Here is a 47,044-nt window from a genome sequence, read left to right on the forward strand (position 1 = left end):
TTTTCTGGTGGCGTGTTTTTATACAGGATTTTGGCGATGGCTTTTACGTGTGCATCTAATTCTTTTTTCTCTTCTGGGGTCATTGGCCTTTCTACTAGGGATGGAACACAAGTCATTGTCTCTTGAAGGGGTGCTGATGTACAGTCCCCCCTTTTATTCGCGAGAAACAATCGCGAATATTTTCCCCTTCTCCCCATCTCTTTGCAAAATTGGGATGCTCCCAGAGAATCAATTTTTTATTTATATGTTTCTTTAAATACTTAAAGTAGCCGTCAATAGATTCCGGTTTTCTCCCTGATTATACTTTCCCCGTAGTAACAAAAGAGGGATTAGTTGCATTTAATGTGGTTTCATTTGCAATTATTGTGGTTTGGAGACCACCTCTAGTTGCAGATTAATGTGGTTTCAGAATTACCTTGATTGCAGTTTTGGACATTTATGATTGGAGCTCGCCACCATGTAAGAAAAACTCTTGAGTCATGGCTTTTTACACTGAATAGCTACCGCATCTACAAATCTTCCTTGTTCTTCAACACTTTTAAACATTGGATCTTCAGAATCGTTGAAATAACCTCTCCTGATTTCAGTAAAGCCAATTTTTTCAAGTTCTAACTTCATTGAATTGTAGTCCCACATCCAAAGATGCTTCTCATTACCTAAAAAAGCTTGAATTATACCTTTTACTCCTCTTGGTCTTGCAATTAACCCCATACCTATCTCTTCAATAAACGAAATTGAAGCGTAAGTCCTAAAATTCACAAGTATGTAACAAAAAATTAAGCAAAAGAAGTATGGCGATCGCTCTTCTCAACAAGCAATTATTTTTAATAATGTACACCATAGAGACTTAATATTGGCTAGTATTTAATTGCAAGAAAATGCTTGATAATGCGATCGCTTAGATTAAAAGACGTATCTATGTTTACCATAGGTAAAATTTTGCTTTCAAAGCTTGACATCTGCTACAAATTTTGTTGATAATTAGCGTTTGTGAAAACTTTAGCTTTTTAATATAAACTCTTGGCTAACGTTATAGTTATAGGTGCCCAGTGGGGCGATGAAGGAAAAGGAAAAATCACCGACCTACTCAGCCGCTCCGCAGATGTAGTAGTACGTTATCAAGGGGGTGTCAATGCTGGACACACAATTGTAGTCAAGGGTCAAACCTTTAAATTGCATTTGATTCCCTCTGGTATTTTGTACCCGAATACAGAGTGCATTATTGGTTCAGGAACAGTCATCGATCCACAGGTTTTAATAGCAGAACTCGATCAAATAGAAGAACTTGGCATTTCAACTAGCAATTTATTAATTGCTGAAACAGCACACGTGACAATGCCTTATCATCGTTTGATAGATCAGGCATCAGAGGAACGCCGAGGAAATCATAAAATAGGTACGACTGGTCGAGGTATTGGCCCAACCTATGCGGATAAATCCGAGCGGACAGGAATCAGGATGTTAGACCTGATGGACTCCCAAGGGCTAAGTGATCAACTAGAGTGGACGATCAATTATAAAAACCTCATTTTAGAAAAGCTTTACAACTTACCACCGCTAGAACCCCAGAAGGTGATAGATGAATATCTGGGGTATGCGGAAAGATTACGACCTTATGTAGTCGATGCTTCCCTAAAAATTTACGATGCGATTCAGCGACGACGCAATATCTTATTTGAAGGCGCACAAGGTACACTCCTTGATCTTGATCATGGGACTTATCCCTATGTCACCTCTTCTAACCCAGTAGCTGGGGGGGCTTGTGTTGGTACAGGGTTAGGCCCGACAATGATAGACCGGGTTATTGGGGTAGCAAAAGCCTACACTACTCGTGTTGGTGAAGGGCCTTTCCCCACAGAATTAGATGGGGAATTAGGAGAATTGTTGTGTTCCCGTGGTGCAGAATTTGGCACAACCACCGGACGCAAACGCCGATGTGGCTGGTTTGATGCAGTCATCGGTCGTTACGCTGTACGTATCAATGGCTTAGACTGTCTGGCAATTACTAAACTAGATGTCCTTGATGAACTAGAGGAAATCAAAGTTTGTGTTGCCTATGAGATAGATGGGGAACGCTGTGAACATTTTCCTACAAGCGCCCGTAAGTTTACCCAATGTCGTCCCATTTACAAAACCTTACCCGGATGGCAGCAGTCTACCAGTAACTGCCGTTCTTTAGATGACTTGCCAAGACAAGCGTTAGATTATCTCAAATTTTTGGCAGAATTAATGGAAGTGCCAATCGCGATTGTTTCTTTAGGAGCCAGCCGCGATCAAACTATCATTGTCKAAGACCCGATACATGGCCCCAAACGGGCTTTGCTACACGCCGATGGTTCTCCAGCTTCATTGCTGAGTGCTTAGGAATGGGGAACGGGGATTCTCCAGAGGAGACGCTACGCGCACGGGGATCGGGGATCAGGGACAAGGAGGACAAGGGAGACAAGGGAGAGAATAAACACTGATCCCCAATCCCCGATCCCCGATCCCCTTTCCCCGATCCCCCAATTTGTCAATTTACAACTAACAATTTCTATGGAACTTACGATTGATTGTAAAAAGCGACCGGAAGGTAGCAAGCCCAAAGCTTTGCGTCGTTCTGGATTAATACCTGCTAATTTGTATGGTCACAAAGGTAGCGAGTCTATTTCTTTAGTTGTTGATGCTAAAACTGTTGAGAATTTACTCAAGAAGGCTCGTGTCAACAAAACTGAGTTTGAACTCAATGTTACAGATTTGGATTGGCGCGGTAAAACGGTGATCCGTGAACTTCAAACTCATCCGGCGAAGGGAACACCTTACCACTTGAGTTTTTTTGCTGCCAGCAAAGGTTGATAGAGTTTATCATAATTGCTGAAAAGACCAGGGTTTTCACCCTGGTTTTTTGTTGATTGAACCACATAGAACACAAAGGAACAAACAGAACAGATGACAGTTTCTATTCCACCTTTAATTGAGCAGATGTTACAACCTGGTTTTTATCCCCATGCGGTACAGGAACCAGTGAAGTTAATTCAGACGCATGTTTCTTATGTGTTGTTAACAGGGGATTATGTTTATAAATTAAAGAAGCCTGTAAATTTTGGCTTTTTGGATTATTCGACCTTGGAAAAACGCCAGCATTTTTGTGAGGAGGAGTTAAGGTTAAATCAGCGAGGTGCGGGGGAATTATATCTAGAAGTATTGCCTATTAGTTTGGTAGGTGAGCAATATCAATTGGGGGGAACCGAAGCGGTAGAGTATGCGTTGAAAATGCGTCAGTTTCCCCAGGAAGCTTTGCTGAGTGAAATGTTTGAGCAGGGGAAGTTGGAGGAGAAGCACATCGCAGAATTGGGACGGGTAGTAGCAGAGCTTCACAGGAAAACTGTTACCAATCATTACATTCGTTCTTTTGGGGAAGTATCACAAGTCCGGGCTGCATTTGACGAAAATTACCAGCAAACAGAAAAATATATTGGTGGACCACAAACTCAGGTACAGTTTGAGGAAACGAAGCAGTATACTGATCGATTTTTTGCAGAACGTGCGGATTTATTTAAGAGTCGTATTCATCACAATTACATTAAGGAATGTCACGGTGATCTACATTTAAGAAATATTGCGCTCTGGCACGATCAGATTTTGCTCTTTGACTGTATTGAGTTTAACGAGCCGTTTCGCTTTGTTGATGTGATGTACGATGTAGCGTTTGCGGTGATGGACTTGGAAGCACGGCAGTGCAAAGATTTAGCTAATGTGTTTTTGAATACTTATATTGAGCAAACCGGAGATTGGGAAGGTTTACAGCTATTACCTTTGTATTTAAGTCGTCAGGCGTATGTGAGAGCGAAAGTAACTTCGTTTTTGTTAGATGATCCTGGTGTACCACCAGAGGCTAAAAAAGAAGCGGCGAAAACTGCGGCGGCTTATTACCAACAGGCGTGGGAATATACTCAACCGCGTCAAGGACACTTAATTTTAATGTCGGGGGTATCTGGTTCTGGGAAAAGTACAACAGCTCGGTATTTAGCTCAACAGATAGGAGCAATTCACCTGCGCTCAGATGCAGTGCGGAAGCATTTAGCGGGGATTCCTTTACTGCAACGCGGTGGAGATGATTTGTATACCCCCGAAATGACTCAAAAAACCTATGCACGCTTGCTGGAATTGGGAATCATGCTGGCAACTCAAGGATTTAAAGTGATTTTGGATGCTAAGTACGATCGCCAGCAATTACGACAAGAAGCAATTACTCAAGCCCAAGATAAGCAAATACCTTTACAAATTCTGGGTTGCACTGCACCTCTAGAAGTTTTACAACAACGTCTGCAACACCGCACTGGTGATATTGCTGATGCAACTGCTGAATTGTTGGAATCACAACTTGCTGCTGCTGAGACTTGGACAGAAAAAGAAAAACCACTAGTAAAAATTTTGGACACAACTCAACCAATACAGGCACAATTAAAGGAAATATTTAACTAATGTCTTAACAGAAAATTTGAGATTTGAGATTATTCATGAGTCAATACAGTTCAGATAAGACCAAAAATGTAGAGACGTTGCACTGCAACGTCTCTACACATCATCAAATCTCACTAAAAATCCTTAACACCAACCGTATTGATTCGTGAGTAGGAAAGTAATTTTTGTAATTCACTACGAAATCCGAAATCCAAAATCCATAGACGCGTAAGCGGCTTCTCGTAGAGTAATCCAAAATCCAAACTCCTGTTAGAGGTTGACCTCATGGCACCACAAAAGAACAATTTCAACCAATTTCTATCGATTTCGCCCAACTTCCTCAATCAAATCCTGTTTGGGGTATTTTTAACACTCATTTTTTTGGTAGTCGGTTATGCACTACCTGTAAGTCTTTTCTTGGGCGTGTTGGGTGGTTTGGCTGTAGGGTGGCTGACTACAGCTAATAAAAGTAGCCCTCAGAGTGATGCAATTGCTTCTTCTGAGGGTATTGACGCAGGTTTGAAATACTGGTTATTTTTCTTGCTTGGCTTTGTGTTTTTAGGATACAAACCATCCGTAAGCATCTTGCTGGGTTCCTTGGCTGGGATTGGCGGAGGCTGGCTAATTGCTTGGTGGAAAAGCAAGGAAGAAACTAGAACTCAAATCCCCGATGAATTAACAGATGAAACACAACTAGAATTACCCGCAACCCCAACTGTCAAACGGCGCATCCGAAAGCCCACACGTCATTACCGTCGTTCATCTGGTAATTCCAACTGGCCACGCTTTTGGCGGAGGTAAAAAAGTTTTGGGGATCAGGGATCGGGTATTAGGTATTATTCTCCTCCTTGTCCCTCTTAGCAATTTTTAATTTTTAATTTTTAATTGATAAGTCCCCCTTATGTTCTTATATCTATCAAAGTTGCTACCACTATTCCTTTATCCTTTGGGGCTAGCTAGTATTTGTCTAGTGGTGGCCCTATTTATGGTATGGAAACGCCCTCGCACAGCAGCGATCGCAATGATGTTGGCACTACTAATATTGTTATTGAGCAGTAACGCCTGGATTGCTAATCTGATGGTGCGATCGCTTGAATGGCAGTATTTACCACCCGCACAATTACCCAATACTGAAGCAATAGTTGTTTTAGGTGGTGCTACCAAACCAGCTTTACCACCACGACCGGGTGTAGATTTAAATGAAGCTGGCGATCGCGTAATTTATGCTGCTCAACTTTATCGCCAAAACAAAGCCCCCGTGATTATTCTGAGTGGTGGACGTATCAATTGGGACGACAACCAAGGTTTAGCTGAATCTGAAGATATGGCTCAAGTCCTTACATCGATTGGTATCTCACCAGAAGTTCTTATTCAAGAATCGGAATCTCTCAATACCTATCAAAATGCAGTCAATGTCAAAAAAATACTTGACAGTCGTGGAATTCGCCAGATTTTGCTAGTAACTTCAGCTATGCATATGCCACGATCATTTTTAATCTTTAAGCGTCAGGGTATTGATGCTATCCCTGCACCAACTGACTTTCTTGTGACTCAAAGTGAAATGGAAGCACTAGGCCACACTCCTAAAGCTGCTATTTTAAGTTTGCTACCCGATAGCTCTAATTTACATAAGTTTACTGCGGCAGCAAAAGAATATGTGGGTATGTTTGTCTATCGTTTAAGAGGTTGGCTTTGATTTGAAAAATCAACACTCACCACTCACTAAGTCATAATGGATCAGGAGTTGCACAATTACTTTTGACCGATAATTCCTTAATGGTACAAGCCCCCAGATTTATCTGTGGAATCGAGCCAAAATCCAAAATCCTGTTAGAGGTTGACTCCTTATTTTTATGTCTAAATACTTACCGTATATTATTCCTGCGCCTCAACCTCAAGTTGAGGAAAGTTTTGCTGTCTACCAAACTACTCACCAGTTTTATCACGAAGTTAAAACAAGATTAGATCATCAAGAATACTGTGAGTGGTACTACGCAGTAGCAGAACAGCATCGTCAAGACCTAAAAAAAATGCGCGGCGAATTGAATATAATGCAGTTTTTTGTTCGCCGCAAATGAGGGATATTAGATAATTTCTAACTCCTGTTCACGGAAGTGAGCTTTAAATTTTTTACTAAACTGCACTAAGACGGGCAAGTTAGCACTAACTGGTCTATCGTGCCATTGAGTAACAATAGCTATCACTTCTCCCTCTGTACCTTTCATGTCAAATGCATTACCGCGATGTTCGGGATGATGGTACACTACCACGGATTCTTTAACACGAACGCGATCGCCTTTATTCATAACAAAGTTTACACCTAGCTTCTGCTTTTCCACAAGTGTCTCCACTGCCATCCCTCACTGAACTTGTTGCTCATAAAATAGACTGCTTGCAAAAGTCGATTTTGGCTTCTAGCAGTATAGAGGCGCAATTTAACGCCTTTATTCCTCCTAGACAAACAAAGCCTGCCCATGCAGGCTTGAATATAATTCGTTCTCTTAGTCTAAAACCCTGTTTTCCAATCGACGAGAAGAATAAGAGAACAAAGCGACATCAAAAATCGCCTATACTTTGACAACAGTCCCAACCATTTTATCTTCACTCCACTGTGATACAGCAGTCAACCTCTAACAGGATTTTAGATTTTGGATTGATCCCACTTATGAAATCTGCTTACTCTGTACCCTGCTCGGAATAATTGGTCAAGTTAGTACTTGTGGTTGATAGTTGGTTCGTAGTTGTTGATTCATAAAAATCTAAAATTTGAAATATAAGACTTCATTTTAAATATCTAGTGCCTCAAGAATCCTATCCAATCGAAGCTGATTCTCTGTCCACTTTCTCTTCTCTCAGAGAAAGTGCGATTTTAAGCATTCGCAATACTCTGCGTCCTGGACAGCAACAAATGGCTGATTGGAACTCTGGCCCATTGGCTGTCTCTGCTGTTCCTGGTGCGGGTAAATCCACAGGAATGGCAGCGGCTGCGGCGGTTGCGATCGCCCGTCAGTATCAGCGTTCAAATTCTTCAGGTTCGTCTCAACGTCAGCAGTTGGTTGTTGTGACCTTCACTCGTTCTGCTGTTGCTAATATCAAAGTTAAAATCCGCAAATACTTACGTGAAGAATTATCCTTACCTCAAACTGGTTTTGTTGTATACACGCTCCATGGACTAGCTTTAAATATTGCTAGTCGCCATTCCGATTTATCAGGATTGCAATTAAATAACGTCACATTAATTACACCAAACCAAAGCCACCGCTTCATCCGTACAGCCGTAGAACAATGGATTGCTAGCCACCCAGGGCATTATTTTCGCTTACTAGAAGGTATACAATTTGACGGTGAAGAAACTGAAAGATTGCGTCGTCAGTCAGTATTGCGAACAGAAGTACTACCAGACTTAGCAACAACCGTAATTCATGAAGCAAAAAGTTCGGGAATGTTGCCAGAAGATTTACGACGTTTGGGTCAACAAACCACAGACAACTATGAAATTTTAACTGTAGCTGCGGGATTATACGAGCAGTACCAAAAATTAATGCGATCGCGTGACTTCATTGACTACGACGACATGATTTTAGCTGCACTGCGAGTACTAGAAAATCCCAGCGCCCGCAAAATCGAACAAAACCAAGTATTCGCCGTTTTTGAAGACGAAGCCCAAGACTCTAGTCCTCTCCAAACCAAACTATTACAAATTCTTGCCACCAACCCCGACGATCCTAACCAACAAAACTTAATTCGTGTCGGCGACCCCAACCAAGCAATTAACTCCACCTTCACCCCCGCAGACCCAATTTATTTTCGTGAGTTTTGCGAAGATTGCAACAACAAAAATCGTTTAGCAACAATGGATCAAGCAGGACGCAGCACCAAAATGATTATTGATGCTGCCAATTTCGTGTTGCAATGGGTAAATAGTGCCTATCAAGCCAAAAATCAAAATTCCCCTACATCCCCCTTTCGTACCCAAATCATTCGCCTTGTTGATTTTGGTGATCCTCAAAAAGATGCGAATCCTCAACCAGTAGGACAGGGACTAGAACTGTATACACCGCGAGATATTCATCACACAGTCGAATTACTTTCCCAACGAGTAATTCAGTTATTTTCCTCAGAACCAAATACCATTAGTGCAGCCATATTAGTCAGAGAAAACCGTCAAGGTAGATGGTTAGCAGAAGCACTGACACCTGTATGTAAAGAGCATCAAATTACACTTTATGACGTCGGAGAACGCGATCGCCATTCCCATGTACCCCAAGAAATTTTGGCATTACTACAATTTTGCGATCGCCCCCACTCCCCCGACCACTTGAAAGCAGCCTTAGAAGTCTTTGTACAAAGACAGTTAATTCCCACTCAAGACCTTAACGCCCCTGCTTCTGTACCTGAAGAATTCTTGTATCCAGGCCCCTTGTCTGCACTCCAGCCAGAACCAGCACAAAAAGCCGCACACTTATGTCGAAGTTTACTACGGGCGCGGATGGAACTACCCCTGTATCAACTCATTTCCTTCCTAGCTTTGGCATTAAACTACGACCAAGCAGAACTTGCAACTGCCGACAAACTCGCAGAAAGAGTGAACATACAAATAGCTGGTCATGCTTCCATGACAAATATGCTGAGTGTCCTGAGTGAAATCGTCAATTCCGAAAGATTTGAACCCGTAGAAACAGAAGACTTAGAAGCCCGTTACACCCGTCGCGGTCAACTGACAATTATCACCATGCATAAAGCCAAAGGTCTAGACTGGGATTACGTATTTATACCATTTTTGCATGAAAACTTAATACCTGGGCGCTTTTGGGTTCCTCCCCAAAGCCAATTTCTCGGAGACCTTACCTTATCAGAAGTCGCCCGCGCCCAAATTCGGGCTGCACTTCACGATCAAGCAAACTTACCAGATGTCACCCAAGCTTGGGAACAAGCAAAATACCTCAAAACAGCCGAAGAATATCGTTTACTCTACGTCGCCATGACACGAGCAAAACGCCTGTTGTGGATGTCTGCTGCTCAAAAAGCCCCCTTTACCTGGAGTAAACCAGAGAATTTGCAAACCTCAGCACCATGTCCAGTCTTCCCCGCATTAAAGCGACAATTTCCTGAATGTGTCCTTTAATATTGTCAAACCTGCTCACTTCTCCTCTTTTTCTTGGCGTTCTTCGCGTCTTGGCGGTTAGTTTCAAACTCCATAGTTTATAATGATGGATTGTGTCGAATTATAGCCATCCCATGCCCAAACTCAAAACTCGTAAAGCTGCGGCAAAAAGATTCCGCGCCACCGGCAGTGGTAAAATCGTACGTCGCAAGGCATTCAAAAACCACTTGCTCGAACACAAAAGCTCCAACAAAAAGCGTAAGCTTTCCAAAACAGTTCTTGTTGACGAGCGTGATGCCGAAAATGTACGCTTGATGCTCCCCTATTTGTAATTTGTTCAGGAAAATTTAAGCCATGACAAGGGTAAAACGCGGTAACGTTGCTCGCAAACGCCGCAAAAAAATTCTCAAACTCGCCAAAGGTTTTCGTGGATCTCACTCCACTCTATTTAGAACCGCCAATCAACAAGTAATGAAGGCGCTGCGGAGTTCTTATCGCGATCGCAAAAAGCGCAAGCGTGACTTCCGTCGCCTCTGGATTACCCGGATCAACGCTGCTGTTCGTCAACACGGTATGAGCTACAGCCAGTTTATCGGTAATCTCAAAAAAGCTAACATCCTACTCAATCGTAAAATGTTGGCACAAATGGCAGTCCTAGATCCAACTGGTTTTGCTAAAGTAGCAGAATTGGCAAGCCAAGCAAAGAGTTAAAAATGGGTAATCCCAAACAGGTAATGATGGGGGGATGGGAAAATCGGGCGGTGGGGAGACAAACCCTACACCCAAAACCTGTCACCCGCAATTACTTTTTTAGGAGTATTGGCAAAAAAATAATTCTTTTGTTGTTGCTATTTGCCTTTGTGATTGCAGATACACAATCCTCAGCATCTGCCGCAGAACTCCCAGAAATTCAGCGGCGGGGCTATTTAACGATTGCTGTCAAGAATAATTTGCGTCCCTTGGGATTTACAGATCAAAAAGAAAAAGGTAATCTTCAAGGTTTTGAGATTGACTTAGCGCAACAATTAGCAGCAGACTTACTTGGGAAAGCCAATGCTGTTAAACTCAAACCTGTAGCGAATCGCGATCGCCTCTCACAAGTTATAGATCATAAAGTTGATCTCACTATTGCCAGGGTGACAGCAACCGAATCACGCGCCCGCGTAGTGAGTTTAAGTATACCTTACTACTTTGATGGCACAAGATTAATTACCAAAAATACCTCTATACAGAAGCTAGGCGACTTAGATAAACAGAAAATAGCCGTTCTCAAAAATTCTAGTACCATAGCTGATATTAAGTATTATTTGCCACAAGCAGATTTGGTAGGGGTGAATTCCTATGCAGAAGGGCGATCGCTTTTAGAAAATAATACAGTAGTGGCTTTTGCTGCCGATACTAGCGTTCTGAGTGGCTGGGTGCAACAATATCCTCAATATCGGCTAGTACCAGTCAAACTATCAACCGAGCCTTTATCTGTAGTCATGCCCAAAGGATTGCAGTATGATGATCTGCGGCGTCAAGTAAATGGAGCGATCGCACGTTATTTGGAAAAAGGTTGGCTCCAGCAACGCGCTCAACACTGGGGTTTACCGTAAAATGGTCATTTGTCATTGGTCAATGGTCAATGGTCAATAGTCAATAGTTTTTTTACAATTGACTCTGGACACTTGACACTTGACGATCAACTGTAGCGAAGAAGTTGATAATAGATAAAGAAGATATTTTTAATAAAGGCAATGGATAACAATTTACCAGTTATTTATCTTGCAATTTTGGTGGGTATTCTCTTATTCACCTTTATCAATGTTGTTCCCCAGATTTTCAAAAATCGCAAGCTAGAAAGAAACTTTTCCCGCTTACGAAATAAGCTAGCAAAAGAAAAGGGAACGGCTCAAGAGTATTACGAATTAGCTAGTATTTATTCAGAAAAAAAAGTTTATACTCAAGCGGTGAGTCTGTTTCAAAAAGCTTTGAAAGCCGCAGAAGAAGAGGAAGAAGAAAATGTTGCTGTGATTTATAATGGCTTGGGTTTCGTTTATTTTGCTCAAGAACAATATGATTTAGCAATTCGTCAATACAAAGAAGCAGTGAAAACCAAACCTGATTATGTCACAGCATTAAATAATCTAGCTCATGCATACGAGCGCAAAAATTTAACTGCTCAAGCACTACAAAGTTACGAAGAAGCACTCAAATACGATCCGAAAAATTCCACTGCTAAACGTCGCGCTGAATCTTTACGGCGTTTGGTAGCTGCGTAATTTATAACCCCTCCCGCAAGCAAAGGAATGCTTGGGGATGGGGTTTTTCCTATTTCTTATTCTTATCTTCTAGGTTCTCAGTTTTTTGCAGTATGGGGATGCACTGGTTAATTATCCAAATTAAGACTTCGATGGGTGCGTCTCCTTGTTGAATACGGTTTTCAGCTTGGATACCGACAAATAAGATTTTCAGGACTAGTAATAAAGTGATAATTTTCTGATTTAGGCTGGAAGTTTGTTTCTTTGTAGTCATTTATTTGACCTCATGTTTTTATTTACGAGGTCAATTGTTTTTTTGGGTATTTCCCCAGACACATTCCCCACGTAATGTCTATAATGCTTGTATCATCAAGCGTTGCAGCGTGGGGAAGTTTGTTTGTTTGGGCAATTTAATTTTCTTAAGATTCTCTTTATATTTGACCGATGGTAAGAAATATTCGTTGGGATGAGTCAGTTTTAAAGAATATTCTAAGTTTGGTAGATGCTTTACTTTTATTAGCGGAACAACAACCAGAAAACTTACAACCAAAACCCCAGATCTATGTTTATTGGGAAGATGATAAACTGCGAGTTACAGGATATGAAACCAAACAGACAAGTAAAAAAAGAGCCAAAACAGTTGAAGTTGGTACAACACAGAAACACCTACTGAACTTACTTAAAAAAGTAGACAAAAGCTTAATACTCCCTCGGCGCAAACAGAAATCTGGTAGCAGTGACTCAGAAAGAAAATTGCGGGAAGTACAGTATTTTTTTGACAGTCTCAAAGAATTGGAATTGTTAAAAGTACATAAACAAAGTAGAGGCTATTGGATATTTACAATAGCCCTAAAACATCAAACAGCCACAAGGGAAGAAAATTTGGAGGTGGTAAAGCAGAAGTGGAAGAAACATCCAAAAACGAATTCTCCACAAATTTCCCAAACCCCACTTCAAATAATAGATGACACCATCGATTGGCGGGAAGTCTGTCGCCAACCATTGGAAAAGCACAAGCAACTAACTTCCAAACAATTGATGTGTGCAGATGCAATGGTATTTGATATCGATAAACTTCACGTACCTTTGGCATTAATTGAACGCAAAGAGCCTGATAAACGCAGTGGCGATGATAACACTGCATCTTCGCGGTTATATCAACCAGAATACGAAGAACGGGAAAAGTTTGAGTACAAAGAATTTCTTAGCAAAGTTCTACAATCACAGCAAAGCCACAAAATTGCCATTATTGGCGAACCAGGCGCAGGTAAAACGACGCTGTTGCAACGCATCGCCTTTTGGATTTTGGATCAAAACGATAATTTACCAATTTTTATAAGCTTGGGTAATTTGGGGAATTCTGCACCAAAATTCCAAGATATTCTCAATAATTGGTTAGAGGATATTTTAGGTAGCGAAGCAAAGAAGAGACAAGCTGAATTTGAAAAGCTGTTGAGTGATGGTAAGGTGTGGCTGCTGCTGGATGGCGTAGATGAAATGGCAGCTGACAGAAATCCTCTGAAATTTATTGATACATGGATACCAAATTGGTGTCAACGTTGTCGCGTTGTCTTAACTTGTCGATTGAATGTCTGGGAAGCAAACCCTTATGCACTCAATGCTTTTCAAACCTACCGCACGTTGCAGTTTAGCCAAGAGAAAGTTGAGGACTTTATCAAGGCTTGCTTTAAAAACCCCAACGATGCACAACAATTGCAGCAAGCGTTAAATCAACCAGGGAAAGAAAGAATTAAAGATTTAGTTAAAAACCCTTTGCGCTTGACGCTGTTATGTTCCACTTGGCATTTACGCGATGGTAAGTTACCCAATACAAAAGCAGAACTTTATCAAATGTATGTGGATAAATTTTATGATTGGAAAAAAGATGAATTTCCTACAACATCCCAACAAAGAAAGCAACTTAACGCCAAGCTGGGAAAGTTAGCACTAAAGGCAATTGATCAGAAAGAGAAGCGATTTTGTTTGCAAAAGAAATTTATTGAAGATGTATTTGATGATGATTCACTGTTTGATTTGGCAGTTAATAAGCTTGCTTGGTTAAATCAAGTTGGGGTAGATGCGAAGAATCCAAATGAGCCTGTTTATGCTTTTTACCATCCCACGTTTCAGGAATATTTTGTAGCACATTGGTTTATGCAGCACCAAGATTTTCGGAGGCTTTCCCGTAATGTTTATCAGCCACATTGGCGTGAAGTGTTTTTGCTGACTGTAGGTATGTTGTCGGATTCTGTCTGGGAAAAGCTATTGAAGCTAATTCAACAACAGATTAATGCCTCAATCAAGAATAATAATAAACTCCAGGAATTTCTAACCTGTGTACAGCATAAAGCCCATTCAATGAGTAATGGAAGATACAAACCTGCTGCTGTGCGTGCATTTTACTTTTACTTGGCTCGTCTGGAATTTAGTTGTATCCAAGAACTTATCCACCCCAATAGAAACATCCTTGCCTATGAGATTGATCCTAACTTCAGACGGGATATGTCTAGTGGTTATGAACAATGTAGTGATTTCAAGTTCATCTTCAGCCTCCCAAATGATATTGCTCTTGACATTGCTCTTGCGCTTGTCTTTGACGGTGATATTGCCCTTGTATACGCTCTTCAAGTTATTAAACTTATCTTTGAATTAGAACTTACTCCTCAGTTTCAACTTGAACTACAGTTCCTAGAGAGTTTGCTACCTTCTCAATTTAAAGATTGGGACAAAGAAAATTGGCATACGTGGTTGAAGTATTTGCACAACACGATGATTGAACATCGCAAAATTGGGCATGACTGGCAGTTTACTAAAGCTCAGGAGGCTTTGTTACAGCAGTATTATGACGCAAACAAGCTGTTACTAGACTGCTTGAATGAAAGCAAGATCAGTTCAGAAGTTAGGCAAGAAATTGAAGGTACACTGCTTTTTACAACAGCTTAATTATCAAAATTTGTCGCGATCGCCAGCAACTCGCCATCATTACCTTGCAAGTTCCCAAATACTAAGGAATTTACCAAAACGTTAATTTTTATTGAACTTTAGCAACACTAATGTTGTTTTAGTAGAGCATCCAATCCCAATCAGCAACAACGTTTCAAGCTTTATTAGGGGATGTAAACTTACAAGAAGCCAACTACTGTCAGGCTAGAACATTTGAGAGAATCAAAAACGATTTAATAATTTAGACGCAAAAGTCCACCCCTTATTCGGACACGCCTGGTTTAATGTAAACGGAGAACACTATTATGAAATTGGCTTACTGGATGTATGCAGGCCCAGCCCATATCGGCACTCTGCGGGTTGCCAGTTCTTTTAAAAACGTTCATGCTATCATGCACGCACCACTGGGCGATGACTACTTTAACGTCATGCGCTCGATGCTGGAACGGGAACGGGACTTTACCCCAGTAACTGCTAGTGTTGTGGATCGCAACGTTTTGGCGCGTGGTTCCCAAGAAAAGGTGGTAGACAACATCACCCGCAAGGATAAAGAAGAAACTCCAGACTTAATCGTTCTTACCCCCACCTGCACTTCTAGTATTCTGCAAGAAGATTTGCAAAACTTCGTCGAACGGGCGCAGTTGGAAGCCAAAGGCGATGTGATGCTGGCGGATGTGAACCACTATCGCGTCAACGAATTGCAAGCAGCCGATCGCACTCTGCATCAAATTGTTCAGTTCTACATCGAAAAAGCTCGTAAAAAAGGCGAACTTCCAGAAGGTAAAACCGAAAAGCCCTCTGTTAATATCATCGGTATTTCTACTCTCGGCTTCCACAACCAGCACGACTGCACCGAGTTGAAACGGTTGATGGCAGACTTAGGAATTGAGGTAAATGCTGCTATTCCTGAAGGTGCTTCGGTTCACGAGTTGAAAAACTTACCTCGCGCTTGGTTCAACCTCTGTCCTTACCGCGAACTCGGCTTAATGGCAGCTCGTTACCTCGAAGCAGAATTCGGGATGCCCTACGTAGACATCACGCCTATGGGTGTAGTTGAAACTGCTCGTTGCATCCGTAAAATTAAGCAGATTGTTAATGCCCAAGGCGCTGATGTTGAATACGAAGACTTCATCAACGAGCAAACCTTGCATGTATCCCAAGCTGCTTGGTTCTCCCGTTCCATCGACTGTCAAAACTTAACAGGTAAAAAAGCGGTCGTCTTTGGTGATAATACCCACGCTGCCGCTATGACCAAGATTTTAGCGCGGGAAATGGGCATTCACGTTGTTTGGGCTGGAACTTATTGCAAATATGATGCTGATTGGTTCCGGGAACAAGTCAGCGAATACTGTGATGAAGTCATTATTACTGATGATCACGGTCAAATTGGGGATGCGATCGCTCGTGTCGAACCCTCTGCTATTTTCGGTACACAAATGGAACGCCATGTTGGTAAGCGTCTGAATATCCCCTGCGGTGTGATTGCTGCACCTATCCATATCCAGAACTTTCCTATTGGTTACAAACCATTTATGGGTTACGAAGGTACTAACCAAATTGCCGACTTGGTCTACAACTCCTTTACACTGGGAATGGAAGATCATTTGTTAGAAATCTTTGGTGGACACGATACAAAAGAAGTAATTACTAAGGGTATATCTGCGGAATCTGACCTCAACTGGACTAAAGATGGTGTCGCAGAATTGAATAAAATTCCCGGTTTTGTTCGTGGTAAAGTGAAGCGCAACACCGAGAAATTTGCTCGTGAGCGAGGTATTAAGGATATCACTGTTGAAGTGCTGTATGCTGCGAAGGAAGCTGTAGGAGCATAGTTATATAGTTAGGTTTCAGCTTCAAGCTAGGTATGATCACAAAGTGTTTCCTAATTGGAAACACTTTTATTATTCGTATTATTTAACTAATTTGAAAATAGAAATTTATGAGCAGTAACCAATCACCTAACAGTTCTAATCAAAATAGACTATACACAAGATTAATTACTATTCTAAGAATACTTCAGTTTGTCGGCTATTTCATTGTAATTGTTTCTTTTGTTATACAATTTTCATTTTTTCGATCTTTGAGTTTTCAATCATATAATGGTGCAATTTTATTAGGAGCCTTACTTTATTTAGTAATTAGTTGTATAATGGTATATATTTTTACAGAAGTATTAATAGCAATTATTGATCTCTTAAGTCGTATAGAAAAAAATACAAGACCCTAAATAATAAGTGGACTTGATATGAGAGCGATCGCACCTACCAAGCGATCAAATTCGAGCTAGTTTAGTTAAGCTGTTATGCATTTAAATTGTATATTTTGCGATCAGGTTGTCAAAAGTCAAGAGTCCAGAGTCAAAGACTAGTTTGGACTTTGGACTGTTGACCCTGGACAGTCCTAACGCAAGAATATTTAATCTAAGCGCACATCAGCTTAGGATCATGTTTGAGCAAATCGCCATGAGTGCGATCGCAAACCCTGAATCGGGTGCTTTTGGAAACGCTTGTATAACGTTGGAAATTTCTTAATTTAGCATTTTTACTGATTATCTTCACAACTTCCTCAACTTTTATTCCTAAATTTAAAGAGTAGGGTAGTTTGAAAAAGACATCATAATCAATGACAATTAAGACAATCTTATTTCTGGCAGCCAATCCGCTAGATACGACACATCTGCGTTTAGATCAAGAGTTCCGAGAAATCCAGGTAGAGCTAGAGCGGACTAAACAACGAGAGCAATTTAAACTAGAACAGCGTTGGGCTGTGCGGTCAAAGGATATCCAAAGAGCAATGCTGGATTTGAACCCGCAAATTATTCACTTTGCAGGACATGGAGCGGGAGAAAAGGGGTTAGCCTTTGAGGATGAAAGCGGATATGCCAAGTTAATAGATGGAGACACTTTAGCAAGCTTGTTTGAGCTGTTTGCTCGTAGTCTGGAGTGCATTGTGCTTAACGGCTGCTACACACAGATACAAGCAGAAGCGATCGCCCAACACATTCCCTATGTTGTTGGTATGGATAAGGCAATTGGGGATAAAGCAGCAATTGAATTTGCTGCTGGCTTTTACAGTGCATTAGGTGCAGGAAAGTCCTATGAATTTGCTTACAAGATGGGACGTGTTGCTATTAAGCTTGAAGGAATTCCAGAAGATTTAACACCTCAATTACTGATAGGAAAAGGCGTGCCACTGCCACCAGAAGAAGATATTCAATTAACTGGAAATCAAAGGGCAGAATTTAGAGTTGCTCTTGTCAATGCTTATGATGAAGGCAGCATGAGAATGATGCTGAATGAGAAGCTAAACATTAATTACGATCAAGAAATTCCACAAGGGCATAATTATCAAGAAACAATTTTTAACTTAATTAGGTATTTTGAGCAACTAGGACAAGTTATTGATTTGTTAGAATCTGCCTCTCAAAATCGACCTCGTAATTCACAACTCAAAAACTTTTATCAATCTATTATTTTAACTAAATAATTTACAGTGGGAGGTAGATATGGAAAATCAAAGTTACGAAAAATGGCTAGAGTCCAGAATAAATTCCAGAAAAGAAGATTTTAAACTTGCTCTTAATAGTGCTTATACTGAAAGCAGTATGAGAATGCTGCTTAAGGAAAAATTAAATACCGATTATGATACAAATATTGACAAAGGAAAGAATTTTCTAGAAACTATTTTTAACATAATTAATTACTTTGATAGAAAAGGATGTTTAATTGAATTACTAGAAAAAGCTTGTGATAATCCAACAATAAATCATGAACTCCGTAATTTCTATAATTCAATTCTAGAAGATATAGATGGTCTCACTATTAAAGATAAATTACCAAAGGAATTTGAAGAGATATGTGACTCTTTAATGAGAGGAAAATTAATTTTTTTTCTGGGTTCAGGCATTAATTATCCTCCTGATGGAAACACGGAAAATCTACCACCTAGTGATATTGACATCGCTAAACTATTAGCTACAAGTAAAGATTTCAAGAAAGTACTAGGGCTACCTTGCCAAGTCTGTCCTACCAAATTAGAACACAGACCTAGTTCTTTAGCTTCCCAAAATATTTGTCCTATTTGGAAGGAAATAAGAGAAAGTCCTAATAAAAAATATAAACAATTAAGACATGAACAAGATTTAGCATTTGCTAGGTTAGAGATGCGTTGTTTATCTCAATGTATTTTGAATGAGGCAGATTCAAATTTAAAAAACATTCTTAGAAAAATTTTCAGAAATAACTATAATAGGCATCCTTACGAACCCAACACGGTACACAAAACCTTAGCGAAACTTGCTCAAAAAATACCCAAAAATAATTTGTTTATCCTAACAACAAATTATGATTATGGATTAGAAAAAGCTTTTGATGATGGAAAGTTTAATTTTGAGGTTATGTATTACTTTATTGATGTTAATAAATCATTTTTTACTGGTGATTTTTGGCACAAATCCTATTTTAGTAATGATAGGAAAAATGATGATAGTCCAGGGGAAATAGTATGCCAAGACTATCAACTGCCTCAAACTCCAATTATCTTTAAGTTGTATGGCGGTGTTTTATACAAAGCAAAGGAAGTTTACGATAGTTTTGCCATAGCAGAGTCTCATTTTATTAATTACTTGCAAAGTCCTAAAGAAAAATTTCCTGAGAAGCTGACGAACTATTTAAAAGACGGTAATATTCTTTTCCTTGGCTGCAATCCTAATGATGCTGATATACTTGCTCTCTTGCATAGATTTTTCCCTGAAAGGTTTTTCACAAACAAACCAAGACCTGAAGGATGGTTTATTAACCCATTAAAACCTGGAGAAATGCATGATGAAGGAAAATGGAGAGAACTGGGAATAACTCTCATTGATGAATGTTCCTTAGATTATTTATTGAGTGAATTACAGAAGTATGTGGAAAAGAAGTTAGTCTCTCAATAAGCCTTCATCATATTCTCAAAATAAAATTCTTACAGAGGTTAAATAATGATTTACAAACCCTATCCAGGCTTAGAACCCTATCAGCAAAAAGATGCAATATTCTTTTTTGGGCGAGAAGTATGGCGGCAGAAAATTATTGATTGCTTAAAAGCAAATAAACTGACAGTACTTTATGGTGAAAGTGGTGTTGGAAAAAGCTCTCTTCTCCAAGCGGGTGTTGCTACTCACTCGTACCTATTAGCGGAAGAGAATCATAAAAATAAAGAGATTGGAGTGCCAAAATATGTTGTTGTAATCTTCAAAAATTGGCAAGAAAAAGATTTATCTTATTTGTCAAGAAAATTGTTAAATAAAGTTCAAGAATCCGTTGCCGAAGTTATGGAATCTGATTTAGAATCTTTAGAACAGGAAAAAAAAGAAATTAAAGATAAACTTCAGCAGGAAGCCGAAAAAAAACAATACGCTTTTCCATCTGATTTTTATCTAGAATTAAAAGTATTAACAAAAATAATTGGCGAAAAAAATTGGGATGGTCAATTATTTATTATTTTGGATCAATTTGAAGAATATTTTCAAAATTATCCTCAAGAAGAAGACCCATTTGTAAAAGAATTTTCTCACGTAGTTAACTCTGAAAGTTTGGCTGTTAATTTTTTAATTGCCATTCGATCAGATGAATTTTATAAGATCGAACGACGATTTAAAAAATATATTTCCAATTCCATTCGCAATATAGAATTACCACCTCTTGATATAAATTCAGCACAAGACGCTATTCAAAAGCCTATTGAGAGATATAACTTCATTCAGTGTCTTAGAAACTCCCGTCTAACTGTACTTACTGGAGATAAAGATGTAGGCAAAAGCTTAATGATACAAGGAGGGATAATTCCTTATTGGGTTACAAGTAAAATTAGCCAGGATTCAAGCTCACTGGAATCAGAACTATCTTCGTTTCCGCTGATTGTTTTTGACACTTGGGATGTACGCAGTGAGTTGGTAAAGCAAATTCGAGATCAAATGGGTGATTCGCAAAATAAACATCGATTAATTATATTTGATCATTTTGAGGACTATATTAATACTCATCCTTTATGGAAAGATGAATTGAATCAGGTACTAACGAATATTCCTATTAATTTATTGATTTCCACTCGCAATAAATATATTGAATATTTAAAATATTTCATTGCTCAATTTCAAGATTTTAAGGAAGAAAATCATGAATATAAAGTTCCATATTTCAGTTTATCTGAAAATTCTCTTATTTTTCATAACAAGGAGCAATTATCGAATATAGAAATAGCGGAAATTAAAGAAGAGTTATTTGCTAACAAAATTACCAAGGTATTGGTTAATTTGGCTAAGGAAGAAAAACTGATTGTAGCTCCCTTTTTACAACTGGTAATGACTGAGTTGTGGAAGAAGGCAAAATGCGAAGACGGAAAGCGAATTCTCACATTAGAGACAGTAAAAAAACTAGGAAAAAAGAGAATAGTTCCCCAGACTCAATCGGAAGAAGTGGAAAAAACACTATCAGAGGATGAAATTATCAAGAAGGGAATTGAGGAAATTATCCAACAGTATGTAGATACCACAATAAAAAAATTAGGAAAGAATATAGAACAAAACATAAAATCTAAAAGCCTGAATACAGTTTCTCGTATCCTTTATTATCTAAGTACCCCCTCTGGTACTAAAAGCGCCCTGTCTGTCAGGGAAATCATCGCTTTTGCTGAGGAAGACGCTAAAGTTCTCAAGCACCTATATCTACCAAAAATGGAGAAAACCGAGGTTGTGAAGGTTCTTGATGAATTAGATCGCAAACGGATCTTGCGACCAGTCGGACCCTCACCAAAACAAGACAAGATTGATAAACCTTACGAGATTTATTTTGATGGTTTAATGCCAGCTCTTCAATCTTGGCGAACAAAATATATAAGTCAACTTCGCAGGATTAGTCTAAAACAGAATTTACCAACTCAGTCCTTGGCTTTGTGTAGACAAGGAAAAAGAGAGTTAGCTGCACTATTAGCATGTCAAGCTTATGGATCTCATACAAATATGGGCTATCCAAAAGATTTATCTGAGGTTGATGAAGCTTTACGGGAGATTTTGCAATATCCATATTTTAGTTGCCTGCTTACTGTTCCTAATAAGTCCTCTAATAAAAGAGATTTCTGGCAGGTAAAATTTAATGCGGATGGAACAATGTTAGCTGCCAGCAACCATGATGGAAGTCTTTGGGTATGGGATGTGGAGAAGGAAGGTACAACTCCTAAACTGATAGGTTGGCAAGAAAAGGCTCACGATGATCGTCACATGTCTCCTGGCTCAAATCTAGACATGACAGTTGTCTTCAGTCAAGACAATCAAATGTTGCTTTCAAGTGGTCGAGATGGGAGAATTAAACTTTGGGATCTTTCTCACTTAGAGATTAATAATTTGAATTTACAACGAATAAATTGCATCTCTGAAATTAGAGACCCAGACCAAAAAAAGCTAAGTCAAGATGGTTTTACCTCAGTGTCACTTATTGATCGGCAAGATGGGAAAAAAATCCTAGCAGCAGGTAATTGGACAGGTAAGATTTGGCTATGGGATATCAGTCAACCTCAACAACCTGAGCGATTCCGAGAACCATTACAGCGCCAACTAGATTGGCTAGCTAGCCTACAAAAATGGTTAGATAGTCTCATTGATGGACTGTCAAAGCTCTTCTCCAGAAACAATCATCGGAAAAATAGACCTTCAGATCCTTGGATTTGGTCAGTTGATGCTAGTCCAGATGGTAAGCTACTAGCTGCTGGAGGAGGGGATGGAATTGTCTATCTCTGGAATATTGAAGATCCTCAAAAACCTAAGTTATTAAGGAGTTTAAAGAAACATAAGCAAGAAATTTTTTGTGTGGCGTTTGCTCCAGATGGAAAATGGTTAGCTTCAGGAAGCAAAGATTGTACGGTTTGTCTGTGGAAACTAGATCAGATTAATGTTTATATTCAAAGTCCACTAGAAAAAATTTTGAAAAGACATAAAGGATGTGTCAGAGCAATTTCCTTTAGTTCGGAGAACCCGAATTCAGTGAGTGATGGTGAAGTTTACAAGAAACATTCAACGAAGCTGGCCTCAGCCAGTGAAGATCAGACAATTAGGGTGTGGAATCTTGAAAATCTTGAAGAAGAGCCAGAAGTATTGCATGGTCATTCCTACAGCGTTTCTTCAGTCGCATTCGATCCAAATAACCCGCAGCGTTTGATTTCATGTAGTTGGGATCGGACAATGCGATTTTGGACTTTGGGAACTGAAGCAAAAATTTTTCAAGTGGCTGAGAAAGATGTGATTTGGGATAAAATCATTATCAAATTTTTGAATTTAAGGGCTGAATCCAAAATTTTAAAATCACGTCAAAAAGAGGTGATAGGAGTTACCTGGATTGACGAGACACACTTTGCTTTGGTCTGCTCTAATGGAATTTTAGAAGTCCGAGAATGTGACAATTATATTAATATAAATAAACCGCTTACTTCTTGTTTCATCTCTCCAGATATCTCGACAGTAGCCTTTTTTGGGGAAGGTAAACAACAAAAGATAGCTGTCGGAAATTCAGATGGCTCAATCTGGATATGGGATTTAAATTTTCAAGATATAAAAAATAAGCCAAATAATAACAAAAAAAATCTTATAGAAAGCAACAAAGAACGTAAGATTAATTCACTTGCTTTCAGTTCTGATGGTAAGTTTATTGCAGCCGTGATCGAGAACAATCTTCAAGTTTGGGAGCGAGAGGAATCCACACAGGAATATAAAATTATACATAACATTCCACTGAACAATAAACTCACCATTACTTCTGTACTTTTCCAACCTTATGCCTCTAATGATGAACAGATTGTAGCCATTGCTTATAAAGCAGGGAAAATAAATTTATTGAATCTAAAAACTGGAAATTTTCTCACTAAATCTCCGCTTGTTCATGAGAAAACCTATGAAGATGCGCCCATCATTTTGGCTTTTAGTTCTGATGGAAAATGGCTAGTTTCAGGTAGTGATCAACGGTATTTTGTGTTGTGGGATACAAATCAGCTTGATAATGGGCAAAGTCAAGTAATTCCTCCTAATTCAGAAAGCGAGTCAAAGTTGAATTGCTGGGTAACTGCCCTAGCATTTAAAGATAACCGATGGATCGCTTCAGGACGTTATGACGGTAGCATCGAGCTATGGGATCGGGAAAATTTAGACAATGATCCCTTTGTTCTTCAAGGACATAAAGAAAAAATAACCGCGATCGCCTTTAGTCCTTACAAAAAACAACTCGCTTCAGCTAGCTTTGACAATACTGTTCGCCTCTGGACTATAGAAACTGAAGAATTGGCTAAGAAACTGAAGCAAAAACTATATCGTGATTTAACCAGACAAGAAAAGGATAAGTTCCTAGGTTGAGTTAAATCTTTTTCCCCTGCAATACTATTAGCGATCGCGCCGTCACTATCACAGATTCATTACCTTGGTAAACACGGCTCTCCTCAATAAAGCGAGGTTCAGTCGTATCAATGATCACCTTCCACTCTCTATCCTCTAGCCCAAGCGGTAAGGCAAATTCCATGATTTTATCCTCCCCATTGAAAAACATGAGAAAGCTGTCATTGCAGACATCTGGTCTGGAAATTCCTTCACTGTTCAAGAAAATACTAATGGCACAAATGCCACCTTGCCACTCTTCCTCGCTGATCTCACTCCCATCTGGATTGAACCAATCAACACTACCCGTGCGCGAACTCCGCTCTAACCAATTGTGCTGCTGAAACACCAAATATTGACGGCGAAACTGGAGTAACTGGCGCGTAAATTGCAACAATTCTTTTTGTTTTTCAGTCAAGTCCCAATTATACCAAGAAAAATTGGCATTATCTTGATTGTAAGCATTGTTGTTTCCCTGTTGGGTTCGCCCGATTTCATCTCCTCCCAACAGCATCGGCACACCATGAGATAGCATCAAAGTCGTCAGGAAATTGCGTTGTTGCCTCTCCCGTAGCTGTAAGATTTCTGGATCGTCCGTTTCTCCTTCAACTCCACAATTCCAGGAGCGATTGTTATTGCTGCCATCCTTATTGTTTTCTTGGTTAACTTCATTGTGTTTCTCGTTGTAGCTGACTAGGTCGTTGAGCGTAAAGCCATCGTGGCAAGTGATATAGTTGATACTGGCACGGGGGCGTTTCCCTTGGTTTTTGTATAAGTCAGGGCTACCCAAAAAACGATTGATCAATTCTTGTCTATTTTTCTGTTCGCCACGCCAGAAGTCGCGCATCGTATTGCGATACTTGTCATTCCACTCTGACCATAAAATCGGAAAGTTGCCCAATTGATAGCCACCGTCCCCCGAATCCCAAGCTTCAGCAATCAATTTCACTTGAGAAAGAATTGGATCTTGATGGATGATGTCAAAAAAAGCGGCTCCCATGTCGTACTGAACCTGAGTGATTTTCTCACAGAAAGTTTTGGATTCACTTTGGTTGTTGTCTTGAGAAATGGTTAGCTGGATTTGATAGTCAGTGGAAAAGCATTCCCGCGCTAGTGTCGGAGCCTCATCAAAGCGAAAACCATCTATGTGCATCTCCGTAACCCAGTAACGCAAGCTATCTAAAATCATTTTCAAGACTTGGGGATGACTGACATTGAGAGAATTTCCGCAGCCTGTAAAATCTAGATATTCACTCTTGTTATCTTCGTTCAAGCGATAGTAAACTGCATTATCGATACCGCGCCAAGATAGAGTCGGTTCTGATGGGTTTCCTTCTCCCGTGTGGTTATAGACCACATCTAAAATGACTTCGATACCCGCAGCATGGAGACTTTTTACCATCTGTTTGAACTCAGTGACTTGCTGTCCTAAGATGCCACTAGCACTGTAACCAGAATAGGGAGCAAAATAACCGAGAGTTCTGTAACCCCAGTAGTCGCGGAGTCCATATTCAGCCAAAAATTGGGGACAAGGGAAAATGTGATGGACAGGTAGCAGTTCCACTGCTGTAACACCAACAGACTTGAGATGAGCGATCGCAACTGGATGAGCTAACCCCGCATAAGTTCCCCGTAAGTTTTCAGGAATGTCTGGATGAAGCTTGGTGAAACCCTTGACATGAGTTTCGTAAATAATGGTTTCAGACCAAGGAATTTGCAGGAGCCTATCTCCTTCCCAATCAAAGGTATCATCAATCACAATTGCCTTGGGAATCAAATGAGCATCATCTAAGCCTAAATAGAACAGTGATGGAGATGGATCTTTTCTTGAATCTTCTAATGAATAATTAAAAATTTCTTGCCCGTAGATCACATCGCCTGCGATCGCCTTGGCGTAGGGATCGAGCAGTAATTTAGCTGGATTGAAGCGGTGTCCTTTTTCAGGTTCATAGGGTCCATAGACTCGAAATCCGTATTTTTGTCCCGGTTTGACACCCTGCACATAACCGTGCCAGATATGGTTTTGCACCTCAACCAGAGATAGGCGAGTTTCCTGCTCCTTTTCGTCAAACAGACAAACCTCAACACCTGTGGCGTTTTCCGAAAATAAAGCAAAATTTGTTCCCTGACCATCCCATCTCGCACCTAGAGGATAGGGGTTTCCAGCCCAGAGTGTCATATCCATGATTATTCACCAAACAAGGATTATAAGTAGCGTAACTGCAACGAGACACTACATAATCTTTATTTCAAAGCCAAAGCATGAATAAGCTGTTATGCATTTAAATTGTATATTTTGCGAGCAGGTTGTCAAAAGTCAACAGTCCAGAGTCAAAGACTAGCTTGGGCTTTGGACTCTTGACCCTGGACAGTCCTAACGCAAGAATATTTAATCTAAGCGCACATCAGCTTATCAATGGATGCTGTTGGTGAAATATAATTTAATTTATTATTTAATTGAAAAAATATTAAGTATTTCTACTTCCTGAAAATAAAATTTCTATAGGGCTAGTATTTGATTTTTGAAAAACTAAATGAGCTAAGAGCTTACCGTACAAAGATTTAGTTCTCAGTATACATAGCAAGAATCAAATATGATTCCTATATATTATCAACACATCATAATATTAAACTGAATCAGATATGAAAATCAAAACTATAATTAAATTTAACTAAAAGAATAATAGTTTCTCTAGACACTTTTTAGGAGAGTGAAGTATGACTCAAGACTATAACACAAAATGGTGGGCTGCTTTTTCATGCCTTGCGTTTATAGAAGGCGTTTTACTGGTGATGTTATTCTCTGGACGTAGTTCAGGATTAACTATAGCAGCATTGCTTTTCATTGCGATTTTAATGGTATTTATCCCACGAGCAGATGATGTTGTTGCGCTGACATTTGACAGAGATAAAATTGATAACAAAATCAATTCTCTCAACAAAAAACTGAGTACTACTAAGAACAGAGTAGATAAAATATTTCTCTTAACAATCCCAGACTCAATGTATAAGTCATTGCAAAAAATTAACTCTGGTAACTATGGAAATTACGATTTGACGAATAAATTAGAAAGAGAATTGTACCACTTACGAGATATTGGGTACATAGAAGATACAAAGGAAATTCGTGATATTCCCTATGAAGGAAATAATTTATCTAATTACCTCAAAATTACCGCATTAGGTAAGCAGTATATCGAACTCCGTAAGAGTATTGAGGAGGAAAATAAGGGAAAATAATGTACACTCTTGAGTAAAATTTACTAGACTTTCAAACTTATGATTGTCTAACTAAATATGTTCGTCAGAAGTATTTTAATAATGGAGACTGCATTTAAGTGAAATCTTTAGGTTGATTATTTTTGCAGCAAATGATTTCTGAGAAAAGCTCCAGCCTCAACAATGGCTTCATGTCCTTCAGTGAGCATCGGTGCAAATAAATGCAGGGAGTGAATCATATCTTTCCAAACTTTTAATTCTACAGAGACATCATCTAAAGCGGCTTTGCGTGCTAACCTAAGCGAGTCATCGAGAAGAACTTCCTGATTTCCCACATGAATCAACATGGGTGGTAAACCTGACAAATTGGCATAGATTGGTGAAACCATAGGATCACGGAAATTGGCTGTAGGTAAATACATATTTATCCCTGCTTCAAGTATCTGAGGTAAAACCATTAAATCAATATCAGCTTTCGTTTTGTGCGTCTGACCTGTTCTTTCCATATCTGTCAGTGGTGATATGAGCAATGCAGCTACAGGAAGCGGTTTACCTGCATTACGTAACGACAGCAGTGTTGTCAACGCCAGGTTTCCGCCAGCCGAATCGCCTGCGATCGCAATGTGAGAAGGGCTAAAATCACGCTCGTTCATCAACCACTCGTATGCTGTTATGGTATCCTCTAAAGCGGCTGGATATGGACGCTCTGGTACTAGCCGATAATCAATCAATAAAACAGTCGCATCTGTCGCTTCGGAAAAATCGCTGGCTAATCGGCGATGACTAATACGAGAGCCAGCAATAAACCCACCACCATGCAGATATAATATAACTCGATCTTTAGCTGCTTGTGGTGTTGAAATCAAACTTGCTGGTATACCATTAGCATCAACTTCTTCAATGATTGCAGTTGGATGTGGTGGTAGGAGATTTGCTGAATCATTAAAACTGGCGCGCATTTCTGTTGGAGTTGTTCCCCAAGAAAAGTTACGCATTATTTCAATAATGCTATTCTTCTTGAAATAAGAATTCACCTTTATGAACTTTTCTTGGTTCCAATAGAGGCTCAATCAGGATTCGAGGAATTTTAAATTCAGGTAAAAGCTGCTGTATATATTCGTAAAATGGCTCATACATTTAAATTTACATCTAAAAATACTTATACTTCTATAATCATCAATTTATCAGTTATTTTTTACAAATACTTTCAATCATGAATTGCAGAAATTACACACAATTTTTCAACGCTTCAACATCTGCACCAACAATTTTTTCTAAATTTCTGGTAATTTTTTCTATATCCCAGTCCCACCAAGCAATTTCTAGTAGAGTTTTGATGATTTCGTCTGAAAAGCGTTGGCGCACTAAACTAGCTGGATTACCGCCAACAATTGTGTAAGGTGCGACATCTTTAACAACTACAGATTTTGCAGCAACGATCGCACCATCACCGATTTTAACTCCAGGCATAATCATTGCTTCATATCCAATCCACACATCGTTACCAATCACAGTATCACCCTTGAAAGGTAATTCATCAGGTTTTGGTGTCACACGTTCCCAACCACTACCAAAAATGTTAAATGGATAAGTTGAAAACCCGGACATCTGATGGTTTGCGCCATTCATAATAAATTTTACGCCTGTAGCTAAAGCACAAAACTTACCAATAATCAGCTTGTCGCCAATAAATGGATAGTGGTAAAGCACATTGCGCTCAAAATTTTCTGAGTCTTCGAGATCATCGTAATACGTATAGTCCCCAATGATGATGTTCGGATTGGAGACAGTATTTTTGATAAAACAAACCTGGGGAAAACCCTGCATTGGGTGCGGGTTTTTTGGATCGGGATATTGCATTGCAAAACTTGTCGAGTTCTTTATAGATAAAACTTATCTCAAAACAAGCTACAAATCAGGATTTCATGTTTAAATCAGTTATTTTACTTATGAATTAAATATATATTTCAAAAAATATTACAATACATACTTATTAATATGGCAATAAAACAGACTCCATAGCTTGCAGAATTATTCACCGATGTGTCTCCCGTAACTTAGTAAAAAAAAGCAGCTGTAAATAGTCAATATTACTTCTATCAAATCTAGTAGGGGCATGGTAAGGTTTTAAATCCGTTGTTTCCATTTTGCCCTGACTAATGCATTTGCACTATTTACAACCCCAACATCTAGAGGAATTAGTCAACAGTGGCGGTATTGATTTACACTTAGCAAGTTTGAATTTCCAGTCTTTACAAGACGAAACCGCCTATAACTATTTGTTAATTTCCGAACACATACCACGCACGAATATTGGTATGGTGAGGAATAGCTGGTTACAACGCTACGCTCATGTAGCTGCTGGTGGCTGGTGGTGTGCTGGACTTGATCCTCTCAATAATTGGGAACCAATGGAATGGGGATGTTTTAAGCCAAATCAACCCCGATTCAATGAAAAAGGTAAACCAATTAAATACGAACATCCTCCTTGTACACCGACGCGGGTGTTTTGTTTGCGAGTCAGTTTGCGCCTGTGGCAACAAGTCGCCCAACGTTACAATCAAACCATGCCAGAAAATATCAGCATTACCGAAAATGGGGAAGCTGTGGGTTTTTGGGCGTGGGTAATGGCGAGAAATATACCTATAATTATTTGTGAAGGTGTGAAAAAAGCTGCCGCACTATTAACCCAAGGGTATGCAGCTATTGGTATTCCTGGAATTACTAGTGGTTATCGCGTCACTAAAGATGAATTTGGTAAAGTTATCAGTCGTCAGTTGATACCAGACTTAAATGCGATCGCGATCGCCAAACGCACATTTTATATTTGCTTTGATTTTGAAACCCAACCAAACAAAATCGCAGCAGTAAATAACGCTATCTCGCAACTTGGTTTTTTATTTCAAACCCAAAATTGTCCTGTTCAAGTTATTGAACTACCAGGAAATGAAAAAGGAGTTGATGAGTTTATCGTAGCCAAAGGTGCAAACGCCTTTGAAAAAATTTATCGCCAAAGTGTTGATTTAGAAATTTATCTGGCTCAAACAAAACCCCACACAGAATTAACTATACCTCCTGCACTCATTTTGAATAGTCGCTATTTAGGAGATATACCTTTTCCTACTTCTGGATTAGTCGGGATAAAATCTGCTAAAGGTACAGGTAAAACTACAGCACTTCAGACAGTTGTGCAACAGGCAAAAAATCGAAATCAACCTGTTTTATTAATTACTCATAGAATTCAACTTGGTCGATTTTTATGTGAAAAAATCGGTATTAATTGGGGAATTAACAATGAAGCCTTAACTCGTAGTGATAATTTTCATGCTCGCTATCAATCTAGCCAATCAGTGGGATTATGTATAGATTCTGTCTGGAAGCTTAATCCTAAAGATTGGCAAGGAGCTATATTAATCTTAGATGAAGTAGAACAATCTTTATGGCATCTCCTCAATAGTAATACTTGTAAAGAAAAGCGAGTCAAAGTCCTCAAATCTTTCCAACAATTAATTTCTAATATTCTTACAACAGGTGGATTAGTTATTGCTCAAGATGCAGATTTGTCTGATATTTCTTTAGAATATTTACAAGCATTATCAGGAATTAAATTAACACCGTGGGTGGTCGTTAATCAATGGAAACCTCAACGCGGGTGGGATGTTACTTATTATGATTCTCCTAATCCAACTCCACTTATTCATCAACTAGAATTAGATTTGATGGCAGGTCGAAAATGTTATGTAACTACTGATAGTCGTTCTGGACGTTATAGTTGTGAAACCATCGCGAGTTATTTACAAGAACGATTGCAAAGACTGCAAAAGCAATTTTCTAAAACTCTAGTTGTCAGTAGTTTAACAACAAATACACCTGGTCACGAAGCAGTCGATTTTATCACATCTATTAATCAAAAAGTACCAGAATACGATTCTGTTTTTGTCACTCCTAGTTTGGGAACAGGAATTAGTATTGACGTTCAACACTTCGACTGTGTTTATGGCATTTTTCAAGGTGTAATTCCTGATTCCGAAGTCCGACAAGCATTAGCAAGAGTACGGGATAATGTCCCACGAGTAATTTGGTGTGCTAAACGAGGTATTGGTCTCATTGGAAGTGGTAGTACAAATTACCGTTTACTTTCTTCTTGGTATCAGGAAAATCAAAAAGAAAACTTGGCTTTACTTAGCCCATTACATAAAATTGATGTAGACTTACCATTAGTTTACGACCCGATTCATTTACGAACTTGGTCGAAATTAGCAGCAAGAGTCAATGCTTCAATTAAACTCTATCGTCAATCAACAAAAGAAGGCTTAATTGCTGATGGTCATCAAATTCAGACGCGAAGTAATGCTGTTCAAAATAATATAGTTCGAGATTTACGCTTTGCTTTTTTGGCGACTGACCCTCATGATTTAGCAACGCGTAGGCGATTGATTATTGAAATTGTAAAAATCCAAAAAGATTGGTCACAAAGACACCAAAAAGCCAAAGAAATTAAACGTAAAATTAAAGAAATTAAGCAACACAATCAATTAGCAGCAGCAAAAGCTGTAGCTCATGCTAAAGATATTGATTATGTGGAGTATGACCAACTCATAGCTAAACATTCACTGACAGATGAAGAACGAAATCAAATTCATAAATATATTCTCAGGCAAAGATACAGTATACCAGTTACACCTCAAATAAAATTATTAGATGAACAAGGTTATTATGGTCAATTATTAATTCACTATTATCTCACTCATGAAAGTGAATATTTTTGGCTCAGGGATCAGCAAGAATGGGAACAACAATTAATTTGGGGTGAGGGTCAAGTTTTCCTTCCAGATTTAAAAACATACACCCTCAAAGTTGAAGCGATGAGAGCTTTAGGAATACTACAGTTTTTAGAACCAGGGCGAGTATTTACTGAACATGAGCCTGAGCTAATTCTCCTGCAAAATACTGCTATCCAGTGTAGTAAACATATTAAAAGAACACTTGGCATAGATTTAGTAAAGAATAAGCAGTGCGTTTCTGCAATCAAAATATTGAGCAGATTACTAAATTTGTTAGGTTTGAAGTTACAGCGAATTGATCAAACATATCAAGTTGATATCAATACTCTCAATGATGGTAGAGACAAAATATTTGCTGTTTGGCATCAAAGAGATCAGTTGATGTTAGCTAATATGACCGATTATGCTGATGACAAACCTATCTTACGGCACATATCTACTCAGACTAAAGGAGCAACACCCCTTTATGCAGGCTATAAATAAAATTATGTAGTAAGAACGATATGAAATAGTCTCCAATACTGTACAGTCTTACTATAATCGCTCTGATACTGTTTGAGTTTAATACATTTAGCGAGCAGGCAGACAAGGAGGACAACTAATCAGTTATCAGTTATCAGTTATCAGTTATCAAATTAAACTGCTCGCTGTTAACTGATTCATCCCCAATGACAAATGACAAATGACAAATGACAAATCAAACCCGCAATTCCTCCTCACACCAAATTGAAGATTATTGTGTGGGACTCCTTGGGGGACTAGTTGGAGCAATAATCATCTACATTTATAGAAAATTTAATTTATTTTGCCAAATCTGCACATAAAAAGAGGTGACTTTATGGTTTATCTGAAAGAAATATTAATAAATCAAGTTTAAATATAGTCAACGAAAGTGGGAATAATAAAATAAATCAGAAATTTGTAAGTTTTTTACTAAATTTACGAAATTTATACAGTTTAGACTGTATCAGCACAATAAAGGGCAAAATTTAGTCAAACAATAAGCCGATGAGTGTAAGTAGTTACCGACGAATAGTAATTGGGGATGTGCATGGTCACTATGAAGGTTTAATGAGATTGTTAGATGCTATAGCCCCCGCATCAAATGATCAAGTCTACTTTTTAGGAGACCTAATTGATCGTGGTCCGCAAAGCGCCCAAGTAGTTGATTTTGTGAAAGACACTCCCTATCAATGTTTGCTAGGGAATCACGAACAAATGCTATTGAATGTTCTCACGAAACGCATCCCCACCCCTACAGTACAAGCATGGCTATATAGTGGTGGACAAGCAACGGTATCTAGTTATGAAGAAGCTACTATTCCCCATGATCATCTCGAATGGTTTGATAATTTGCCTACATATATAGATTTAGGTGATATTTGGTTAGTTCATGCTGGTGTTAACCCTTTCATACCTTTAGAAGCACAAACTGCTGACCAGCTCTGTTGGGTGCGAGATGAATTTCACAGCATTCAAAAGCCATACTTTGCCGATAAATTGATGATTATCGGTCATACTATTACTTTTACCTTACCTGGCGTATCTCCTGGTCAATTAGCCCAAGGGGAAGGATGGTTAGATATAGACACTGGTGCTTATCATCCTCGTAGTGGTTGGTTAACGGGATTGGATATTACAAATAATTTGGTTTATCAAGCAAACGTTCTCAAAAATTGCATCCGCATCTCACCTTTGGAAGAAATAGTGACAACCGTTAAACCAGAACAGTTTCATATAAATCGCCGCAATAAGTGTTTGGCCTGACCCCCACAAGAGGGAAGTCACGCATTCACGCATACCCTTCGGGAACGCCAAGGGCGTACAAAAGTTAAAATTATTGGGAAGATATGCAAAATTTGGATGAGGTCGAAAACCCCAATCCAAAACTCAAAATTTTAAATCTAAAATTGTTTCAAGACCCAAGCAGGGCTTGGATATTAGTTTTATATGTAGAATTATTTAAACCATCGTTGCCATTGCTTGGTTGAGTATTGATAGCCTTTTTAATACTATTAATGCGATCGCCTGTTGCTGGATGAGTACTCAAGAATGTTGGTACAGAACTCTTTTTGACAAGCTTTTGCATAAACGAAACCATCGCTGTTTGACTATAACCGCTACGTGCCAAAGTTCTTAATCCTCTTTTATCAGCATCAAATTCGTGGTTTCGACTACCTGGTAAGTTACGCGCTAACTGATAACCAATTTGTATGGCTCGATTGCGATCTAATCCAGCTGCTGTTAACAAACCTTCATCAAGTGCTTTTTGGCGCATCTGCTTGACTAGGTGTCTACCGCCAATATGACCAATTTCATGGGCGATGACGCTTGCTAGTTCCGCTTCATTTTCAGCAGTTTCGATTAAGCCTGTATTTAAATATACAAATCCCCCAAGAGTAGCAAAAGCATTAATTTTATCATCGTCAATAACTTGGAAAGTAAAAGGAAGATTGGGGCGATCGCTATTTGCTACCAATCGCTGACCAATTTGTTGGATGTAACGGTTAATATTTGCATCCTGGTACAATCGAACATCACTATCTAGCAGTTGTTGATTGATTTGTTTACCAATCTCAACTTCCTGGCGATCGGACATACTAGAAAGCTGAAGTGCTTGCACTCCTTGAAAAATCAGAGGTACCCAATCAAAAGCTTGAGATGGTAAAGCGCTAGTCAAACAAATACATAGCGCCACCAGCACCGAAATCAATGGATAAAACAAACGACGTCGAAAAACAGTGTAATAGATATATAATCTTTCCCTATTATTCATAATTCAATCTGAAAAGACTTTAACAAGAACGTAAAAATAACAGACGCAAGCAGGATATAACAAGTTGCATGAAACATTTCTCATGCAGATGTCACAAGCAGACTTGACTATAATGCAGTTTTAACCGATTGTTTTTGGCAGCAGCAACTAAAAACAGCGCTTATGATAAACTGTCGCATGTCAAAACACAAGAAATAGGAGGAAAAAGACACAACACAAAAGCTCGTCTTGGATGAAACGAAGAATCAAAAAGAGTTACTGCGCCCTTGCAAGTTCCTCCCATCCTAGCTAGCACGTGGCGTTACATTGTCAAATTTAGCATTCATAAAGTCAAAAATTGAATTTAGGAAAATTTCAGTTATGGCTATTTTAGATTCCAAAGGTCGTTTATTTGGTAAATTTAATGTCCTTGATATCGGTGCTGGACTGGTAATATTGCTGGTTATATTTGGCATCTTTTTCTTCCCTGGTACTACTGGTTCTGTAGCTCAAGTAGGTTCTAAAACAGTACCCATTGAAGTAGATTTAGTTGTTCGGGGATTAAATGTACGTGATCCGGAACAGTTATACAGCCAAGGATTTAAAAAAGGTGGTAAAACAAACGTTATTATCCGTAATCAACCCCACGGGAAAATTGATATCAAATCTCTTCAATCATTACCTAAAACTGTGCTTGTTCCTCAGCCAGATGGTACTGTTAAAGAATTACCAGACCCCAAATCAAACAGTTTTAGTACAGACATGTTATTGACATTGGAAGGTAAAGCCCAACTTACTGAAAATGGACCAGTTCTAGGTAACAGCAAAGTCAAAATTGGGATGCCATTTGAGTTGGAAGGCTTTAATTACAACTTTAATGCTAGCGTGATAGATGTACGAATTAAAGATAAATCTTAGTTAGAGCAATACAAGCTTGATGGGGAAAAATCATCGCTTGACTTAACCCCCTAGCCCCCTTACCTAGCAGGGCTGTTTCATTTTCGAGAGTAAAATCTCAAACCCTCTTTTTTAGTTCGTTAATAACGAATATCTAATCAAAACAGAACGAGATTTCAAAGTTTCCACTTTTTTCCTTTTAAGAATGAAACAGCCCTGCCCTTACCTAGTAGGAAGGGGGAATTTTTTGCTATATATAACTTTGTGGTTAATTAATAATTAATAATGAAAAAACTGTTTACACTTTTTAACGAGGAACGTCACCAACTCCAAACTGAGATTGACAAGGTGACTAATGTTGAGCAGGTGGTGAAGTTGGTGCAAAACCGAATTGATCATCTGGAAAAAATTTATATAGGTGAGCTAAATATGGCTCAAGTACGTTCGGCTGCTTTTTTCTTGGATGCATTGCGCCAGTCACTAGCTACGCTCACAGCTGCTAACCAAATTCAAGTCACTATCCCAGAGTCAAAGCAAGTTACTAGCCAAATTACCAAGTTGTCTCCTAACAGGTTAATCCTAAAACTACTGAAGACACTTCTTTATATAGGTATATTAGCTTGGTTATTTTATCTAACAGAAACTAGCCCTGGAGCGTGGATGGCTATTTTGCTTGCTTCTGTGCTTATAGGTTTAGAAATTGTCTTACAACTCGATAAAGATCAACAGGAAAATAATTCAAATTCTGCTGAGTTAAGAGAATTACCTCAATCGGTACTAAAAATTGATAGCAAAATTCTTCTTGATAACCTGGGTGATGCTCTCAACACAATAGATTTAGCAGTTGCTAGAGTTGAACAAGGGAATCAATCTTTAGACGATCGCGCGATTGAAGAACTACCAGAACTCTTAAATTTTCTGCAACGACTAATAGGTGCATCATTTCTAGATAAACCTCAAATGATGCTGGAATTAACTAAACTTTTGCCTCAAATTTTAATGGAGCAGGGAATTCGGACTCAAATTTATCAACCAAAAGATCCTCACAGCGATCACGAATATTTTGATTTTGAGCCAAGTATCGACCCTGACACCAAGGATTTTGTGACTATTACTCCTGCTTTGCTCAAAGGCGATCGCTTGCTCAGACGTGGTCGGGTCATTGAACCAGCTTCCAAGTAATTTGATTTTAACCCAATAGTACCTTATATAAGATAATGATAATTGACATCAATTTGACTGATTTTTGACAGGTAAAATATGATCACTACTGAGCGATTTAAAAAGTTTACCATCTTACATTCAAATGATATGCATGGAGACTTTTTAGCAGAAGCGACAGGTACAGCAGGAAATTATGTTATTGGCGGAATGTCCTTGCTTTCTGGATATATAAATAAAGTTCGCCAAGAAGAGAAAAACGTGCTTTTTGTCATTTCGGGTGATATGCTTCAAGGTTCTATGATTGATACCGAATACAAAGGTATTTCAACCATAGAAATTATGAATTACCTTGCTCCTGATGTAGTAACTTTGGGGAACCACGAATTAGATTATGGCTTACCTCACTTACTTTTCTTGGAAAAGATGGCCAATTTTCCGATTGTCAATGCCAATTTATATATTAAAAAATATAACAAACGCTTGATGAATCCTTATCTAATCCTAAATATAGATGGATTCGATATTATGTTCATCGGAGTTGTGACTGAAGAAGCTTTGAGGACATTAAAACGTGATAGCAGTATTGGCACTTTTGTAAGTCTTGAAGATGCGGCATTAGAAATTGGTAAGATTTGTAATGCTTACAAAAATGATGACGTTGATCTAACAATTATTCTGACGCATATCGGTTTTGAAGAGGATAAAAAACTAGCAGCAATGCTAGACCCAGAATGGGGTGTAGATCTAATAATTGGAGGACACTCCCATACATTTTTAGAACAACCTGCACAAGTCAACAATATTCTGATTACACAAGCAGGAGTTGGTACAGATCAGATTGGACGTTTCGATATTCTAGTGGACGACGATACTAACAGTATTGTGGAATGGAAGTGGCAACTTCTACCTGTGGATCACAATTTGGCACAACCAGATCCCAATATCGCAAATCTGATTGCGACTTTCAAAGAACAAGTTGACCGCAAGTATAATCGAGTGGTTGGACGATTAGCACGTCAATTAACCCACCCTAAACGTGAACAAGAAACTGAATTGGGTAACTTAATTGCTGATATTGTTGCCCAACAAGATAAGTTGGATGTAGTTTTTGTCGCGAGTGGTGCAATACGTGGAAAGGAATTAGGACCTCTAGTTACATTAAGCGATCTAAGAAAGGTTTACCCTTACAACGATACTCTTTATAAGTTTACAGTTAGCGGGGTAATTCTCAAAAAGATATTTACACATATTATGAGACCTGAAAACCGAATACCAGGTGGAGGAAATGAGTATTTCCAGTTAAATAAAGGTATTAAAGCAGTTTACAATGATGCTGAAAAGAGGCTTGAATCTTTAAGTATTAATGAACAATCCGCAGAGGACGCAGAGTACACGGAGAAATAAGAGTTTGAAAGGTTTTTTGCGTAAGTTCTAATTGTAGAGACGTTGCATTGCCATGTCTCTACAAAATTTAATGCGTACCATTCTTAAACAAGAGGATCAACCAGCATGACAACCTTTGAAAATCAGCCCATCCCAGTGCTTGTGGATACAGATGGAGGTGTTGATGATGCTTTGGCGCTGATTATGGCATTAAATTCACCGCAATTAGACCTGAAAGCAATTACTGTTTTAGCTGGTAATATCGATGTAGACCAAGCGACTAATAATGTATTGCGGGTATTGAGTATTGTCCAACCCAAAACCTTACCCATTGTTGCTAAAGGCTGTGAAAAACCATTAGTTAAACAGCCGTTGAATGCCGCAGGTATTCATGGTAAAGATGGGCTGGGTGAATTAGATCAATTTAAAGAAGCTGATGGTACACCCCGCTATCCGCAACTGACGATTGAAGCATCTGGTGAGAATGCTATTGATGTTATTCTCAATGCAGCCCAGGAGTACGGCGAGAGTCTGACTGTTGTAGCTTTAGGACCACTAACAAATTTAGCAACAGCAATTCAAAAAGATGCTGTCACGATGAAAAAAATAGGGCGAATTATCATCATGGGCGGAGCTGTTACCGTACCTGGAAATATTACGGCTGCGGCTGAATTTAATTTTTTTGTAGATCCTGATGCGGCTCAAATCGTCATGGAGTCAGGGATTCCCCTCACTTTAGTGGGTTTGGATGTGGCGATGAAAGCCCCTTTAGCGCGCCAAGTTGTTGAAGATAATTTACAGCGTCGTCCTTCAAAAGTCACCCAGTTTATTGCCGATTGCACTGGAATTTATATGGCTTTCTATCGAGATTATGAAGGCTTTTACGGTTGTTATTTACATGATCCTTTGGCAATGGCAGTTGCGATCGCTCCGAGTTTGGTAAAGACTGAATCACTCTATATGGTGGTCGAAACTGAAGGACGATTTACCACTGGGTTATCACTGGCAGATCGGCGCGATCGCCGAGATGAGAAAACCAATCCACCTAATGTCGAAGCCTGTTTAGATGTTGATACCGAACGGTTTTTAAAGCTGTTTGAACAACTTGTCTAATATCTTCTAAGTTGCACATTAAGGAACATTCCAATTTTTTCAAAATACCGCGCTTGGGTTTAAACCCTTAGCTAATAGCACAAGTCGTCTTGAGACGATTTATGCTATGAGACTGCGATTTCAAGCGCAGGCGGGTTTTTTGAAAATTTGGGATACTCGCATAAATCAAGCGTCAGACTTGATAGATTAGGGATGGACAACAGATTTTTGACATCTGACGCACCCTAGTAATATTTTACTGGAAAAATACAAACAAATAAATTATCTCATAATCATCAAGTAAGATAAAGATAAAAATATGGAAATTTTAGAAACAATTGGTTTTGATTTGGGACATGGTGAAACGGCTGTTGCTAAAGCCATTGTGGAGAGTATTGAACCTCCCCAAATGTTGGAAATTAATAATAAGAAAAACCAAATTACGGCTCTTGGTTGGCATCCCGAACTTGGTTATCTTGTAGGAGAACAAGCATTAATTCAAGCTGGTGTTACTCAACTGGAAATTTCGTTTAAGCAAAAACCAAATCATGATCTAAATTACAGAAAAACAATAAGTACTTTTGTTGCTACTTACTACCATCTTTTGCAAGCAAGTAAACAAATTGAAGGTGGTAAAAATAGCTATTTTTATGTTGGTTGTCCTTCTGGATGGTCAATGAGCGATCGCGAGGAATATCAAAAGCTACTGCAAACGGCTGGGATTTCCCAATTGTATGTTGTACCAGAATCACGTGCTGCTTTTATGCAAGCCAAGGAAGCCGGGAAACTGGAGTATGAAAAGCTGAAATCATCGGTACTAATTGTGGATATTGGTTCTTCAACTACTGATTTTACTTTAGTTAAAACCTTACATGAAATTCCTGTAGATTTTGGTAGTAATGCTTTAGGAGCATCTTTAATTGATCGGGCTATTTTTGAACGTACTCTCGCTAAACACGAGCAAAAAGCGTTACTCGAAAAAGTATTTCATGAATATCCACACCACCAAGCTCGTTGTGAACTTGCTTGTCGCAAAGCTAAAGAAAATTATTTTTCTAACGAACAACTATACAGTGATTCTCAATCTTTTGCTCGTGGCTTTGAATCGATCAACGAACAGATTTATTTTATTCCCCAAGTCAACAAATTGATGATGGAAGAAATCTTGAATCAACCTTTGTCTGAACTGGGACAAAATAGTTGGATACAATCATTTCGCGCCGCAGTCAATGAAGCAAAACAACAGCTGGATCAACAAAATATTGTACCGCAACTTTTACTAATGACTGGTGGTGCATCTCGGATGCAGTTTACTCATCAAATTTGTCAAGAAATTTTTCCCGAACCCCAAACCTTACTGCGTCCCGACCCAGAACCAGAACGATGTATTGCTTTGGGATTGGCGCGAGTTGGAAGGTGGGATTTACGTGCATCTGCTTTCAAACAAGAAGTAAATAAATTATTTGAATCACAAAAGCTGAAAAATTTGATTGAGAGACATATTCCTGAGTTAGTTGAATTGTTAACCAAGCCACTAGCAGATAATTTGATTGAAAGTGCTGTGAGAATTAGTATTAAAGATTGGCAAAAAAATCAAATCCGAACTTTGGCTGATTTGGAAATATCGATGAAAGATAGAGCAGAACAATGGTTAAAAAGCGATCGCGCTCAACAAATAATCAATCATCAATGCATTAGTTGGTTTAATCAGAAAATTCAACCAGATTTAGCCACAGAAACCGATCCAATTTGTCGTCAGTTTCATATACCCAGAAGCAGTTTAAGGTTTGAGGAAGGAATTGATCCCGCTTTTGTCAATCCAGACTTACGCATTGGTGATGCAATTCTGGCTGAAACAGTAGCATTTATCATTAATGTGGTAATTGGTGGAGGTACTCTCGCCAGCATCATCACTCTAATCCTCACTGGACACTTTACCTGGCCGATTGCTTTAGTATACGGCGCTTCGGTGATGGCAGCAGGTATGGAGTTAAATCGTCAGGGTGTCAAAGAAGCAATCAAGACAAATGTCGATGTTCCTGGTTGGATGCGTCCTAGTTTTTTAAACGACAAGAAAATCAATGATATTTGTAAGCAAATTCAGCCAGAGTTAGAGAAGGTGTTGCAAGAACAACTCACAGCAAATCAAGAAGCTTTTGAGCAATTAATTGCCAAAGTTGAGCAAGGTTTGCAGAAAGCTCTTGCTACCAAGGTTCAAGAGGCGGTTATTCTGATTCAATAATATTAAGCTCATTTTGAACTGTGTCGTTGGAATGATGTTTTAAATCACAAATAGTTGCGACAATATGCAACAAAATCATTTATTTTTCAATGACTGATCTAACTTTACCTAAACCGATAAAAAACATTCTAGATACATATAAAGAGCCAGATTCTGTATTTGCTGCCTTGCTTCCGGCGCTTGGAGAAGTATTACAATGCGATCGCTGTTTCCTTTTTCTGAGAAATCCTCAAACTAAGCTTGGAAAAGTTGCTTATTGCTGGCGACGCAATCAGGAGATTCCAGAAATTTTAGACTCTGATTGGAAATTAGAGCCAGATTCATTACCAAAAGAAGACCCCTTGTATGCAGCAGCACTGCGAACCGATCCTTCTGTTTATGTTGAAGATGTAGAAACTGCAAGTCCAGAAGTTGTCAACAAAGAATATGAACGCAAAAATTTTGGACATCGAGCGTTAATTCATGCTCACTTGTGTCAAGACGGTCAATTATGGGGTATTTTGCAACCAGCAATTTTTGGTCAAAAGCGAGTTTGGTCAACATTTGATCGCGCCGTAATTGCTCAACTTGAAACCAAACTCACACCTTTGGCAGTTGCTTATATTCAAGCAACAAACGAATGGTCTATCATAAACTAACTTACTTTATAGTTTGAGCGATCGCCTCAATTAATTCTTCTGGTTCAACAGGTTTGGAAATATGCAGCGGAGCAGACGCGATATATCGCGTCTGGGACAAAATTTATGTGATCGTGATTAAGGTGAAATGGTATCACCCCTGATTCGCCAGCTGTATCCTTTAAGAAGTCGGGGATCTTATTATTCGCGAAGCATTTTCAAAACCAATTATGAACAAAATTACTTATAGTCCGGCTTACACAATTGTTCCTACTTATGAATGTTTTAATCGCTGTACTTATTGCAACTTTCGTACAGAACCGGGTCAAAGTCCTTGGTTGACAATAATAGCAGCAGAAAAGATTTTAAAACAACTTAAAAATCAAAATGTTTGTGAAATTCTCATCCTCAGTGGCGAAGTTCATCCCCAATCATCACGGCGTTTAGAATGGTTTCAACGTATTTATGATTTGTGTGAATTAGCGTTGAAGATGGGTTTTTTGCCGCATACAAATGCTGGTCCATTGAGTTTTACAGAAATGCAAAAACTCAAGCAAGCAAATGTTTCGCTGGGATTAATGTTAGAACAGTTAACCCCAGATTTATTAAAAACTGTACACAAACATGCACCGAGTAAATTACCAGATTTAAGACTGCAACAATTAGAATGGGCTGGAGAATTAAAAATACCATTTACAACAGGTTTATTGTTGGGAATTGGGGAAACGGAAAATGATTGGTGGGAAACTTTGGAAGCGATCGCCAACTTGCATCAGTGTTATCATCATATTCAGGAAGTAATTCTGCAACCTCATAGTCCTGGGAATCAGCAAAGCTTTAATGCACCACCATTTAATCCGAATCAGCTACCAGAAGTAATTTGCAAAGCACGTCAAATTTTACCGTCAGATATTACAATTCAAATTCCACCAAATTTAGTGAAAGATCAGCAATGGTTACTTGCATGTATAGAAGCTGGCGCGAGAGATTTAGGCGGAATTGCCCCCAAAGATGAAGTTAATCCTGATTATCCTCATATTCAAGAGCAGGAGTTAAGAGAAATTTTACAGCCTGCGGGATGGGAATTAGTGCCAAGGTTGGCAATTTATCCACAATTTGATAGTTGGTTGTCGGAGGAATTGCAAACACTAGTAAAGCAATGGCGAAAATTTTCTTCGTGTCTATGTGGTGAAAAAATAGTTTTTGAAACACCAAGACACAAAGACACAAAGTAAAAGTAGTGGCGCGACAGCCTTAAAATAGTGCATTAATAAACCGCAGAGGCGCAGAGAACGCAGAGAAGGAAGAAGAAATTTATTGCATCATTTTGTAGGGTGTGTTACGGCTTCAGCCTAACACACCATGTTATCTGACAGTGCTGAACCGTATTGCGTACACCTCTACCCGTCGGCGAGTATTAGAACTGCGTTGATGAGTATTAGAACCTCGTCGTCGAGTGTTTGAACTCCGTCATTGAGTATTAGAACCTCGTCGTCGAGTGTTTGAACTCCGTCGTTGAGTCTTTAATACTCGTCAACGAGTCTTTGAACTCCGTCGATGAGTCTTTGATACTCGTCAACGAGTCTTTGAACTCCGTCGATGAGTCTTTGATACTCGTCAACGAGTCTTTGAACTCCGTCGATGAGTCTTTAATACTCGTCAACGAGTATTAAAGCTTCGTTTCACACGAATTATAATTCTCGCTGGGTTAGCTTTACCCAGTAGTTGTCAAATTTTAATTAAGAGTTTGTAGTAAGCACTTTAGTGCTTAAAAAATAAGGACTTTAGTCCTTACTACGAACTTTCCTCTCCAGCATTTAACCCTCTATAATCTCGTTATTATGAAAAACATAGCTATATTTATTACCTATGCTTGATAGTAATGAGTTATTAACAAACCTATACAATGCTTTTAACCCCTTTGAACCTTTACCCGCAGGTGATCCAAAATACGTGGACTGTCAGGAAGTCAGGGGAGATGGGGATATTTTAAATGAGTTGGGAAATCGGATGCAACGGGCAAATCAAAAGACTTGTCAATTGTATTGTGGTCATCGAGGTTCGGGAAAATCTACGGAGTTACTGAGGTTAAAGAGCTATTTACAAAATCGGCAATTTTATGTCGTGTATTTTGCAGCTGATGAAGAGGATATTCAATCAGAAGACACGCAGTATACAGATATACTTCTCGCCTGTACCCGACGATTGCTGAAAGATTTACACACACTTGGTAATCCTGATCCGATACTGAACTGGTTAAAAAAACGCTGGCAAGATTTAAAAGATTTGGCACAGACTGAGATGGAGTTTGAGAGCATGGAAGTAGAATCACAACTTGCTCAATTTGCCAAGCTAACAGCAAATTTAAGAAATATTCCCAATTTACGTCACGAAATTCGCAAAAAAATAGATCCCGAAAGTCTCACTTTAATTAAGGTGTTGAATGAATTTCTAGCGGATGCGAAAAAGAAACTCCCTGCTGGCTACACTAAATTAGCGTTAATTGTGGATAATTTAGACCGGATGGTGTTAGTTAAAGAGGGAGATAGCACCAACTATGAGGAAGTTTTTTTTCACCGCAGCGAACAACTAAAAGCTTTAGATTGCCATTTGATTTATACTGCACCCATTTCTCTCCTGCATTCTAAACGAGCGCCAGATATTCGGGAAATCTATGGTGAATGCTTGATTTTACCGATGATTATGGTCAAAACTCGCAATGGGGAAATTCACCAACCTGGACTGAAGAAAGTTCAAGAAGTAATTAGCAAACGAGTTCGGCAAATCGCACCGGAACTATCACTAGAAAAAGACATTTTTGATAGTCCTAACACTTTAGAAAGACTTTGTTTGATGAGTGGAGGGCATGTTAGGAATTTGTTATTGTTAACTCAAGATGCCATTGCACGTACTGAAGAGTTACCAATTACAGAAAATGCAGTGCGACGAGCAATTACTCAAGCTAGAGATACCTATCGCCGCGCAGTAGAAGATAATCAATGGGATATATTGGCAAAAGTATCGCATTCTAAGCAAATTCGTAATGATGATCAGTATCGGAGTTTGATGTACAATCGCTGTCTTTTAGAATATCGCTATTTATATGATGAGGGAGAAATGCAACGTTGGTATGATATTCACCCGCTTATTCAAGGAATTGCAGAATTTAAAGAAGCTGTGGCAAAACTTCCATGAACCTCAATACTGCTTGGTTAAGGATTTTTCGTCATAATTTTGGCCATGTAGAGACGTGCCATGGCACGTCTCTACAGGATTTAAATGTCAATTTATTTGTCTTATCCGAGCAGTATTGTCATGAATCCAGATTTAATTGATTGGGATGAAGATTTACCCCCAGAACCAGAAGCAGTTTATCAAGACTTGGTTCGTGCATTAAAGCGAAAATCAGGATTTGGTTTGTATTTTGTCCAATGTACACCTGTGGAAGCAGAGCGTTTAATTGCCAAACTTCGCCAGGATATTCCCCAAAAGCATATAGAAGTTTTGCACTTGGTTGAAGCGATTGATAATTTATATGAGCGAGTGGCTGAATTTGTTAAAGACAAGCAAATTGATATTTTATTAATTAAAGGTCTGGAATATTCTTTATATAAATATGAGAAAAGAACTTTTGGCGAAATTACAGAAGGGAGATTTAGCGATATAACCAGTGTCCCGCATATTTTAAATCATTTAAATCAACAGCGAGAACGGTTTAGAGATGATTTTTCGATTTGCTTTGTTTTTCTCTTACGCTCATTTTCGATCAACTATTTAATTCATCGCGCCCCAGATTTTTTTGATTGGCGTTCTGGAGTATTTGAGTTACCAACAACACCAGAATTAGTTGAACAAGAATCAACTCGTCTGATTTTGGAGGAAGACTATGAGGAATATTTGAAACTTACTCAAGAACAAAAAATTGAAAAAATTCTAGAACTCCAAGAAGTACTTCAAGATAAATATCAAAAAGATAAAAATAGAACTAGCTTATTATTTAAACTTGGAAATTTGTTTGTTGCTGCCAACGAATATGAAGCAAGCATACAATTCTACGATGAAGCAGTAAAACTGCAACCAGATTACTACAAAGCTTGGTACAATCGGGGTCTTGCACTCCAGTATTTAGGCCATTTTGATGATTCTTTCAATTGTTTTGAAGAAGCTTTGAATATTAAACCTGAATTTGATTCAGCTTGGAACAACCGAGGGGTTGTGCTATGTGATCACCTGCAACGGCATGAAGACGCGCTCACATCTTTCGAGCAAGCTGTGTACATCAACCCAGAATTACATGATGGTTGGATTAACCAGGGTATCGCACTGTTTAAGTTAGGACGGTTTGAGCAAGCAATTGACAGTTTAGACAGGTTGCTCAAAATGAAACCTCCTGTCCCCAAAGCTAAAGCTCCAATTGCTCGTAAAGTGCTAAATACCTGTAAAAAAGCTAATAATACCAATTCTATGTGAGGCTGCATAGAATAGTAGAATAGAGAGTGCCAAAGATTCAAGACCAGAAGTAAACAATGGCACGCGGTTTCAATCTAGAAATATCAGAGAGTGCTGAGTATTTGTCCAAAAGTCTCAGCAAGGCTCGGACATCTGTGGAAAAAGAACGATTGCTTCTTCTGTGGTGGATCAAAACAGGACAAGTGACACAGCATCAACAATTGAGCCAGAGACTAGGTAGAGATGGCTCAACAGTAACACGATGGTTACAAAAGTATCGGCAAGGGGGGCTAGGGAAATTATTAGAGGTGAAAACAT

The 47,044-nt window shown here is 38.9% G+C and carries 36 protein-coding genes; 29 read left to right on the forward strand and 7 right to left on the reverse strand.

Features of this window, described 5'->3' with window-relative positions:
- Positions 1-477: 477 nt before the first annotated feature.
- A complete protein-coding gene (locus B4U84_RS24040; protein ID WP_131120795.1) occupies positions 478-711 on the reverse strand; it encodes a hypothetical protein in 234 nt (77 codons plus the stop codon).
- 309 nt (positions 712-1,020) lie between these two features.
- Between B4U84_RS24040 and B4U84_RS24045 the strand changes: the two genes are divergently transcribed.
- The 6 genes from B4U84_RS24045 to B4U84_RS24070 all read left to right on the forward strand — a co-directional run bounded on the left by B4U84_RS24045 (position 1,021) and on the right by B4U84_RS24070 (position 6,521).
- The gene (locus B4U84_RS24045; RefSeq protein ID WP_131120796.1) at positions 1,021-2,364 is read left to right on the forward strand and encodes an adenylosuccinate synthase; all 1,344 of its coding nucleotides are present in this window, start codon (positions 1,021-1,023) and stop codon (positions 2,362-2,364) included.
- A gap of 171 nt (positions 2,365-2,535) precedes the next feature.
- Positions 2,536-2,835 (forward strand): 50S ribosomal protein L25, encoded by a 300-nt coding sequence (rplY, locus tag B4U84_RS24050; protein ID WP_131120797.1) that lies wholly within the window; start codon positions 2,536-2,538, stop codon positions 2,833-2,835.
- 93 nt (positions 2,836-2,928) lie between these two features.
- A complete protein-coding gene (locus tag B4U84_RS24055) occupies positions 2,929-4,464 on the forward strand; it encodes a bifunctional aminoglycoside phosphotransferase/ATP-binding protein (RefSeq protein WP_131120798.1) in 1,536 nt (511 codons plus the stop codon).
- 264 nt (positions 4,465-4,728) lie between these two features.
- Complete coding sequence (locus tag B4U84_RS24060) at positions 4,729-5,244, forward strand: hypothetical protein (RefSeq protein WP_017311696.1); 516 nt, start codon at positions 4,729-4,731, stop codon at positions 5,242-5,244.
- 100 nt (positions 5,245-5,344) lie between these two features.
- Positions 5,345-6,139: a YdcF family protein gene (locus tag B4U84_RS24065; protein WP_165490337.1), complete on the forward strand. Its 795-nt coding sequence runs from the start codon at positions 5,345-5,347 to the stop codon at positions 6,137-6,139.
- Between the two features lie 157 nt (positions 6,140-6,296).
- On the forward strand, positions 6,297-6,521 hold the full coding sequence (locus B4U84_RS24070) for a hypothetical protein (RefSeq protein ID WP_017311698.1): 225 nt from the start codon (positions 6,297-6,299) through the stop codon (positions 6,519-6,521).
- A gap of 6 nt (positions 6,522-6,527) precedes the next feature.
- Here the strand turns inward: B4U84_RS24070 and B4U84_RS24075 are convergent, their stop codons facing one another.
- Positions 6,528-6,800 carry a ferredoxin-thioredoxin reductase variable chain gene (locus B4U84_RS24075; protein WP_017311699.1) on the reverse strand — a complete coding sequence of 91 codons (273 nt, stop codon included), beginning with the start codon at positions 6,798-6,800 and terminating at the stop codon, positions 6,528-6,530.
- A gap of 440 nt (positions 6,801-7,240) precedes the next feature.
- On the opposite strand from B4U84_RS24075, the gene B4U84_RS24080 reads away from it, so the two are divergent.
- From B4U84_RS24080 to B4U84_RS24100, 5 genes are all read left to right on the forward strand, one after another.
- Complete coding sequence (locus tag B4U84_RS24080; RefSeq protein ID WP_131120800.1) at positions 7,241-9,568, forward strand: ATP-dependent helicase; 2,328 nt, start codon at positions 7,241-7,243, stop codon at positions 9,566-9,568.
- 113 nt (positions 9,569-9,681) lie between these two features.
- On the forward strand, positions 9,682-9,879 hold the full coding sequence (rpmI, locus tag B4U84_RS24085; protein WP_017311701.1) for a 50S ribosomal protein L35: 198 nt from the start codon (positions 9,682-9,684) through the stop codon (positions 9,877-9,879).
- Between the two features lie 22 nt (positions 9,880-9,901).
- Positions 9,902-10,258 (forward strand): 50S ribosomal protein L20, encoded by a 357-nt coding sequence (gene rplT, locus B4U84_RS24090; RefSeq protein ID WP_017311702.1) that lies wholly within the window; start codon positions 9,902-9,904, stop codon positions 10,256-10,258.
- A gap of 2 nt (positions 10,259-10,260) precedes the next feature.
- Positions 10,261-11,145 (forward strand): transporter substrate-binding domain-containing protein, encoded by an 885-nt coding sequence (locus B4U84_RS24095; protein ID WP_207390984.1) that lies wholly within the window; start codon positions 10,261-10,263, stop codon positions 11,143-11,145.
- A gap of 141 nt (positions 11,146-11,286) precedes the next feature.
- Positions 11,287-11,811 (forward strand): tetratricopeptide repeat protein, encoded by a 525-nt coding sequence (locus tag B4U84_RS24100; protein WP_044451244.1) that lies wholly within the window; start codon positions 11,287-11,289, stop codon positions 11,809-11,811.
- A 49-nt stretch (positions 11,812-11,860) separates the two neighbouring features.
- Here B4U84_RS24100 and B4U84_RS24105 read toward each other — a convergent pair whose 3' ends face one another.
- Positions 11,861-12,064 carry a hypothetical protein gene (locus B4U84_RS24105; RefSeq protein ID WP_131120801.1) on the reverse strand — a complete coding sequence of 68 codons (204 nt, stop codon included), beginning with the start codon at positions 12,062-12,064 and terminating at the stop codon, positions 11,861-11,863.
- 170 nt (positions 12,065-12,234) lie between these two features.
- Here B4U84_RS24105 and B4U84_RS24110 point away from each other — a divergent pair, with 170 nt between their 5' ends.
- The 5 genes from B4U84_RS24110 to B4U84_RS24130 all read left to right on the forward strand — a co-directional run bounded on the left by B4U84_RS24110 (position 12,235) and on the right by B4U84_RS24130 (position 24,106).
- Positions 12,235-14,733 carry an NACHT C-terminal helical domain 2-containing protein gene (locus tag B4U84_RS24110; RefSeq protein WP_131120802.1) on the forward strand — a complete coding sequence of 833 codons (2,499 nt, stop codon included), beginning with the start codon at positions 12,235-12,237 and terminating at the stop codon, positions 14,731-14,733.
- 305 nt (positions 14,734-15,038) lie between these two features.
- Positions 15,039-16,565 carry a ferredoxin:protochlorophyllide reductase (ATP-dependent) subunit B gene (gene bchB / locus B4U84_RS24115; protein ID WP_017311708.1) on the forward strand — a complete coding sequence of 509 codons (1,527 nt, stop codon included), beginning with the start codon at positions 15,039-15,041 and terminating at the stop codon, positions 16,563-16,565.
- A 790-nt stretch (positions 16,566-17,355) separates the two neighbouring features.
- Positions 17,356-18,219, forward strand: a complete 864-nt coding sequence (locus B4U84_RS24120) for an effector-associated domain EAD1-containing protein (protein WP_131120803.1) — start codon at positions 17,356-17,358, stop codon at positions 18,217-18,219.
- 19 nt (positions 18,220-18,238) lie between these two features.
- Positions 18,239-19,666, forward strand: coding sequence for an SIR2 family protein (locus B4U84_RS24125; RefSeq protein ID WP_131120804.1), 1,428 nt, complete (start codon positions 18,239-18,241; stop codon positions 19,664-19,666).
- A gap of 45 nt (positions 19,667-19,711) precedes the next feature.
- Positions 19,712-24,106: a WD40 repeat domain-containing protein gene (locus B4U84_RS24130; protein ID WP_131120805.1), complete on the forward strand. Its 4,395-nt coding sequence runs from the start codon at positions 19,712-19,714 to the stop codon at positions 24,104-24,106.
- A gap of 1 nt (position 24,107) precedes the next feature.
- Here B4U84_RS24130 and B4U84_RS24135 read toward each other — a convergent pair whose 3' ends face one another.
- The gene (locus tag B4U84_RS24135) at positions 24,108-26,309 is read right to left on the reverse strand and encodes a glycogen debranching protein (RefSeq protein WP_131120806.1); all 2,202 of its coding nucleotides are present in this window, start codon (positions 26,307-26,309) and stop codon (positions 24,108-24,110) included.
- 533 nt (positions 26,310-26,842) lie between these two features.
- Here B4U84_RS24135 and B4U84_RS24140 point away from each other — a divergent pair.
- Positions 26,843-27,364 carry a hypothetical protein gene (locus B4U84_RS24140; protein WP_017311710.1) on the forward strand — a complete coding sequence of 174 codons (522 nt, stop codon included), beginning with the start codon at positions 26,843-26,845 and terminating at the stop codon, positions 27,362-27,364.
- Between the two features lie 116 nt (positions 27,365-27,480).
- On the opposite strand, the gene B4U84_RS24145 is transcribed toward B4U84_RS24140, so the two are convergent.
- The gene (locus B4U84_RS24145) at positions 27,481-28,338 is read right to left on the reverse strand and encodes an alpha/beta hydrolase (protein WP_131120807.1); all 858 of its coding nucleotides are present in this window, start codon (positions 28,336-28,338) and stop codon (positions 27,481-27,483) included.
- Positions 28,339-28,570: 232 nt separating this feature from the next.
- Entirely contained in the window at positions 28,571-29,203 is a 633-nt protein-coding gene (locus tag B4U84_RS24155; protein ID WP_017311713.1) for a Vat family streptogramin A O-acetyltransferase, read from the reverse strand.
- Between the two features lie 299 nt (positions 29,204-29,502).
- On the opposite strand from B4U84_RS24155, the gene B4U84_RS24160 reads away from it, so the two are divergent.
- Positions 29,503-32,610 carry a plasmid replication protein, CyRepA1 family gene (locus tag B4U84_RS24160; protein WP_131120808.1) on the forward strand — a complete coding sequence of 1,036 codons (3,108 nt, stop codon included), beginning with the start codon at positions 29,503-29,505 and terminating at the stop codon, positions 32,608-32,610.
- Positions 32,611-33,135: 525 nt separating this feature from the next.
- Entirely contained in the window at positions 33,136-33,894 is a 759-nt protein-coding gene (locus B4U84_RS24165; RefSeq protein ID WP_017311715.1) for a metallophosphoesterase family protein, read from the forward strand.
- Between the two features lie 148 nt (positions 33,895-34,042).
- Here the strand turns inward: B4U84_RS24165 and B4U84_RS24170 are convergent, their stop codons facing one another.
- On the reverse strand, positions 34,043-34,903 hold the full coding sequence (locus tag B4U84_RS24170; protein WP_044451247.1) for a M48 family metallopeptidase: 861 nt from the start codon (positions 34,901-34,903) through the stop codon (positions 34,043-34,045).
- 360 nt (positions 34,904-35,263) lie between these two features.
- Between B4U84_RS24170 and B4U84_RS24175 the strand changes: the two genes are divergently transcribed.
- The 10 genes from B4U84_RS24175 to B4U84_RS30820 form a co-directional block, all read left to right on the forward strand.
- A complete protein-coding gene (locus B4U84_RS24175; RefSeq protein WP_017311717.1) occupies positions 35,264-35,800 on the forward strand; it encodes a DUF4330 domain-containing protein in 537 nt (178 codons plus the stop codon).
- 264 nt (positions 35,801-36,064) lie between these two features.
- Positions 36,065-36,961 carry a hypothetical protein gene (locus tag B4U84_RS24180; RefSeq protein WP_131120809.1) on the forward strand — a complete coding sequence of 299 codons (897 nt, stop codon included), beginning with the start codon at positions 36,065-36,067 and terminating at the stop codon, positions 36,959-36,961.
- Between the two features lie 78 nt (positions 36,962-37,039).
- A complete protein-coding gene (locus B4U84_RS24185; protein ID WP_242677689.1) occupies positions 37,040-38,347 on the forward strand; it encodes a bifunctional metallophosphatase/5'-nucleotidase in 1,308 nt (435 codons plus the stop codon).
- 105 nt (positions 38,348-38,452) lie between these two features.
- Complete coding sequence (locus B4U84_RS24190) at positions 38,453-39,439, forward strand: nucleoside hydrolase (RefSeq protein WP_131120810.1); 987 nt, start codon at positions 38,453-38,455, stop codon at positions 39,437-39,439.
- 298 nt (positions 39,440-39,737) lie between these two features.
- Positions 39,738-41,660 carry an Hsp70 family protein gene (locus tag B4U84_RS24195; RefSeq protein ID WP_131120811.1) on the forward strand — a complete coding sequence of 641 codons (1,923 nt, stop codon included), beginning with the start codon at positions 39,738-39,740 and terminating at the stop codon, positions 41,658-41,660.
- 89 nt (positions 41,661-41,749) lie between these two features.
- The gene (locus B4U84_RS24200; protein ID WP_131120812.1) at positions 41,750-42,298 is read left to right on the forward strand and encodes a GAF domain-containing protein; all 549 of its coding nucleotides are present in this window, start codon (positions 41,750-41,752) and stop codon (positions 42,296-42,298) included.
- A gap of 209 nt (positions 42,299-42,507) precedes the next feature.
- On the forward strand, positions 42,508-43,512 hold the full coding sequence (gene cofG, locus B4U84_RS24205; RefSeq protein ID WP_131120813.1) for a 7,8-didemethyl-8-hydroxy-5-deazariboflavin synthase subunit CofG: 1,005 nt from the start codon (positions 42,508-42,510) through the stop codon (positions 43,510-43,512).
- 634 nt (positions 43,513-44,146) lie between these two features.
- The gene (locus tag B4U84_RS24215) at positions 44,147-45,472 is read left to right on the forward strand and encodes an AAA family ATPase (protein ID WP_131120814.1); all 1,326 of its coding nucleotides are present in this window, start codon (positions 44,147-44,149) and stop codon (positions 45,470-45,472) included.
- A 120-nt stretch (positions 45,473-45,592) separates the two neighbouring features.
- Complete coding sequence (locus tag B4U84_RS24220) at positions 45,593-46,747, forward strand: tetratricopeptide repeat protein (protein ID WP_510650809.1); 1,155 nt, start codon at positions 45,593-45,595, stop codon at positions 46,745-46,747.
- 56 nt (positions 46,748-46,803) lie between these two features.
- Positions 46,804-47,044, forward strand: a 241-nt coding sequence (locus B4U84_RS30820; protein ID WP_165490338.1) for a helix-turn-helix domain-containing protein, incomplete at its 3' end; no start/stop codon positions are given.

This window comes from Westiellopsis prolifica IICB1 (assembly GCF_004323185.1).
GTDB classification, from domain to species: domain Bacteria; phylum Cyanobacteriota; class Cyanobacteriia; order Cyanobacteriales; family Nostocaceae; genus Pelatocladus; species Pelatocladus prolificus_A.

Bases quoted from the DNA above. Each gene is read 5' to 3' on its own strand.
- rplY (WP_131120797.1), top strand. From the start codon at position 2,536: ATGGAACTTACGATTGATTGTAAAAAGCGACCGGAAGGTAGCAAGCCC.
- B4U84_RS24175 (WP_017311717.1), top strand. From the start codon at position 35,264: ATGGCTATTTTAGATTCCAAAGGTCGTTTATTTGGTAAATTTAATGTC.
- B4U84_RS24165 (WP_017311715.1), top strand. From the start codon at position 33,136: ATGAGTGTAAGTAGTTACCGACGAATAGTAATTGGGGATGTGCATGGT.
- B4U84_RS24120 (WP_131120803.1), top strand. From the start codon at position 17,356: ATGACAATTAAGACAATCTTATTTCTGGCAGCCAATCCGCTAGATACG.
- B4U84_RS24095 (WP_207390984.1), top strand. From the start codon at position 10,261: ATGGGTAATCCCAAACAGGTAATGATGGGGGGATGGGAAAATCGGGCG.
- B4U84_RS24100 (WP_044451244.1), top strand. From the start codon at position 11,287: ATGGATAACAATTTACCAGTTATTTATCTTGCAATTTTGGTGGGTATT.
- B4U84_RS24200 (WP_131120812.1), top strand. From the start codon at position 41,750: ATGACTGATCTAACTTTACCTAAACCGATAAAAAACATTCTAGATACA.
- bchB (WP_017311708.1), top strand. From the start codon at position 15,039: ATGAAATTGGCTTACTGGATGTATGCAGGCCCAGCCCATATCGGCACT.
- B4U84_RS24185 (WP_242677689.1), top strand. From the start codon at position 37,040: ATGATCACTACTGAGCGATTTAAAAAGTTTACCATCTTACATTCAAAT.
- B4U84_RS24075 (WP_017311699.1), bottom strand. From the start codon at position 6,800: ATGGCAGTGGAGACACTTGTGGAAAAGCAGAAGCTAGGTGTAAACTTT.
- B4U84_RS24135 (WP_131120806.1), bottom strand. From the start codon at position 26,309: ATGGATATGACACTCTGGGCTGGAAACCCCTATCCTCTAGGTGCGAGA.
- cofG (WP_131120813.1), top strand. From the start codon at position 42,508: ATGAACAAAATTACTTATAGTCCGGCTTACACAATTGTTCCTACTTAT.
- rpmI (WP_017311701.1), top strand. From the start codon at position 9,682: ATGCCCAAACTCAAAACTCGTAAAGCTGCGGCAAAAAGATTCCGCGCC.
- B4U84_RS24160 (WP_131120808.1), top strand. From the start codon at position 29,503: ATGCATTTGCACTATTTACAACCCCAACATCTAGAGGAATTAGTCAAC.
- B4U84_RS24190 (WP_131120810.1), top strand. From the start codon at position 38,453: ATGACAACCTTTGAAAATCAGCCCATCCCAGTGCTTGTGGATACAGAT.
- B4U84_RS24055 (WP_131120798.1), top strand. From the start codon at position 2,929: ATGACAGTTTCTATTCCACCTTTAATTGAGCAGATGTTACAACCTGGT.
- B4U84_RS24130 (WP_131120805.1), top strand. From the start codon at position 19,712: ATGATTTACAAACCCTATCCAGGCTTAGAACCCTATCAGCAAAAAGAT.
- B4U84_RS24110 (WP_131120802.1), top strand. From the start codon at position 12,235: ATGGTAAGAAATATTCGTTGGGATGAGTCAGTTTTAAAGAATATTCTA.
- B4U84_RS24145 (WP_131120807.1), bottom strand. From the start codon at position 28,338: ATGCGTAACTTTTCTTGGGGAACAACTCCAACAGAAATGCGCGCCAGT.
- B4U84_RS24105 (WP_131120801.1), bottom strand. From the start codon at position 12,064: ATGACTACAAAGAAACAAACTTCCAGCCTAAATCAGAAAATTATCACT.
- B4U84_RS24140 (WP_017311710.1), top strand. From the start codon at position 26,843: ATGACTCAAGACTATAACACAAAATGGTGGGCTGCTTTTTCATGCCTT.
- B4U84_RS24125 (WP_131120804.1), top strand. From the start codon at position 18,239: ATGGAAAATCAAAGTTACGAAAAATGGCTAGAGTCCAGAATAAATTCC.
- B4U84_RS24215 (WP_131120814.1), top strand. From the start codon at position 44,147: ATGCTTGATAGTAATGAGTTATTAACAAACCTATACAATGCTTTTAAC.
- B4U84_RS24070 (WP_017311698.1), top strand. From the start codon at position 6,297: ATGTCTAAATACTTACCGTATATTATTCCTGCGCCTCAACCTCAAGTT.
- B4U84_RS24220 (WP_510650809.1), top strand. From the start codon at position 45,593: ATGAATCCAGATTTAATTGATTGGGATGAAGATTTACCCCCAGAACCA.
- B4U84_RS24180 (WP_131120809.1), top strand. From the start codon at position 36,065: ATGAAAAAACTGTTTACACTTTTTAACGAGGAACGTCACCAACTCCAA.
- B4U84_RS24170 (WP_044451247.1), bottom strand. From the start codon at position 34,903: ATGAATAATAGGGAAAGATTATATATCTATTACACTGTTTTTCGACGT.
- B4U84_RS24040 (WP_131120795.1), bottom strand. From the start codon at position 711: ATGGGGTTAATTGCAAGACCAAGAGGAGTAAAAGGTATAATTCAAGCT.
- B4U84_RS24060 (WP_017311696.1), top strand. From the start codon at position 4,729: ATGGCACCACAAAAGAACAATTTCAACCAATTTCTATCGATTTCGCCC.
- B4U84_RS24195 (WP_131120811.1), top strand. From the start codon at position 39,738: ATGGAAATTTTAGAAACAATTGGTTTTGATTTGGGACATGGTGAAACG.
- B4U84_RS24065 (WP_165490337.1), top strand. From the start codon at position 5,345: ATGTTCTTATATCTATCAAAGTTGCTACCACTATTCCTTTATCCTTTG.
- B4U84_RS24155 (WP_017311713.1), bottom strand. From the start codon at position 29,203: ATGCAATATCCCGATCCAAAAAACCCGCACCCAATGCAGGGTTTTCCC.
- rplT (WP_017311702.1), top strand. From the start codon at position 9,902: ATGACAAGGGTAAAACGCGGTAACGTTGCTCGCAAACGCCGCAAAAAA.